Here is a 57671-nt window from a genome sequence, read left to right on the forward strand (position 1 = left end):
TTACATTCCGAACCCGGAAGCTAAGCCTTACAGCGCCGATGGTACTGCAGGGGGGACCCTGTGGGAGAGTAGGACACCGCCGAACTAAATGTAGAAAAAGCCCCCGTGCCATTCGGCACGGGGGCTTTTTGCGTTAAAGACGTCCCGCTGCTTTGAGAGCCAGATAAGCGTCCGCCAAAGCCGGAGGAAGATCGTTCGGTGTTGCGTCCACGACCGTGACGCCATGGCGGATGAGTTGCTCGGCGGTGCGATGGCGTTCTGTCTGAGCCTGGGCTGCGGCTGCGGCTTCGTACACGGCATCGGTGTTTCCCCTTGCCGTGGCCATGTGCTCTATGTGCGGGTCGGCTACTGAGGCAACCAGGACTGTGTGGCGCTGGGTGAGGCGGGAGAGTACGGGAAGCAGGCCCTCCTCAATGGGGGCCGCGTCGAGGCTGGTGAGGAGCACGATCAGGGAGCGGCGTGGGGCTGTGCGGAGGGCGGTGGCGGTGAGGCCGCGTGCGTCCGTCTCGACAAGTTCCGGTTCGAGGCGGGCCATGGCGTTCACCAGGGAGGGGAGGACATCGCCCGCGGCTCGGCCCTGCACTTGGGCGCGCACCCGGCGGTCGTACGCGAGAAGATCCACGCGGTCGCCGGCTCGGGATGCGAGGGCGGCCAGGAGCAGTGCCGCGTCCATGGAGGCGTCGAGGCGTGGGGCGTCGCCCACGCGGCCCGCCGAGGTACGGCCTGTGTCGAGGACCAGCAGGATGTGGCGGTCGCGTTCGGGGCGCCAGGTGCGTACAGCGACCGTCGTCTGCCGGGCGGTGGCGCGCCAGTCGATGGAGCGGGTGTCGTCCCCGGGAACGTATTCGCGGAGGCTGTCGAACTCGGTGCCCTCGCCGCGGGTCAGGGCACTGGTGCGGCCGTCGAGTTCTCGCAGGCGGGCCAGCTTTGACGGGAGGTGCTTGCGGCTGGTGAACGGGGGCAGGACGCGTACGGTCCAGGGGACGTGGTGGGTGCCCTGGCGGGCGAAGAGGCCGAGAGGTCCGAATGAGCGGATGGTGACGCGGTCTGCCTGGCGGTCGCCGCGGCGGGTGGGGCGCAGACGAGTCGTGATACGGCGGCGTTCGCCCGGGGGGATCGTCAGTCGGTGACGGGATGCGGTGACTTCCGTGCCGGGCTGCCAACTGCTGGGGGGCCAGGCGTCGCGGATACGGGCGCGTAGAGGGCGGGCGGTCGGGTTGGTGACTGTGAGGGTGACATCGGCGGCTTCGCCCAGGCGTACCGAGGTGTCTCCGGAGCGGGTCAGGCCGAGGCGGCGTACGGGTGCGGCCAGGGCGAAGTCGCAGGCGCAGGCGAGGGCCAGGGGGATGTTCACGGCGAGGATGCCCGTCCAGCCGGGTTCCCAGATGCCGACGGGGAGAGTGCCGAGGGCCGCGAGGAGGGCGGCGCGTCCGGTGAGTGCCATCAGCGGGGTACGGGGACGTGGGCGAGGATCGCGTTGATCACGGAGTCGGCGGTCACGCCTTCCATCTCGGCCTCGGGGCGGAGCTGGACCCGGTGGCGGAGGGTGGGGAGCGCGAGGGCTTTTACGTCGTCGGGGATGACGTAGTCGCGGCCGGTCAGCCAGGCCCAGGCGCGGGCCGTGGCCAGGAGCGCCGTTGCGCCGCGAGGGGAGACGCCGAGGGCGAGGGACGGGGACTCGCGGGTGGCGCGGCAGACGTCCACCACGTAGCCGGTGATTTCGGGGGAGACCGCTGTTTTGCCGACTGCCGCGCGGGCGGCTTCCAGGGCGGCGGGGCCGGCCACGGGCCGTACGCCTGCCGCGCGCAGGTCGCGCGGGTTGAATCCCTCGGCGTGGCGGGTGAGGACGTCGATCTCGTCCTGGCGGGAGGGCAGCGGGATTGTCAGCTTGAGGAGGAAACGGTCCAGCTGGGCTTCGGGGAGGGGGTATGTGCCCTCGTACTCGACCGGGTTCTGGGTCGCGGCGACCAGGAAGGGTTCGGGGAGGGGGCGCGCGGTGCCGTCGACCGTGACCTGGCGCTCCTCCATCGCTTCGAGGAGCGAGGACTGGGTCTTGGGCGGGGTGCGGTTGATCTCGTCGGCGAGCAGGAGGTTGGTGAAGACCGGGCCGGGCTGGAAGGAGAACTCGGCGGTGCGGGTGTCGTAGACGAGGGAGCCTGTGACGTCGCTGGGCATCAGGTCCGGGGTGAACTGGACACGCTTGGTGTCGAGTTCGAGGGCGGACGCGAGAGCGCGTACGAGCAGCGTTTTGGCGACGCCGGGAACTCCTTCGAGCAACACGTGTCCGCGGCAGAGGAGGGCGACGACGAGGCCGGTCACGGCGGGATCCTGGCCGACCACGGCTTTGGCGATCTCGGCGCGCAGGGCCTCCAGGGAGGCCCGGGCGGCGCCCGGATCCCCGGTGTGCGCGGCGTTGTCAGTGGTCGGGTCCATCATGGACGGCGTACCTCTCTTTCGAGGGCGTCGAGTTGGTCGGCGAGGTGGATGAGGGCTGCGTCGTCGCGGGGCGGCGGGCCGAAGAGAAGAGAGTGCGGGGACGACTGTCCGTCGCCGTGGAGGCGGGCGGACAGGGCGGGGAGCAGGGCTTCGGGCGCGTGTGCCTGGGCGGGGGACAGGCCGACGAGGGGGGCGAGGCGGGTGCGGGTGGTGGAGCGCAGAGCTGCGGCGGCGCGGTCGCGGGCGTTGGACTTGCGGTAGAGGCGGGCGCGGCCTTCGACGGTCTCGGAGGCGCGGATCGCGACGGGGAGCCGTTCGGGGACGAGCGGGCCGAGACGGCGGGCACGCCAGAGGGCGGCCAGGGCTGCGGCGATGAAGAGCTGCAGGCTGCCCCAGAGCCAGCCGGAGGGGATCAAGTCGAAGAAGCTGCGGTCGCCGGCGTCGGTGGCGGAGTCGTCGGAGAGCGAGGGGAGGTACCAGACCAGGTGGGGGCGGGAGCCGAGCAGTTGGAGAGCGAGCGAGGCGTTGCCCTGCTCGTCGAGGCGGTCGTTGTGGAGGATGTCGGGGGCACCGAGTACGACTGTGTCGCCGTCCCCTTCGAGCGCCGGGACGCGCAGCAGGGTGGGCAGACCGTCGCTGAGGTAACAGGAATCGGCATCGGGCGCGGTCGTCGTGTAGCGGATGCCACCGGTGTCGGCTGTGCCCGCTCGCTGGGCGGCGGGCAGGGCGCAGTCGGGCGGGAGCGTGGAGTCGTAGCTCGGCGTGGGGTCGGCGGTGACTCCGGGGGCGAGGCTGCCGACGGAAGGGATGCCGGGCGCGACGAGGAGGGTGCGGCCTCCGGAGTTGGTGAAGGCCGAGTGGAGCCGGGTCTGCTGGCGGTCCGTGAGCAGGTCCGGGGCGGCGACCAGGAGCGTGGTGTCGGGGCCGGTGGCGTTGCGGGCGTCCTCCAGGGTGGTGACCACGCGGGTGGACACGCCGCGGTCGGCGAGGAGTTCGGCGACGGCGCGGCTGCCGTTGGGGTCGACGGAGCGCGGGTCGAGGCTGCCGTGCTGGGCGTCGGAGCGGACCGCGGCGATGGCGATCGCGGCCACGAGGAGGATCACGAGCCCGAGCAGGACACCGCGCGCGCGGGTCCACACCTGGCGAGCGGTGGGGGAGGCCGAGGTGGTGGACGGAAGGGTGGCCTCGGTGGTCATTCGGCGGCCCCATGGCGCGTGCTGTGGGCCGTGCTGTGTGTGCTCGGGGTGCTGCTCACGAGGACCGGCTTTGTGCGTTCCACGTCGCGGTCGAGCTCGGTGAGGCGCTGGTATGCCTGGGGCGTGGCCGATCGTCCGCCGTACGTGACGTCGTCGAAGTCCCGGGCCGCGGCGCTCAGCCGGTCCGTGTGGGAGGGAAGCGTACGGCCTGCCTCGGCGGCTGCCTCGTCGGCGGTGCGGCCGGGGCGGGGCTCGAGCAGGACGCGCTCCTCCAGGGAGCGGACGACAGCGCGCATGCGCTCCTGGACGGCCTGGTTCCAGTGGCCCTGGGCGGCGTGGCTCTCGGCGGCGGCCCGGTGCTCGGCGGCGCTGCGCGGCCGGTCGTCGAAGAGCGGGGCGGCCGATGTGGGGCCGCGCCTGGGAGTGCCGAGCCGCCACCACAGGGCGCCGATCAGCGCCGCGGCCGCCAGCGCGATGACAACGAGGCCGAGTGCGCCGCCCGGGGTAGCGCCAGAGGCTGCGCTGAACAGCTTGTCGAGCCACTCCCAGAAGGCATCCAGGGCGCGCTGGAACCAGCCGGGGTCGTTCTCGTGGTACATCCGCTTGGACAGCTCGCGCCGCGCCGCCTCCCGCGCGGGGTCGCGCGGGATCGTCACCGGTGGTTCGTCGGCCGAGCGTGGCAGCACGAATACGGCCGCGGCGCCGGAGCCCGGCAGCGCGAGCACCGCTGTGAGAACACCCCCCGACGGGCTCACCGCATCAGCCCCCCGGGGTGGTGCCGGGGGCGTCGGAGCCGTAGCCCTGGACGCCGGCGGCGCGGGCCAGGTCGAGGTCGAGGGCCTCGCGGCGGATGCGCTGGTCGACGTACAGGAGCACGGCGACACCCGCGATGATCGGGAACGTGAGCATCGACCCGATCACCGAGCCGATCCCGCTGACGATGAGGAACGTCCAGCCGAGGTCCGCGGTGCCGCTGTTGAGGAGGCCGCTGACACCGCCGCCGCTCAGGGTGGCGGCGAGGAAAGCGAACGGGATCACGATGATCGAGGCGACCACGTTCGCGATGATCGTGGCGAGCAGTTGGATGCCGAAGACCCGCCACCAGGAGCCGCGGACCAGCTTGGCGGAGCGGCTCACGGACTTCAGGATGCTCTGCTTCTCCAGCATCAGGGCGGGCGAGGCCAGCGAGAAACGGACCATCAGCCAGATCGCGACGACACCCGCGGCCATGCCGCCGAGGACGGCGAGTGCGACACCGCCGTCGCCTCCGCCGGCGAGGGCGACCAGGACACCGGGCACCGTGCCGATGGCGACGACCGAGACGCCGATGAGCGGGAGCAGGAAAGTGAGGCCGAAGAGTTTCGCCAGCTGGGGGCGGGCGTCGCGCCAGGCCTCGGCGGTGGTCACCGACTTGCCGAGCACGGCGCGGCTGGTCACGGTCGTGAGCAGGGCGGTCGCGACGATGGTGCCGAGCAGCGTGATCAGCAGGATGACGCCGGAGCTCAGCAGGGTGTCGCTGAGGGCGCGGGTGAGTTCGCCGACGGTGGCGCTCGGGTCGTTGAGGGCGTCCGAGCTCGCGGTGTCGTCAAGGACGAAGCCCTGGAGCAGCACCACGACGATCTCTGTGAACACCGCGACGGTCAGCGAGATGCCGAGGACCGTGCGCCAGTGCGTACGCATGGTCGACACGGCGCCGTCGAGGATCTCGCCGACGCCGAGCGGACGGAGCGGGATCACGCCGGGCTTGGCAGCGGGCGGAGGACCTCCCCAGCCGCCTCCCCACCCGGGGTGGCCGCCGGGACCGCGGCCGTAGCCACCGCCGTATCCGCCGGGACCGCCGTATCCGGGGCCGCCGGGGGGCTGTCCGCCCCAGCCGGGGCCAGGCGGAGGTGGAGGCGGGGCCTTGGCCGGGCTCCCCTGGGAGCTGCCGGGGGCGGACCACTGGCCGGGCGGGGGCTGCTCCTTGGACCACTTCGCGCCTGGGCCCGACGGGTCGGGCGCGGGCTGTCCCGGCTGATCCGTGGGCTCTGGGGCAGCGGGCCGGTCCGCGGGCTCGGCCGGGCCGGAAGCGCTCGGCTCTCGACCGTCCTGCCCGTCGGAGGGGGCAGATCCGGGCGATGCCCAGCCCGGAGTGTCTTTCATCGTCGCTCCTTCACGGTGCCCGTCCGCGGTTGCGGCGGCAGGTTGGCAGCCATCGTGCCACGGTGCGGCCGGGAAGTGACTGGCCCCCGTATGGGCTGCACACCTTCAATTGTCCGCCCTGTACGGGGCAGACTGGGCGGATGGCTGATCAGTACGTGCATTCCCGCGAGGACAAGGCACCCACCGAGATTCCGGCGATCCGGTGGGACGAACCGCCGGAAGGCTCCGTACTGGTCCTTCTCGACCAGACGCGGCTGCCGGCCGAGGAGGTCGAGCTGGTGTGCACCGACCCTCCGGCGCTGGTGGAGGCGATCCGCACACTCGCTGTGCGCGGAGCGCCGCTGCTGGGTATCGCGGGGGCGTACGGGGTCGCGCTCGCCGCCGTGCGCGGGTTCGACGTGGACGACGCCGCCGACGCGCTCGCGAGCGCTCGGCCCACCGCGGTGAACCTCGTGCACGGCGTGCGCAGGGCCCAGTCGGCTCATCGTGCCGCCCTGGCCGGCGGCAGTGACCAGGAGCAGGCCGCCGAGGCCGCGCTCGCTGCCGCTCGCGCTCTGCACCAGGAGGACGCCGAGGCCAGCGGACGCATGGCCGAGCACGGTCTGGCGCTGCTCGACGAGCTGCTGCCCGGCGGCAATCACCGGATCCTGACGCACTGCAACACCGGGGCGCTGGTGTCCGGCGGGGAGGGCACGGCGTTCGCCGTCGCACTCGCCGCGCACCGGGCCGGACGGCTGCGCAGGCTGTGGGTGGACGAGACGCGGCCGTTGCTGCAGGGTGCTCGCCTGACGGCGTACGAGGCGGCGCGCAACGGGATGGCGTACACGCTGCTCACGGATAACGCCGCGGGGTCGCTGTTCTCGGCGGGGGAGGTGGACGCGGTGCTCGTCGGGGCGGACCGGATCGCGGCCGACGGTTCGGTGGCGAACAAGGTGGGGAGCTACCCGCTCGCAGTACTGGCCCGGTACCACCACGTACCGTTCGTCGTGGTGGCGCCTGTGACGACGGTGGACCCCGACACCCCGGACGGGGCGTCCATCGAGGTCGAGCAGCGCGCCGGTCATGAGGTGACCGAGCTCATCGCACCCCAGGTGCCGGTGGCGGGAGCGGAAGCGGGAGGCGGGATTCCGGTGGCACCCCTGGGGACCCAGGCGTACAACCCGGCGTTCGACGTGACGCCGCCCGAGCTGGTGACGGCGATCGTCACCGAGGAGGGCGCCGTTTCGCCCGTCACGGCGGAGGCGCTTGCTGAGCTGTGTGCCAGGTCACGCCAGGTAACGATTTAGTTAATGGGATGATGGCATTCATGAAGGGACGAGTCCTTGTCGTCGATGACGACACCGCACTGGCCGAGATGCTCGGCATTGTGCTGCGTGGTGAAGGTTTTGAACCGTCTTTCGTAGCCGACGGCGACAAGGCGCTGGCCGCTTTCCGTGAGACCAAGCCCGATCTGGTGCTGCTCGATCTGATGTTGCCGGGGCGGGACGGTATCGAGGTGTGCCGCCTGATCAGGGCGGAGTCCGGCGTACCGATCGTGATGCTCACGGCGAAGAGCGACACCGTCGATGTGGTGGTCGGGCTCGAATCGGGCGCTGATGACTACATCGTGAAGCCGTTCAAGCCGAAGGAGCTGGTGGCGCGGATCCGGGCGCGGCTGCGGAGGTCGGAGGAGCCGGCGCCCGAGCAGCTCGCCATCGGCGACCTGGTCATCGATGTGGCCGGTCACTCCGTGAAGCGGGACGGGCAGTCGATCGCGTTGACGCCGCTGGAGTTCGACCTGCTGGTGGCGCTGGCCCGGAAGCCGTGGCAGGTGTTCACGCGTGAGGTGCTCCTCGAGCAGGTGTGGGGCTACCGGCACGCGGCGGACACCCGCCTTGTCAATGTTCATGTACAGCGGCTTCGTTCCAAGGTCGAGAAGGATCCGGAGCGGCCGGAAATCGTGGTGACTGTCCGTGGCGTCGGTTACAAGGCCGGACCCAGCTGACGTGTCCCGGGACAGTGCCGCTCCGGCGCCCGGTCAGCCGGGCAGCCGCTCGCGGCCTGTCGGCCGGAGGGCGGCGAGTTCCTTGTGGGCTCGGTTCAGCGAGGGCTGGCTGTTGCAGGGCGGGGTCCAGGGCAGCCCCGTCCTGAGGCTGTTCATGCGCTGGGTGCGCCGTCCGCTGCTGCCCGTCATGCGACTATGGCGGCGCAACATCCAGCTCAAGGTCGTCGTCACGACGCTGTTGATGTCGCTGGGCGTCGTCCTGCTGCTCGGCTTCGTGGTCATCGGGCAGGTGCGCAACGGCCTGCTGGACGCCAAGGTGAGGGCCTCGGAGAGCCAGGCCACCGGGGGGTTCGGCGTGGCCAAGCAGCGGGCGGACGCGGCGGCGAGCGCCGGGGGCGACGACGGTTCGAGCACGGACGAGCGACCCGTCCAGAACATCGGGGCCTGGCTGGGCGACCTCGTGGAGTCCCTGTCCAGTGGTGGCCAGGGCGCCTTCGACGTGGTCACGCTCAGCTCCTCCAGCGCGGTCGCCGGCGCGGACAGCGGCGGGCGCGGCCCGCGGTCGTCAGGCGACGTCGATCCGGCCACGAGCGTGCCGGAGGCTCTGCGCCACCGGATCGACGAGAGCATGCTCCCGGCCCAGAGCTACACCCGCATCGTCTACAACAACGGCCAGGACTCCCAGCCAGGGCTGGTCATCGGCAAGCGGGTGAGCGACCCGAACGGCGATCCGTACCAGCTGTACTACCTCTTCCCGCTCACCCAGGAGGAGAAGTCGCTCAGCCTGGTCAGGGGGACGCTCGCGACGGCCGGCCTGTTCGTCGTGGTGCTGCTCGGGGCGATTGCCTGGCTCGTGGTGCGGCAGGTCGTCACACCCGTACGGATGGCCGCGGGCATCGCCGAGCGGCTGTCCGCCGGGCGCCTTCAGGAACGTATGAAGGTCACCGGCGAGGACGACATCGCACGGCTCGGTGAGGCTTTCAACAAGATGGCGCAGAACCTTCAGTTGAAGATCCAGCAGCTGGAGGACCTGTCGCGGATGCAGCGGCGGTTCGTGTCCGACGTGTCGCACGAGCTGCGTACGCCGCTGACGACCGTACGGATGGCCGCGGATGTCATCCATGACGCGCGCGTGGACTTCGATCCCGTGACCGCGCGGTCGGCCGAGCTGCTCGCGGACCAGCTGGACCGGTTCGAGACGTTGCTCGCGGATCTGCTGGAGATCAGCCGGTTCGACGCGGGCGCGGCGGCTCTGGAGGCAGAGCCGATCGACCTGCGCGAGGTCGTACGCCGGGTGGTGAGCGGGGCCGAGCCGCTCGCCGAGCGCAAGGACACGCAGATCAAGGTCGTCGGTGATCACCAGCCGGTGGTCGCCGAGGCCGACGCGCGGCGGGTGGAGCGGGTGCTGCGGAACCTCGTCGTCAACGCCGTGGAGCACGGCGAGGGCAAGGACGTGGTGGTCAGGCTCGCCGCGGCGGGCGGCGCGGTCGCGGTCGCGGTGCGTGACTACGGAGTGGGGCTCAAGCCCGGCGAGGCGACCCGCGTGTTCAGCCGCTTCTGGCGGGCCGACCCGGCACGCGCGCGAACGACCGGTGGTACGGGCCTTGGGCTGTCCATCGCCCTGGAGGACGCGCGGCTGCACGGCGGCTGGCTGCAGGCGTGGGGCGAGCCGGGCGGCGGCTCGCAGTTCCGCCTGACGCTGCCGCGGACCGCGGACGAACCGCTTCGGGGCTCGCCGATACCCCTGGAGCCCAAGGACTCCAGGCGCAACCGCGGGCTGAACGAAGCGGGGCTGCCCCTCAACGGCACGCAGAAACTCGCCACGGTGCCGGCGCAGGCGCACGGCGAGCGCAGAGTACCGCCGATGCCGCCGCGGGCGCCGGTGGCACCGCGGCTGGCGGGCGCGGTGGATCCGGCGGCGCTGCCCGGCAACGGCGCGCGCGTGGTGCCGCGGCCCGCGGCGGAGGTGCGTGCGGTGGCCACGGCGCCCGCGGAGTCCGGGGAGCGCGAAGAACCCGGTGAGGCGCCGTCCGAAGGTGGCGCGGGAACCGGCGAGGGGCCTGATCAGTTGAAGCAAGGGGAGGGATCTCGTGGGCGCTGACCGCGATCGCGGTGGCCGACGGCGTCCGATGCGGGTGGTGACGTACGTCGGCTGTGGAGCCGTACTGCTGGCCGGGTGCGCCTCGATGCCGGACAGCGGGGATCTGCGCGACGTCGAGGCTTCGCAGCGGCCGGACGCGCAGGTCAGGGTGTTCGCGATGCCGCCGCGGGAGAACGCCCAGCCCGAGGAGATCGTGCAGGGCTTCCTGGAGGCGCTGACCAGCGACGAGCCGGAGTTCGACACGGCGCGCAAATACCTCACCGAGGACGCCTCGAAGAGCTGGCAGCCCGAGCGCTCGACGACGGTACTCGCGGACGGGCCGACCGCACTGGCCCAGCACAGCGGCAGCAGGGAGGCCACCGGCGACTACGCGTACGCGCTGACCGGTGACAAGGTCGCCGAGGTGGACCAGCAGTTGGCGTACGAGCCCGCCGAGGGGGCGTACGAGGAGACGTTGCATCTCACGAAGCAGAAGGGGCCGGACGGCAGCAAGCAGTGGCGCATCGACGTGCTGCCGCAGGGCGTGGTGCTCGGCAACTCCGACTTCCAACGCCGCTACGTCTCCGTCAACAAGTACTACTTCGCGTCGAACTCGCCGAGCGCCGAGCGGCTCGGGACCGTGGCCGATCCGGTCTATGTGCGCCAGCAGGTCGACCCCGTGACCCAGATGGTCAAGGCACTGCTGAACGGGCCCACCAGCTGGCTCAAGCCGGTCGTCAGGTCCCGCTTCCCCACCGGCACGGCGCTGAAGAAGGGTGTCAAGACGCTGACGCCCGACGACCAGAACAGGCTGAGGGTGCCGCTGAACAACAAGGCCGAGGGTGTCGGGCAGACGCAGTGCGCCGAGATGGCGGCCCAGCTCATCTTCACCCTGAAGGACCTGACGCCCACGGGCATCGACGAGGTCGAACTGCAGCGCCCCGACGGCTCACAGCTGTGCGCGATCAAGGAGGGCGACGCCGAGATCATCGCCTCGCACGGCATGAGGCAGCGTGTCCAGTACGAGTACTTCATCGACGGCGAGAAGCGACTCGTACGGATACCCGCCGGCAGCGAACAGGAGGCCGAGCCGGTGCCGGGAGCACTTGGCGCGGGCGACACGGCGCTGCGTACGGCCGCGGTCTCGCGGAACGAGGAGAGTGCGGCGGGGGTCTCGCTGGACGGGCGCTCGCTGTACGTGGGGTCGCTCGCGTCCGGTGCTTCGCTCGGGGACCCCGTGCTGCAGAGCAGGGCCAAGTCGGAGGACGACGGGCTGACGACGCCCAGCTGGGACGAGGGCGGCGACCTGTGGGTGGCCGACCGGGACCCGAAGAACTCGCGGCTGCTCCTGCTGGAGGAGGGCAGGGGTGAGCCGCTGGAGGTCAGGACGCCCGGGATCGAAGGGCGGATCGAGGCGGTGCGGGTGGCCGCCGACGGCGTGCGGGTCGCGTTGATCGTGGAGGAGGACGGCAAGACCTCGCTGCTCATGGGGCGGATCGAGGGGCAGAACGGACCGGATGGACGGCCCGTCGTCACGATCCACGACCCGCGTTCGGTCGCACCGCAGCTGGAGGAGGTCACGGCCATGTCCTGGGCCGGGGACAGCCGCCTGGTCGTGGTCGGCCAGGAGGAGGGCGGCGTGCAGCAGATCCGGTACGTCCAGGTCGATGGCTCCACTCCGGTCGGCGCGCCGCCTTCCGCGCTCACCGGTGTGGAGGAGATCGCCGCCTCCGAGGACGAACGGCTGCCGCTGGTGGCGCACTCCGAGGACGGGATTGTGCGGCTTTCGTCCGGTGCGCAGTGGCAGAAGGTGGTCAAGACGGGGACGGCGCCGGTTTATCCGGGGTAGCCCCGCAGCTGTCCACAGGGAGTTATCCACAGGGGTGGCTCGACTGCTCAGGCGTTGGCACAGTGGTGGGCATGCGCGGGTGGTGGCAGGACCTCACCGACCTGGTGCTGCCGGCCGAATGCGGAGGCTGCGGGAGGGCACGTTCGGTGCTCTGTTCGGCGTGCCGTACGCGCCTGATGGGGGCCGCGCCGCGCCGGGTGCGACCGGTGCCCGAGCCGCCGGGGCTGCCGGTGGTGCATGCGGCGGCTCCGTACGAGGACGAGGTGCGGGCGGCGCTCCTCGCCCACAAGGAACGGGGTGCGCTGGTGCTCGCAGGGCCGCTGGGAGTGGCGCTCGCGGGTGCGGTGCGGGCGGGGCTCGCGTCCGGTGGCGGGCCCGGGGCACCGGTGTTGCTCGTTCCCGCCCCTTCCGCACGGCGGGCGGTGCGGGCGCGGGGGCACGACCCGGCGCGGCGGATCGCGCTCGCGGCGGCGGGCGAGCTGCGGCGCGCGGGGACGCCGGCCCGGATGCTCGCAGTGCTCCGGCAGCGCCGTGCCGTGGCAGACCAGTCGGGGCTCAACTCCCGGCAGCGGCTGGACAATCTGGCCGGCGCCCTGGAGGTGGCCGCCGGGGGCGCCCGGATGCTGGCCGAAGGTGGCCGGACCGTCCTCGTCGACGACCTGATGACGACGGGCGCGTCGTTGGCGGAGGCGGCGCGGGCGCTGCGCGCCGCTTTTGAGGACGTGGGAGACGTGCCACAAGCGGTCGCGGGAATGGGCGGTCCGAACGGCACCGGAGACATGCTCAGTGCGGCTGTGGTCGCAGCCTCTCCGTCATCTTTCGAAATAAACTGGAACTGACTGGGAAGTTGCGTCGTTGCAGGTAGCGAGAGGTTCAATTCGCTGGAATGGAGGTACCCCGCGGTAGAGGGTGACGACATCCGTCCGGGCGAGATATGTTCGGTTGTGAGGGAATGGCGGGTTGCTGTCCCCCTATATCGGATTGCCATGCTGGGGGTTTCTGCAATCACCCGCGGCGGTGGGGTGGAGATCTTGCCCATGGGGGAGGAGGAGGTGGAGTCACCAAGTCCGAGGCTCTGGGACTTGCCGGAGCCTGGTGCAAAAAAGGGAGTTGCTCCGCACCGATGCGGAGCGATCCGGGAACGGAGTTCTGCGTGGACATCGTCGTCAAGGGCCGCAAGACCGAGGTGCCAGAGCGGTTCCGCAAGCACGTGGCCGAGAAGCTGAAGCTGGAGAAGATCCAGAAGCTCGATGCCAAGGTGATCAGCCTCGACGTCGAGGTGTCCAAGGAGCCGAACCCGCGACAGGCCGACCGGTCCGACCGAGTGGAGATCACGCTTCACTCCCGCGGCCCGGTGATCCGGGCGGAGGCAGCGGCCAGTGATGCATATGCGGCGCTCGACCTGGCGGCGGACAAGCTGGAAGCCCGGCTGCGCAAGCAGCACGACAAGCGCTACACGCGCCGTGGTGCCCGTCGGCTCACGGCAGCTGAGGTCCCCGACCACGTTCCGGGTGTGGCGACACTGAACGGGAATGGCAAGACCGTCCACGAGGAAGAGCCCGAAGGAGTGCCGACCAAGAAGATCGGCTCCCTCGAGGTGAAGGGCGAAGGCCCCCTCGTCGTGCGCGAGAAGACTCACGTCGCCTCTCCGATGACCCTCGACCAGGCTCTCTACGAGATGGAGCTGGTCGGGCACGACTTCTATCTCTTCGTCGACTCCGAGACGAAGGAACCGAGTGTCGTCTACCGGCGGCACGCATACGACTACGGCGTCATCCACCTCAGCACGGACCCGATGGTCGCCCAGGCGCAGAAGCCCTCGACGGGCGGGACGCTGGGCGGCTGACCACGCCCGATGAGCTCCCCCAGCCTTCGCTGGGGGACCCCCAGTCGGTGCCCCTGGAGTGCGTGTGCGCCCCCAGGGGCACCGGTGCGCGACCCCTCGGGGCCCGCTGCGTCACCGGACTGTCGTCCGGGCATGAAATCATGGCCGCACCGGGCCCCAACCGGTGGGCCGTTGCCTTGGGTTGGCGATGGCACAGGATCACAGGCCACGGCCTTCAGGGGGAGGAACGATGGCGGACAGCTTCGGACCGATGCAGGACGAAGACGCCGACGACGGCGTCGTCGGCATGGGCCCGGACGCGGGCTCCGGCCCGAATGCCGGCTCCCCACGCAAGGAGCCGATCCGGGTCCTTGTCGTGGACGACCATGCCCTTTTCCGCCGAGGCCTGGAGATCGTGCTCGCCGCCGAGGAGGACATCCAGGTCGTCGGGGAGGCGGGTGACGGGGCCGAGGCGGTCGACAAGGCGGCCGACCTGCTGCCCGACATCGTGCTGATGGACGTACGGATGCCCAAGCGCGGCGGTATCGAGGCGTGCACATCCATCAAGGAGGTGGCCCCCAGCGCGAAGATCATCATGCTGACGATCAGCGATGAGGAGGCCGACCTCTACGACGCGATCAAGGCGGGCGCGACCGGCTATCTCCTCAAGGAGATCTCCACGGACGAGGTGGCCACGGCCATTCGCGCCGTCGCGGACGGGCAGTCACAGATCAGCCCGTCGATGGCGTCCAAGCTGCTCACCGAGTTCAAGTCGATGATCCAGCGCACCGACGAGCGGCGGCTGGTGCCGGCACCTCGGCTCACTGATCGTGAGCTGGAGGTTCTCAAGCTGGTCGCGACCGGGATGAACAACCGGGACATCGCCAAGGAGTTGTTCATCTCCGAGAACACCGTGAAGAACCATGTGCGGAACATCCTGGAGAAGCTGCAGCTGCACTCCAGGATGGAGGCCGTGGTGTACGCGATGCGGGAGAAGATTCTCGAGATCCGCTAGGTACTCCGCGGGGAGCAGGCGCTCCGCGGGTAGCGGGACAAGGGGCAGTGGGAAGCTGCGGGTCGTGTGCGGCTGGTCGCTCCCCCGCTCTCGGCTTCGCTCGAGCGGGGGACCCCCGTCGCGGCGGAGCCGCATGTGTCAAAGCCCCGCCCATTACAGGGCGCTGGTCAGCTCTCTCGTCAGCGGCTCGCGCAGTTCCGGTGCGTCCATCCTCTCCACGCGTACGTCCGTGCAGTCCACCCAGCTTGCTGCCTCGACGAGCGCTTGGGCCACCGCAGGAACCGCCTTCGGGCCGTCGAGGGTTATCTGCTTGGCCACCAGTGTCCGGCCCTCGCGGGCGGGGTCCACACGGCCGACGAGGTGGCCGCCGGCGAGGACCGGCATCGTGAAGTAGCCGTACACCCGCTTCGGTTTGGGGACGTAGGCCTCCAGGCGATGGGTGAAGCCGAAGATCCGCTCTGTGCGGGCCCGCTCCCAGATCAGCGAGTCGAACGGGGACAACAGCGTCGTACGGTGGCGGCCGCGCGGCGTGGTCTCCAGGGCCGCCGGATCTGCCCAGGCGGGCTTGCCCCAGGCCTCGACGGCCACCTGGACCAGTCCGGAGTCCGCAATCACCGCGTCGACCTGCTCGCCCTTGAGACGGTGGTAGTCGGCGATGTCCGCGCGCGTGCCGACGCCCAGCGCCTGGCCCGCGAGCCGGACCAGACGGCGCAGGCACTCGGTGTCGTCCAGCTCGTCATGGAGCAGCGTGTCGGGAACGGCGCGCTCGGCGAGGTCGTACACCCGCTTCCAGCCGCGTCGCTCGACGCACACCACCTCGCCGTACATCAGCGCGCGCTCGACGGCGACCTTCGTGCCCGACCAGTCCCACCACTCGCTGGTCTTCTTCGCGCCGCCCAACTCCGTGGCCGTAAGGGGGCCTTCGGTTTTCAGCTGCTTGATGACCTGGTCGTACGTGCCGTCCGGGAGCTCGTGGTTCCAGTGCGGGCGGGCGCGGTAGGCGCGGCGGCGGAAGGCGAAGTGGGGCCACTCCTCGATGGGGAGGATGCAGGCGGCGTGCGACCAGTACTCGAAGGCGTGGGGTCGTGCCGGAGGCGCGCCCGCGGATGCGGTGGTCCAGTAGGCCTTGTCCACCGTCTTGCGGCCGACGGCGCCGAGTCGGGCGTACGGGATGAGTTCGTGGGAGCGGGCGAGGACCGAGATCGTGTCGAGCTGGACCGCTCCCAGGTGCCGCAGCACACCGCGCACGCCGGCCTTGCGGTCGGGAGCGCCGAGGAATCCCTGGGCGCGCAGGGCGATACGGCGGGCCTCGTCGGCGGAGAGTTCGACGGTGGGGCGAGGGAGACTCGTCATGGCCCGCACGATAGGCGGTGCCACTGACAATCGGACCCGGCCTGCCACTGTCGCCCCGGAAGCGCCGGGTATCGGGCAACCGCGACTCAGGTGCGCTGTGGAGCCGGCAGGTACGGTGCCGTCGACGGCAGCCCCAGATCGGACGGGAGCAGGGAGCCGACCCAACAGTCGCGGCGCACGCCCTTGTTGTTGATGCCGGAGCGAAGGACGCCCTCGACGGCGAAGCCGGCGCGTTCGGCGACCGTACGGGAGCCCGTGTTGCCGACCTCGGCCCGCCACTCCACGCGGTCGACCGCCCGGTCCGTGAAAGCCCAGCGGGACGTGGCGACCACGGCCTCGGTGATGTAACCGTTGCCCCGGTACTGCTTCGTCGCCCAGAAGCCGATCTCGCCGACACCCAAGGAACGCATGGTGAGGCCGACCGTGCCGACGAGTTCGTCGGCGGCCGGCAGGAAGATGCCGAACGTGAACATCGACGAGTCCGCCCAGCCGTCGGGCACCATCTGCTCGGTGAAGCCCGTCGCGTGCTCCCTCAGATAGGGCGAGGGGATCGGGATCCAACGCTGGATGTCGGGGTCCTGACAGGCGTCGTACACGGCGTCGGTGTCGTGCGGTCCCACCGGGCGCAGCAGGAGACGCTCGGAGGTCAGTGTGACGGGGTCCATTGCCCGATTCTGCTCGGCGTTCCCCAAGGAAGCCATCTTTTTGCGCTGCGTGAAGGGGTGGTTACTTTTCGCTGCGTCGACGCGGCACCTTCCGCAACTCCCGTCCGTTGTCCTAGTGGCTGTCACGGGCAGACCTCCCGGCGCGGCGGGGTCCTCGCTTACGATGGCCGTTGCTCAATCTGTGATTTGAAACTGATGTTGAACCCGACCGTCCGGCCCGACCGGCAAGGAGACAAACCCCCGTGTCCGTCCTCTCGAAGATCATGCGTGCAGGCGAAGGCAAGATCCTGCGCAAACTGCACCGCATCGCGGACCAGGTCAACTCCATCGAAGAGGACTTCATCGACCTCTCCGACGCCGAGCTGCGGGCCCTCACCGACGAGTACAAGGAGCGGATCGCCGAGGCGCTTGCCGACGAGCCCGACGAGTCGAAGCACGACGCAGTCCTGACGAAGGCTCTCGACGACCTGCTCCCCGAGGCGTTCGCGACCGTCCGTGAGGCCGCCAAGCGCGTCCTCGGCCAGCGGCACTACGACGTCCAGATCATGGGCGGCGCCGCCCTGCACATGGGCTATGTCGCCGAGATGAAGACCGGTGAGGGCAAGACCCTGGTCGGCACCCTGCCCGCGTATCTGAACGCGTTGTCCGGCCGGGGCGTCCACCTCATCACGGTCAACGACTACCTGGCCGAGCGCGACTCCGAGATGATGGGCCGTGTCCACAAGTTCCTGGGCCTGAACGTCGGCTGCATCCTGGCCAACATGACGCCGGCCCAGCGCCGCGAGCAGTACAACTGCGACATCACGTACGGCACGAACAACGAGTTCGGTTTCGACTACCTGCGCGACAACATGGCGTGGTCGAAGGACGAACTGGTGCAGCGGGGCCACAACTTCGCGATCGTCGACGAGGTCGACTCCATCCTCGTCGACGAGGCCCGTACGCCGCTGATCATCTCCGGCCCGGCCGACCAGGCCACCAAGTGGTACGGCGACTTCGCCAAGCTGGTCACGCGTCTCAAGCGGGGCGAGGCGGGCAACACCCTCAAGGGCATCGAAGAGACCGGCGATTACGAGGTAGACGAGAAGAAGCGCACCGTCGCCATCCACGAGCCCGGCGTCACCAAGGTCGAGGACTGGTTGGGCATCGACAACCTCTACGAGTCGGTGAACACCCCGCTGGTGGGCTACCTGAACAACGCCATCAAGGCCAAGGAGCTCTTCAAGAAGGACAAGGACTACGTCGTCATCGACGGCGAAGTCATGATCGTCGACGAGCACACCGGCCGTATCCTCGCCGGCCGCCGCTACAACGAGGGCATGCACCAGGCGATCGAGGCGAAGGAAGGGGTGGACATCAAGGACGAGAACCAGACGCTCGCCACGATCACCCTGCAGAACTTCTTCCGCCTCTACGACAAGCTCTGCGGCATGACCGGTACGGCGATGACCGAGGCCGCCGAGTTCCACCAGATCTACAAGCTCGGTGTCGTGCCGATCCCGACCAACAAGCCGATGATCCGCAACGACCAGTCGGACCTGATCTACCGCACCGAGGTCGCCAAGTTCGACGCGGTCGTCGACGACATCGCCGAGAAGCACGAGAAGGGCCAGCCGATCCTCGTCGGCACCACCTCGGTCGAGAAGTCCGAGTACCTCTCGCAGCAGCTCAGCAAGCGCGGCATCCAGCACGAAGTACTGAATGCGAAGCAGCACGACCGTGAGGCGACGATCGTCGCCCAGGCCGGCCGCAAGGGCGCCGTCACCGTCGCCACGAACATGGCCGGACGAGGCACGGACATCAAGCTCGGCGGCAACCCCGACGACCTCGCCGAGGCTGAGCTGCGCCAGCGTGGCCTCGACCCCGAGGAGCACATCGAGGAGTGGGCCGCCGCGCTGCCCTCGGCCCTGGAGAGGGCCGAAAAGGCGGTGAAGGCCGAGTTCGAGGAGGTCACGGACCTCGGCGGCCTTTACGTCCTCGGCACCGAGCGGCACGAGTCGCGTCGTATCGACAACCAGCTGCGTGGTCGTTCCGGCCGTCAGGGCGACCCGGGCGAGTCCCGCTTCTACCTCTCCCTCGGTGACGACCTGATGCGGCTGTTCAAGGCCCAGATGGTCGAGCGAGTGATGTCGATGGCGAACGTCCCGGACGACGTGCCGATCGAGAACAAGATGGTCACGCGCGCGATCGCCTCCGCCCAGTCGCAGGTCGAGCAGCAGAACTTCGAGACCCGGAAGAACGTCCTCAAGTACGACGAGGTCCTCAACCGGCAGCGCGAGGTCATCTACGGAGAGCGGCGCCGCGTCCTGGAGGGCGAGGATCTGCAGGAGCAGATCCAGCACTTCATGAACGACACGATCGACGCGTACATCGACGCCGAGACCGCCGAGGGCTTCTCCGAGGAGTGGGACCTGGACCGGCTGTGGGGCGCCTTCAAGCAGCTCTACCCGGTGAAGGTCACCATCGAGGAACTCGAGGAGACGGTCGGCGACCGCGCGGGCCTCACCGCCGAGTTCATCTCCGAGTCCATCAAGGACGACATTCACGAGCAGTACGAGGCACGTGAGGCGCAGCTCGGCTCCGAGATCATGCGGGAGCTGGAGCGCCGGGTCGTGCTCTCGGTCCTGGACCGCAAGTGGCGCGAGCACCTCTACGAGATGGACTACCTCCAGGAGGGCATCGGCCTGCGTGCGATGGCCCAGAAGGACCCGCTGGTCGAGTACCAGCGCGAGGGCTTCGACATGTTCACCGCCATGATGGACGGCATCAAGGAGGAGTCCGTCGGCTACCTGTTCAACCTGGAGGTCCAGGTCGAGCAGCAGGTCGAGGAGGTCCCGGTCGAGGACGCCAAGCCGTCGCTCGACAAGAAGGAGGACGCCGTGCCCGCGGGTGCGCGTCCGGAGATCCACGCCAAGGGGCTCGAGGCGCCGCAGCGGCCGGACCGTCTGCACTTCTCCGCGCCGACCGTGGACGGCGAGGGCGGTGTCGTCGAGGGCGACTTCGCCAGTGACGAGGAGCCGGTGCGCTCCGAGTCGGACGGCCTCACGCGCGCGGAGCGCCGCAAGCAGCAGAAGGGCCGGCGCCGCAAGAAGTGACGGTTCGCTCCGCTGGGTCGAAACCTGGCCGGCGAAGGTTGGCTGTGAAGGGCCGGGCACCTCGGGGTGCCCGGCCCTTCGGGTTGTCGGGTTTGAAGCTGCGGGTGCGTGGTGGCTGGTCGCGCCCGCGCGGCGGAGCCGCACATTGACACAGCCCCGCGCCCTGAGAGGCCTGCGGCCTCCTTGGGGGGCGCGGTACCGCACCGGACTCCGGCAAGTCCGCTCAGCTGTCGTCCGTACGTGGCATGCGGGCGCCGCCCAGTTCCACCGCTGTGCAGCGCCAGCGGAGGTCGTGGCCCTTCTCCAGACGGAAGGCCATCGCGCGGAGCTGGTCGCCCGCGCCGATACGGGCGAAGGCCTCGATCGCGCCCGGGCGGGGGACCTCGTAGCCGACGTCGCGTACGACCGGGCGGGTGCCGTGGGTGCGGAGGGGGCCACGTTCGGCGAGCCAGGCCAGTTCGTCGTACGCGCGGCCCGCCGTGTGCCGGAGCATGCTGTGAACGGGACGCTGCCCGCTCAGCACCGCGAGCAGGAGGTCGGCGAAGAGGTCGGTGGGACGAGGCTGCGGCGGCGTCCTGAGCGGGCTTCGGGCGGGCGCCCTGTGGCGAGGGCCCGCCGTCCGGGGCGGGTTGCCGCCGGGCATGGTCCGGGAGGTGCTCGCAGTGCTCCCGCCGGGCCCCGTGACGGTGGCGCTGCCGCTGTTCTCGCCCCGCGGCGAGCTGCCCGGAGTCTCCCTGCCCGGTGTGCTGCGTGGAGTGGTTCCGGTGGGGCGGCGGGTGTCGTGGCGGCCGGGTGGGCGGGTGCCCGGGCTGCGCTTCGTCCTGGTCATCACCTTGGTCATGGCCTTCGTCCCCGCTCGCTGGGCCCGAGTCGATACCGGGCAGTAACTTGCTGTCGGGGATCTTGTACGGCGCCGGAGCGGGCAGCCGCAAGGACGTCGGCTGCGCGCCGTGGTGGCCGGAATTTTCACCTATCAGGGTGATGAGGGTGTACGAGGCTCATGGCGGGGCTGGGGTGTACCGGGTGAGACCCAGGCCGTGTGGTTGACGTCGTGCGAGGGGTCGCCCCGACTCGAAGGGGGACGCCTCGCACGTATCCTGAAGGTCCTTCCGGAGGCGCGGGACAGTCCTCCTGGGAGTCCTCCGACTACGAAAGCGGCCAGCCATGCGCGTCTACGTCCCCCTGACCCTCTCCGGTCTCGCCGAGGCGTACAAGACGGGCGAGCTCGGGGCCGGGCCCTTCGTCGCGTACGCCGTCACGCCCGCGTTGCGCGAGTGGTATCTGTCCGACGACATCGAGGAGTTGGAGTACGCGGCGCTGAACCGGGCCGCGCTCGCCTCGCTGCGGCTGCTCGCGCTCGACCCCGGCTCCGTGCGGCGACGCGTCGTCGTCGCCCTCGACGTCCCGGAGGGGGCCGCGGTCGCCGATCCCGACCGCGGGCTCGACCCCGGCTCGCTCGGAGAGGTGCGGGTCGAGGGGCCCCTGCCGCTGACCAAGGCCGCGGCCGTGCACGTCGACTCGGGCGGGGCCGAGGCGGACGTCACGGCGGCGGCGGACGCGCTGGGCGCGGCGGACACGGGTGACGACGACGCGCAGTTCGTGGTGGACGGGGCCGAGGACCACGAGCTGCTGTGGTTCGCCACGCAGGAGATCCCGAACCTGGTGGGACTCGGGGACTGAGCACTGACTGAGGCCGGCGGTGAAGAAAATGCCGGCCGCGTTGTCAGCGCGGGCGGGTACGTTCATTGGCATGGGGAAGCACAAAGCAGCGCACATTGTGTGGGACTGGAATGGGACCCTGTTCCACGACAACACGGCCATCATCGGGGCGACGAACGCGGCGTTCGCCGAGCTGGGGCTGGAGCCGATCACGCTGGAGCAGTACCGGGAGCTGTACTGCGTTCCGGTGCCGCGGTTCTACGAGCGGCTGATGGGCCGGCTGCCCACGGACGCGGAGTGGGCGATCATGGACGAGACGTTCCACCGGTACTACACGGAGCACCGGGTCGGCTGCGGGCTCACCGACGGGGTGCCGGGGCTGCTCGCAGAGTGGGCTTCGGCCGGGGGCAGCCAGTCACTGCTGAGTATGTACGGACATGAAGAACTCGTCCCGCTGGTACGGGACTTCGGGATCGAGCCGCACTTCATACGGGTCGACGGGCGGACCGGGCCGTCCGGCGGCAGCAAGGCCGAGCACATGGTGCGGCATGTGGGGGCGCTCACCGGCGTGGAGCCCGCTCGTACGGTCGTGATCGGCGACGCGGCGGACGACGCGATCGCGGCCCGGCACGTGGGGGCGCGGGCCGTGCTCTACACCGGGGGCTCGCACAGCCGGGCCAGCCTCGAAGCGGTAGGGGTTCCTGTCGTGGACAGCCTGGAGGAAGCGGTCGTGGAGGCGGAGCGGTTGGCGGCGTGAAGGGGCGTACGGGCGTACGGGGGTACGCCCGTACGGGGGTGATGACGCGCGTCGCGTAGCCCCCCCCGAGGTCAGGTCACCGGAGCCTTCGCTCGTAGCACCGTGAGGAACTCCCGCATCCAGCGGGAGTTGTCCGGCCAGACACGCGACGAGACGAGGGTGCCGTCCACCACGGCCTCGGCGTCCTGGAAGCTGGCGCCCGCGGCCTGCATGTCCAGCTCCAGCGCCGGGTACGCCGTGACGCGGCGCCCCCGCAGGCCGTCGATCGCCGCGGTCAGCAGGGGGCCGTGACAGATCTGGGCGACGGGTTTGTCCGTGTCGAAGAAGGACTTCAGGATCTTGCGGAGTTCGGGGTCGTTGCGGAGGTACTCCGGTGCTCGGCCGCCGGGGATCACCAAGGCCACGTACTGGCCGGGGTCGACCTCCGAGAAGGCCAGGTCGGCGGGCCAGGTGTAGCCGGGCTTCTCCGTGTACGTGTCGAAGCCGGGTTCGAAGTCGTGGACGACGAAGCGGAGTTGCTTGCGGGCAGGGGCGGCGATGTGGACGTCGTAACCCTCTTCACGCAGGCGCTGGTAGGGGTACAGGACCTCCAGTGACTCCGCGGCGTCTCCGGTGACGATCAGGATCTTCGCACTCATGGTCGCTGCGCTCCCTTCGCCGGGATCCGTCCCGCCCAACGTGCCTCTGCGTCGGGCCTTTGCCAAGGGGGCTACGCGCTGGGGTTTGCGTGAGCTGGGGGACCGGGGTGCTCGGTGCGGATGTGTGGACGGGTGGTTTCTTACTCCCAACCCTCAAGCCGCATGCTTTCCCGCGCCACCCGTAAGCCCCAAGCGCCCGCTCGTAAGCCCTCGCGCACTGTGCAGACTGTCAAAATCCCACCCCCTCTTTTGTACACATGCGGCTCATGACGGAGCCCCCGTGCGGAGCGATAGCCTTGTCACGTGATCAGCGCGATATGTCGCGGGAGCGTCTGTCTTCCCGCTTTGCGCCCGGACCGCACGGACGACATCCGTGGCCGGGCGGTCGCTGGTCTTCGCGGGCGGTACGGGTCACCGAGAGCAGTCTCACAGTCTCCGGCGGTGCCGAACATGGCCGATAACGCCCCGCCCCTCTCACATCGCGGCATAGCGTCGAAGCAGACCGGACACCCCGCGTCACGGCGCTACGTCACTTCACGTTTTTCGGCGTCACGCAACGGCGCGCGACAGGAGCCAGAGGACAATGCAGACCAAGCTGGACGAAGCCAAGGCCGAGCTGCTCGAACGGGCCGCCCGGGTAGCTGAGAACAGCCCGGCCGGGGTGCATCTACCGACCGGGACGAAGGACGAGGGCACCTCCGCCACCCCGGACCACGCCACCGTGCTCGCGTTCCTCCAGCGCTACTACCTGCACACCGCCCCGGAGGACCTCACCGACCGTGACCCGGTCGATGTCTTCGGAGCCGCCTTCTCCCACTACCGACTGGCCGAAAACCGACCCCAGGGCACGGCCAATGTGCGGGTCCACACCCCGACCGTCGAGGAGAACGGCTGGACTTGCAGCCACTCCGTCGTCGAGGTGGTCACCGACGACATGCCCTTCCTCGTCGACTCCGTGACCAACGAGCTGTCTCGGCAGGGGCGCGGCATCCACGTCGTGATCCACCCCCAGTTCGTCGTACGGCGCGATGTCACCGGCAAGCTCATCGAGGTCCAGCCCACCCGGCCCGCCGCCGAAGACCTGCCGCACGACGCCCACATCGAGTCCTGGATCCACGTCGAGATCGACCGCGAGACCGACCGCGCCGACCTGAAGCAGATCACCGTCGATCTGCTGCGCGTGCTCTCCGACGCCCGCGAGGCCGTCGAGGACTGGGAGAAGATGCGGGACGCCGCGCTGCGCATCGCCGACGACCTGCCGGCCGAGCCCACCGCCGACGATCTGCGCGACCAGGAGGTCGAGGAGGCCCGCGAGCTGCTGCGCTGGCTGGCCGCCGACCACTTCACCTTCCTCGGCTACCGCGAGTACGAGCTGACGGAGGACGACTCTCTCGCCGCCGTCCCCGGCACCGGTCTCGGCATACTGCGATCGGACCCGCACCACAGCGGCGACGACGCCCACGGCCACTCGCACTCCTTCAGCCGGCTCCCCGCCGACGCCCGTGCCAAGGCCCGCGAGCACAAGCTGCTCATCCTCACCAAGGCGAACAGCCGCGCCACGGTGCACCGGCCGTCCTATCTCGACTACATCGGCGTGAAGAGGTTCGACGAGAACGGGAACGTCATCGGGGAGAGGCGCTTCCTCGGGCTCTTCTCCTCCGCCGCGTACACCGAGTCCGTACGCCGTGTGCCGGTCATCCGTCGCAAGGTCCAGGAGGTCCTCAAGGGCGCGGGCTTCTCGCCCAACAGCCACGACGGGCGCGATCTGCTGCAGATCCTGGAGACATACCCCCGTGACGAGCTGTTCCAGACCCCGGTCGACGAGCTGCGGTCCATCGTCACCTCCGTCCTCTACCTGCAGGAGCGCCGGCGGCTCCGCCTCTACCTGCGCCAGGACGAGTACGGCCGCTACTACTCGGCCCTCGTCTACCTGCCGCGCGACCGCTACACCACGGCCGTACGCCTGAGGATCATCGACATCCTGAAGGAGGAACTCGGCGGCACCAGCGTCGACTTCACCGCCTGGAACACCGAGTCGATCCTGTCCCGGCTGCACTTCGTGGTCCGCGTCCCGCAGGGCACCGAGCTGCCGGAGCTGTCCGACGCCGACAAGGAGCGCATCGAGGCGCGGCTCGTCGAGGCCGCCCGTTCCTGGGCCGACGGTTTCGCCGAGGCGCTGAACGCCGAGTGCGGCGAGGAGCGCGCGGCCGAACTGCAGCGCCGGTACGGGAACGCCGTCCCCGAGGGCTACAAGGCCGACCACAACCCGCGCGCGGCGGTCGCCGACCTGGTCCACCTGGAGCAGCTCGGCGACGGCAAGGACTTCGCGCTCAGCCTGTACGAACCGGTGGGTGCCGCGCCCGGCGAGCGCCGCTTCAAGATCTACCGCACCGGCGCGCCGGTCTCCCTCTCCGCCGTCCTTCCGGTGCTCAGCCGGCTCGGCGTCGAGGTCACCGACGAGCGCCCCTACGAGCTGCGCTGCTCGGACCGTACCTCCGCCTGGATCTATGACTTCGGCCTGCGCGTGCCCCCGTCCAAGGGCGGCGGCGACTATCTCGCCGACGATGCCCGTGAGCGCTTCCAGGACGCCTTCTCGGCGACCTGGACGGGGCAGGCCGAGAACGACGGCTTCAACTCGCTCGTGCTGAGCGCCGGGCTGAGCTGGCGGCAGGCGATGGTGCTGCGGGCGTACGCGAAGTACCTGCGCCAGGCCGGTTCGACCTTCAGCCAGGACTACATGGAGGACACCCTCCGCAACAACGTCCACACCACCCGGCTGCTCGTCTCCCTCTTCGAGGCGCGGATGTCCCCGGACCGCCAGCGCGCGGGTATGGAACTGACCGACGCCCTCCTGGAGGAGCTGGACGCCGCCCTCGACAAGGTCGCCTCCCTCGACGAGGACCGGATCCTGCGGTCGTTCCTGACCGTCATCAAGGCGACCCTGCGCACCAACTTCTTCCAGGAGGCGACGGGCGGACAGCCGCACGAGTACGTCTCCATGAAGTTCGACCCGACGGCCATCCCCGACCTTCCCGCGCCGCGTCCGGCGTACGAGATCTGGGTGTACTCCCCGCGTGTCGAGGGCGTCCACCTGCGGTTCGGCAAGGTCGCGCGCGGCGGTCTGCGCTGGTCCGACCGCCGTGAGGACTTCCGGACGGAGATCCTCGGCCTGGTCAAGGCGCAGATGGTCAAGAACACCGTCATCGTGCCGGTCGGCGCGAAGGGCGGCTTCGTCGCCAAGCAGCTGCCGGACCCGTCCGTGGACCGCGACGCCTGGCTGGCCGAGGGCATCCGCAGCTACAAGACCTTCATCTCGGCGCTGCTCGACATCACCGACAACATGGTGGCCGGTGAGGTCGTACCGCCCGCCGACGTCGTACGGCACGACGAGGACGACACCTACCTCGTCGTCGCCGCCGACAAGGGCACCGCGACCTTCTCGGACATCGCCAACGAGGTCGCGCAGAACTACAACTTCTGGCTCGGCGACGCGTTCGCCTCGGGCGGCAGCGCCGGCTACGACCACAAGAAGATGGGCATCACCGCCCGCGGCGCCTGGGAGTCCGTGGAGCGGCACTTCCGAGAGCTGGGCGTGAACACGCAGACCGATGACTTCACCGTCGTCGGCGTCGGCGACATGTCCGGTGACGTGTTCGGCAACGGCATGCTGCTGTCCGAGCACATCCGGCTGGTCGCCGCCTTCGACCACCGGCACATCGTCATCGACCCGAACCCGGACGCGGCCACCTCGTACGCCGAGCGCCGCCGCCTGTTCGAGCTGCCCCGCAGCTCCTGGGCCGACTACAACAGGGAGCTGCTGTCACAGGGCGGCGGTATCTTCCCGCGCAGCGCCAAGTCCATCCCGCTCAACAGCCACATCCGCCAGGCCCTCGGCATCGAGGACCGCGTCGCCAAGATGACCCCGGCCGACCTGATGCGGGCCATCCTCAAGGCACCGGTCGACCTGCTGTGGAACGGCGGCATCGGTACGTACGTGAAGGCGTCGACCGAGACGCACGCGGACGTCGGCGACAAGGCCAACGACGCGATCCGCGTGGACGGCGCCGACCTCAGGGTCAAGGTCGTCGGCGAGGGCGGCAACCTCGGCCTGACCCAGCTCGGCCGGATCGAGTTCGCTCAGCACGGCGGCAAGGTCAACACCGACGCCATCGACAACAGCGCGGGCGTGGACACCTCCGACCACGAGGTGAACATCAAGATCCTGCTCAACGCGGTCGTCTCGGACGGCGACATGACCGTCAAGCAGCGCAACAGGCTGCTCGCCGAGATGACCGACGAGGTCGGCCAACTGGTCCTGCGCAACAACTACGCACAGAACGTGGCGCTCGCCAACGCGCTCGCCCAGTCCCCGGACATGCTGCACGCCCAGCATCGCTATCTGCGCCACCTGGTGCGCGCCGGGCACCTCGACCGGGCCCTGGAGTTCATGCCCACCGAGCGCCAGATCCGTGAGCGCCTCAACACCGGGCACGGTCTGACCCAGCCGGAGACGGCCGTCCTCCTCGCGTACACGAAGATCACGGTCGCCGACGAGCTTCTGCGCACCTCGCTGCCCGACGACCTGTACCTGCGCAGCCTGCTGCACGCGTACTTCCCGACCGCGCTGCGCGAACAGTTCCTGTCGCAGATCGACAGCCACCCGCTGCGCCGCGAGATCACCACGACGGTACTGGTCAACGACACGGTCAACACGGGCGGTACGAGCTTCCTGCACCGACTGCGCGAGGAGACCGGAGCCTCACTTGAGGAGATCGTCCGGGCGCAGACCGCGGCCCGCGCGATCTTCGGGCTGAGCGAGGTGTGGGACGAGGTCGAGGCGCTCGACAACAGGGTCGAAGCGGCCGTCCAGACCCGTATCCGCCTGCACTCCCGCCGTCTCGTCGAGCGCGGCACCCGCTGGCTGCTCAACAACCGGCCGCAGCCGCTCGAGCTCGCCGAGACGATCGACTTCTTCAGCGAGGGAGTCGCACGGGTCTGGGCCGAGCTGCCCAAGCTGGTGCGCGGCGCGGACCTGGAGTGGTACCAGCGGATCTACGACGAGCTGTCGGCCGCCGGTGTCCCGGACGGTCTCGCCCAGCGCGTCGCCGGTTTCTCCGCGGCCTTCCCGGCGCTCGACGTCGTCGCGGTGGCCGACCGCACCGGCAAGGACCCGATGGAAGTCGCCGAGGTGTACTACGACCTCGCCGACCGCCTCCGCGTCAGCCAGCTCATGGACCGCATCATCGAGCTCCCGCGCGCCGACCGCTGGCAGTCCATGGCCCGCGCCTCCATCCGCGAGGACCTGTACGCGGCCCACGCGGCGCTCACCTCCGACGTCCTCGCCTTCGGAAACGGCACGGCCACACCGGAGCAGCGCTTCAAGGCCTGGGAGCAGAAGAACGCGGCGATCCTGGGCCGGGCCCGTACGACCCTGGAGGAGATCCAGAGCTCGGAGTCCTTCGACCTGGCGAACCTGTCGGTGGCGATGCGGACGATGCGGACGCTCTTGCGTACGCATTCGTAGGCGGTACGTACGGCGGTATGTACGAGGACGGGGGCGACCGGGACATTTAGGATCAATGGGGTGAACCTTGATCTGTCCCGGCCGCCCGACGTCACCGTCGTCGTCATCGTCTACAACGACGCGTCCCGCCTGCCGACGGCCGTCCGCTCCGTGCTGGCGCAGACGCTGCGCGGCGTCGAGGTCGTGATCGTGGACGACCGCAGCACCGACGGCTCGTACGAGGCGGCCCGGCGGCTGGCCGCCGAGCATCCCGATCGCGTACGCGCCTACCGGCTCCCGGAGAACAGTGGTGGCTGCGGCGCGCCGCGCAACCACGGCCTCGCGCAGGCGCGCGGTACGTACGTCGTCTTCCTCGACAGCGACGACGTACTGGAACGCAACGCCTGCCGGAACCTCCTGGAAGCGGCCGAGACCACCGGCGCCGACCTCGTCTCCGGGCTGTGCGTCCGCGTGCATGTGGACGCGCGCAGCCGCAAGGAGATCAAGTGGTACCCCTGGCTGTACACGCGCACCCGCACCCTGGAGTCGATCGCCGAGCTGCCCGACCTGCTGGTCTTCGACACGCTGTCGACGAACAAGTGCTACCGCAGACAGTTCCTGCTGGACCTGGGCCTTCGCTTCCCCGTCGGCATCCACTACGAGGACCTGCTCTTCTCGGCGCAGGCGTATGTGGCCGCCCGCCGCATCACCCTGATCCCCAACCGCGTGTACGACTGGAACGTCGTCGAGAAGGCCGCCGCGAAGTCGATCAGCAACCGGCGCGACGAGATCGCCAACTTCGCACAGCGGATGGAGATCCATCGCCGGGTCGACCAACTGCTGGCGGAACAGGGCCTGCGGAAGCTGAAGTTCCACAAGGACGTCAAGTTCCTCAAGCACGATCTGGTGCTGCACCTGCGTGAACTGCCGTTCCGGGACGCCGCCTTCCGGCAGGAGTTCGCCGCGATCGCCCGCAACTACCTCGAATCGATCGACCGCGCCGCGTTCGACGAGGTGGAGCCCATCCACGCCATCTGCGCCCATCTGCTGCGCAAGAGCGACTGGGACCAGCTCCTCCCGGCCGTGGACACGCTCACCAACCGCGACAAGATCTCCTCGCCGCTCCTCGAACGCGACGGGCGGATCTACTGGTGCGACCCCGGTCATCTCGACGGCGACGGTTTCGGGCGGCAGGTGCTGGACGTCACCAGACTCGGCTATCACACCAAGCCGCTCCAGAAAATGTTCCTGCGCAATGCCCTGACCGGCTACGCGGAAGCGGCCGGCACGGTCCGTCTCGCCGGGCGCATCACCAACCCGCTCGGCATCATCCCGCCCGGCGCGCGGCTCACCGGCGAGCTGGAGTTCTATGCCCGCCGCGAGGGCCTGCGCTTCCAGACCTTCCGGTTCCCCGTGGCCACCCTGCGGCACGAGGGCGAGACCATCGCCTGGGAGGCTTCGGCGGACCTTGCGCGCGGGCTGCGTCCGCTGGGCATCGTGGACGCCGTATGGGATGTACGGCTCCACCTCGACGTCGACGGCGCCCGCACCACGACCCGTCTCACCGCCTCCGAACCAGGCCTGGTCGCCGGGCAGTTGCCCGTCCGGCCCCGGCTCACCAGGCTGGCCGCCCACCACATCGAGCCCGGGATCTCCTCGCGCGGCCATCTCTGCTTCCGGCTGGTGTCCCGCGAGCAGGTGGAAAGGCTCGTCGCGCGCGGCGTGCAGGGGTCGCCGGGCCGGCTCGCCAAGTCCGGCTACCGGAAGGCGAAGACGGTACGCAGGAAGCTGACCTCCGGCGACACCAAGATCCGGATGTACCACGAGGTGTTCAGCCGGCTGCCCGTGAAGAAACGCCTGGTCGTCTTCGAGAGTCACCTGGGCCGGCAGTACAGCGACAGTCCGCGGGCCATCTACGAGGAAATGCGGCGCCAGGGCCTGGAGTTCGAGGCGGTGTGGTCGTACACGGGCAGTCCTGAAGGCTTCCCGTCGGATGCCACGCTCGTACGTCGCTGGTCGCTGCCCTATCTCCAGGCGCTGGCCCGGGCCGAGTTCTGGATCGACAACCAGAGCTATCCGCTGAAGCTCACCAAGCGGCCGCAGACCACGTACATCCAGACCTGGCACGGCTCGGCCCTCAAGCGGATGGGCTTCGACGAGCCGGAGTGGAAACTCAGGTTCCGTCGCGCTCAGGAGGAGCAGCAGCGCACGCTGGACCGTTTCGACCGCTTCCTGATCCGCTCCGAGCATGACGTCCGTACGCTCGCCCGCGCCTTCCGGCTCAAGGAGAAGACGCTGCTGCGGGTGGGCTATCCGCGCAACGACGCGCTCGTACGAGCCCGCCGTGCCACCGAACGACCGCCACTTGCCGCCGAGTTGGGCATTCCCGAGGACAGAAGGGTCCTGCTGTACGCGCCCACCTTCCGCGGACGCGGGAAGGGCCGCTTCACGCTGCCCTTCGACGTGGAGCGTTTCGCGGACACCTTCGGCGACCGCTATGTCCTCCTCGTCCGCCCGCACTACCTGGACCACGTGGTGCTCCCGCCGTCCGTGCGGGGCCGCGTCATCGACGTGTCGACGCACCACGACGTGACCCCGCTACTGGCGCTCGCCGACGGCCTGATCACCGACTACTCGTCCGTGATGTTCGACTACGCCCTCCTCGACCGGCCGATGTTCTTCTTCGCGTACGACTACGAGAAGTACGTGTACGAGGGCCGCGGGACCTACTTCGACCTGCTGGAACGGGCACCCGGACCCGTCGTGCGCACCGAGGAGGAACTGCATGCCGTCCTCGGCTCCTTGGAGAAACAGGTCGTCAAGTACGCGGCGGCGCGGGAGCGGTTCGTCGCGGACTTCGGCGAGTACGACAAGGGGAACGCCGCGCAGAGCGTCGTCGAGCAGTTCTTCTCCCAGTGGAGGCCCTAGTGGAGGCGTGCGTGACCGGGTGTCCCGAGCGGGACGTCTTCTTCGTCTCCAACAGCGTCAACGAGCTGGGCGGAGTGACGAGTTGGTCGCACCAGATGGCCCGGTTGTTCACCGGGCGCGGGCATCGCGTGCACATGGTCGGCGTCACTCCGGCCGAGGTCGAACAGGAGCTGGGCGACGAACTCCCGTACCCCACAACGACCTTGTACGACGCCCAGCCGCCCCGTCCCGGCCGCGCCCGCCGGGCGAGCATGCTCGAGCAGGCCGCCAGGCTGACGGCGCTGTTCCGGGCGGCGCGGCCCGGCGCGGTCGTGATCGTCACGCAGGTGTGGGCCATGGAGTGGGTGGAACTGGCCGACACACGGGGCGTGACCGTCATCGGCATGACCCACGAGTCGTTCGCGTACTCCAAGGCGGCCGGGCGCTTCCGGCGCGTGCTCAGGCACTACCGCGACGTCGACCGCCTGCTCGCCCTGACCCGCGAGGACGCCGACCTGTGGATCGGCCAGGGCCTCAACAACGTCTCGTACATGCCGAATCCGCTGCCCTTCATACCTGACATCCCTTCGCCGCGCACCGTGAACGTGGTCGTCAGCATGGGCCGACTGCACGACCAGAAGGGCATCGACATGCTCCTCGACACCTGGTCCGAGGTCGCACCGCACCACCCCGACTGGACGCTGCGGATCTACGGCTCCGGGGAGGACGAGGAATTCCTGAAGAAGCAGTGCACGGCACTGGGGCTCGACAACCGTGTCGAGTGGATGGGGAGTACGGGCGATGTGCCGGGCGCGTTGCGCGGCGGCTCGGTCTTCGTCCAGTCATCGCGGGGTGAGGGCTTCCCGCTCGCCCTGATGGAGGCGATGGCGACGGGCCTGCCGTGCGCCGCGTTCGACTGCGCGCCCGGAGTACGCGAGATCGTCCGGGACGGGGAGGACGGTCTGCTCGCGGGCCTCGGCAACACGGGTGAACTGGCCCGCAGGCTGGGCATGTTGATGTCCGACAAGGAGCTGCGGGACCGGATGGGGGACGCGGCGAGGGCGAACATCCAGCGATACAGGACGGATGAGGTCGTACGGCGCTGGGAGGGCTTGTTCGCGTTCTTGGAGCGCTGATATTTGGGGCGCTGATTTCGAAAGGTGCTGGGGGCGCCCTTTAGGGGCGCGGGGAACTGCGCGACCAGCCACACACAGCCCGCACCCGCACAACCACTGCAGTACTACGGCGATCCCGCGCAGCGCTACCGCTGACTTGCGGTGAACCTTTCATACTCCTTGAGCACATCCTCCGTCGCCCCGTCCATGCGGAGCATCCCCCGCTCCAGCCACAGCACCCGGTCACACGTATCGCGGATCGACTTGTTGTTGTGACTGACCAGGAACACCGTGCCCGCGTGCTTCCGCAGCTCCCGGATCCGGGCCTCGGACCGCTTCTGGAACGAGCGATCCCCGGTGGCCAGCGCCTCGTCGATCATCAGCACGTCGTGATCCTTCGCGGCGGCGATCGAGAACCGGAGCCGTGCCGCCATCCCGGAGGAATACGTGCGCATGGGCAACGTGATGAAGTCGCCCTTCTCATTGATCCCGGAGAAGTCGACGATCTCGTCGTACCGCTCACGGATCTGCTCGCGGGACATCCCCATGGCGAGCCCTCCCAGGCGGACATTGCGCTCACCGGTGAGGTCGTTCATCAGAGCGGCGTTCACGCCGAGCAGGGACGGCTGGCCATGCGTGAAGATACGGCCGCTCTCCACGGGCAGCAGCCCCGCGACCGCCTTGAGCAGGGTCGACTTGCCGGACCCGTTCGTTCCGATCAGCCCGATGGCCTCCCCCTTGTACGCGGTGAAGGACACGGTCTTGACCGCGTGCACCTTGCGTACGCCCGCCGCCTGCTCCGTCTTCTTGCCGCGGAGGATGCGGTTGAGCGCGGCGGTCGCGGAGCCGCGGCCGGCGCCGGTGCCGTTGACCCGGTAGACGATGTCGACGCGGTCGGCGATGACGGTGGGGATCTTCTCGCCGTACTCAGTGTGCTCAGTGTGTTCAGCCACGGCCGTACGTCTCCTCGGCCTTCCAGAAGTAGATGAAGCCGCCGACGCCCGCGAGGAGCGCCCAGCCGATCGCGAGCGCCCACACGTGGTGCGGCAACTGGCCCGCCTGGAAGCTGTCGATCAGCGCGAACCGCATGAGGTCGATGTAGATCGCGGCTGGATTGCACTCCAGCGCGAGCAGCAGGACCTGCGGCAGGTCCTGGTGACCGCTGAGCACCCTGTCGATGCTCCACATGACACCTGAGACGTACATCCAGGTGCGCAGCACGAACGGCATCAGCTGCGCGATGTCCGGCGTCTTCGCCCCCATGCGGGCCATGATCATCGCCACGCCCGCGTTGAACACGAACTGAAGTGCCAGAGCCGGGACCGCCAGCAGCCAGGACGCCGCGACCGGCACCCCGAAGCAGAGCAGGATCACGACCAGCGCGGCCATCGAGAACAGCAACTGCTGGAGTTGTTGCAGCGCGTACGACACCGGCAGCGCGGCCCGCGGGAAGTGCAGCGCCCTGACCAAGCCGAGGCTGCCGGAGATCGCCCGCGTGCCCGCCATGATCGAACTCTGCGTGAACGTCCACACGAACACGCCCGTGACCAGGAACGGGACGTAGTCGGGCACTCCCCGGCTGGTGCCCATCAGCTTGCCGAAGACGAGGTAGTAGACCGCCGCGTTCAGCAGCGGCGTCGCCACCTGCCAGACCTGCCCGAGCTTCGCCTGGCTGTACTGCGCGGTGAGCCTGGCCGTCGCGAACGCCGTGATGAAGTGCCGCCGCGCCCACAGCTGGCGGACGTACGCGGGCAGGGAGGGGCGGGCGCCGCTGACTGTGAGGCCGTAACGGGCGGCGAGCGCGGCGGGGTCGTCGGGCGGGGCGTCGGGGTGGGCCGGCGCCGGAAGCGCTGTGTCGAGGACCTGACTCACATCGGCATCCTTTGGCGTTTACGTCGGGACGGGACCGTATCGTCGCAACGTGAGCGTAAGTCGATTCGACGTCGGAACGCAACCGTTTCGTCGTGACGCCCCTATGCTGTGGTCATGACGACGAACCCCGACGGGAAAGCTGCCGGAAATGCCGACGGAGCCGCCCAGAGCCCCCAGCAGCCGCGCCGAAGGGTTCCCGCCGGGGCGGCCGTACTCCGCGAGGATGTGACGGAAGCCATCCGGTCGGCCGTCTTCGAGGAACTCGCAGCCGTCGGCTACGCCCGGATGTCGATCGAGGGCATCGCGCGCCGCGCGGGCGTCGGCAAGACGGCGGTCTACCGCCGGTGGCGTTCCAAGCTGCACCTGGTGCTCGACCTTGTGTCGGCGATCGCGGTACAGGGCTTGCCGGCGCCGGACACCGGCACCCTGGAGGGCGATCTGAGGCTGCTGTACGAGGTCACGGCCCGCGCTCTGCGCCACCCCGTCGCCTCGCAGATCATCCCCGACCTCCAGGCGGAGGCGGCCCGCAACCCGGACATCGCGGAGGCCATGCAGAAGGCCCTGCGGGAAGGGCAGGAGGGCGTCGCGAGCGGCATCGTCGCGGCGGCCGAGCGGCGCGGCGAGGTCCGTATGGGCATCGACGACGAGATGGCCCTCGACCTCATCTCCGGCCCGCTGTACTGGCGCTCGGTGGTGATCCGTAGTCCGGAGCTGCCGAAGGGCTACCTGGAGAACCTGGCGCGGGCCACGGCTGTGGCGCTCAAGGCGTTGTAGGTGGTGTGGGGGCTCTGGTGGGGCGCGCGGTAGCCCGCGTTGCAGACCGGGCGCCGGATCGTTGTCATCCGTGACTCACACCTCGGGCCCGCGCTGGCGCATACTGGTTTCACGATGACGAAGCCTTCCGCGCCCCGGCGCCATCTGCCCACCAGTCCCTTCAAAGCTCCGGTTGCCCCCGTCGCCAAGCACTTCGCTCTGGGCGACCGAGTGTCGCACGACCAGTTCGGCCTGGGCACGATCGTCGGCGTCGAGGACGGCGTCGCGATGCTCGTCGACTTCGGCGCCCGCCAGGCCCGAATCGTCAGCCCCTACACCCGCATGGACAAACTCTGACGGAGCCCGTCGGCAACGCTCGCCGCGGAGTGGGACAGCCGTCCCGCCCGCGGCGAACGCGTTTCCGCCCTCGCGGCCACCGAACCAGTCGCTCCGTCAGCCCCACGGCACGGGCGGCTCGTCCGCACGAGGCGGAGCGACTGAACAGTGAGGCGTTGTCGTAAACCAGACCGCGCCTGACGTGCGTCTATGGCTCCGCCCCTGATCCGCTGAGTCCAGGACTCCCGCCCATCACGCGATACATCCCGATCGAGTCGTGCTCGGCGGTGTCAGCGAACCCGAACTTCTCGTACAGAAAGCGTGCGGGGCCGTCCGCGATCAGCGAGACATAGGCGGTGGCGGGCGCCCGGCGCTCCAGTTCCCCGGTGAGGGCGGCCATGATGCGCTTGCCGAGGCCGCGGCCCTGGTGTGCGGGGTGGACGCAGATGTCGACGATCTGGAACGCGGTGCCGCCGTCACCGATGACGCGCCCCATACCGATGGGCTCCCCCTCATGGTGAAGGACCACCCCATGCCACGTATTGGGCAGGGCGAGCGCCGCCGCTTCGGGGTCCTTGTCCGAGAGACCGGCATCGGTGCGCAGGCGGCGGAAGACCTCGACGGAGGGCACACACACGCTCAGTTCGTAAGGGTCGTTCAAGCTGTCCACTTCCGTCCGCGTGATGTTCGCAGTGATTGGTCTGCCTCCCGTACGACTCGTTCTGCGCGGAACTGATGCGCGGGCCAACGCGAAACGCGTGACGCCCGGCGCCCATCGAGTGGCTGCGCTGCGCCGGGTACGGGACCTTCGCCAGCTTGGAGCGGATGCGCGATATGCGGGAGTCCATCGGAGGATCTCTTCTCTCGTCCGCCGTCACTCTACTGGCCTGCCCGAACAAGACATCTCCGCATGTCTGGAGAACCGTCGAACTTCGGCTGAAGAACCAGGCCGCCGGGCAGGGATCCCGGCGCAGGCAACTGGTCGCGGGCCTGCGCCGGCATCGGTTCCACCGGCGGTCGCAGCACCATACGTCTGGTCTACGGTGCGGGCGCTGGTAGCTGTTGTCGTACCGGTCTGCTGCCGGTGCCGAGCCGGATGCGCGGCCGGGGCGGGCAGCCGGAGGCGGAGTTCCACACATCGATCCCGACGTAAGCCTCCATCGCGGGCTTCCTGACCCGGACTCGGCTCCCCTCGGCAACGGTGCTCCGAACGCAATTCCGAGGGGAAGCCCAAGCCCTCATAGAGCCAGGTCAGCGCCCAGAATCGGAGCGGCGCTCACGAAGAAACAACGGCGGCTCGATGCCGCTTCATCATCATCACCAGGCCACCCGAAATCCCCAGCCCCACGAGCAAGAGCAGGCTTCCCTTGAACACGGCCCCGTGCCAGCTGTAGTCGGCGGTGTAGGCGGTCGGGCGGGTGGCTTCGTCGTCCAGGCGCACGTCGTCGATGGTGGCCGGCATCGGGTCGCCTCGCCGAACCTTTGCGGCGTCCTTCAGCTCCACGTCCTCTTCGGTGACCGTGCCGTCGGCGCTGGCGAACGTTCCCACCCAGGCGCAGGACTCATCGCCGCACTTTTTGTCGGTGGGGGTGAGCGTGCCCACCGGGCCGTGCGCCAGAGCGCTGCGGGCGCCAAGGCCCTCGGTAATGATCATGCCTAGGCCGAGAACGCAGGTCAGCAGCAGGATGAGCACGACCACCACCCAGAAGAACACCCTGCCGCCGGTGCTTATTGGCTTCTGACGGGTACGTTGTGGCTTCTGAGAGGTCATAGTGCGGTAAACACTACTGATCGAAAAGGGTGAACGTCCCTGGTCCGGTGGTTCGGCACGAACCCGGATCGATGCCGCACGAGGGCCAAACGACTGCGACCAGTCCCACATGACGGCCGAGTTCCGCCACTTCATGGGTGTCCCGCCAGCCGCGTTCACCGCTGGACGGCGTCCCGCCGCAACCCCGTGCACTGCCTGAGGTTCCAAGACTGGCAAAGGCGGAGTTGCAGTCAGGCACTGTCCGGGGCCGCCGGCCGCGCCAGGAGGTTCAGCATGGTGGCGCTGGACGGCAGCGGTGAAACGCCGTTGTTCACCGCCTGGGAGTCGAGCGCGCCCGCCGGACCCTGAACAGGACCGCCGGCGCCACGAGAGCCAGGAATCCGGCCACCGTCAGTATCCAGGCCGGGACACCGCCGACCCTCGTCACACCGCCCTCGTAGTACGTCACGCGCTGGTACGGCGTGTCGGCCTCCGCCCTGCGCAGCTCATGGTCGCCGTTGATGCGATCCGGCTCGGGGAACTCCTGCCGGTACGCCGTGAGGAAGAGATCCCCGGAACCCGCGAAGTCCCGTACCGCGTCCTTGGGAACGACCTTCCCGGCATACAGCAGCTCCGGCTCGCGCCCCCCGATCGCCGAACGCGGCTCCATACGGTGGTCGGCCAGCACATACAGCCCCAGCGACTGAGGGGTCTTCGCCAGCCGGGACAGCCGCATCGGGTACACCAGCTCGTCGCTGGCGAAGCTGAGCAGCAGCGGATCGAGGTTGCCCGTCAGCACCTCGCCGTTCTCCTCGGGGGCCAGCCGGACCGCCACGTACTCCCACTCCGCGTCCACATACGGCTCCAGCTCGCTCGCGAGGGCTTCCGGGAGCTCGAAACCGTTGTCGGCCAGCCAGTCGCGCAGGGCATCCGGGTCGGTGGCGGTCAGCCGGGCCAGGTCGAAGGGGCCGAGGCGCCCGCGGCCGACCACGCCGACGGAGCCGGGGTCCTGCGGGGCGGCGCCGGCGTCGTCCGCGTGGCCGGTGAGCCAGTCGAGAGGCCAGTCGTCGCTGTCGGGCCAGAAGTGGTGGCGGGCGCGCTGCTCGGGCCTGATCTCGCCCCCGAGGGCGTCGAACAGTGAGGAGTCGCCCAGCTCGACCGTCGCCCGATCGGGTACGGGCATGATCCATGCGGCCTCCGCGGCGTTCCCGTCGACTGTCAGCTGCATCGCGATCTGCTCGGTGCGCCCGTCCCAGCGCACTGCCGAGACTTCCTGGTCCACGCTGACCCGCATCGCGTCGTCGACCACCATCGCGCCGCAGCCGCACGCGTAGGCCGGGCTGATCAGTGAGCCGATCTGGAGTCCGACCAGCATCAGCACGACCACCAGCAACTTCTGTCTCACGTACTTGCCCCCTTGACGTTCGCCGCACGTACGGACGACGCGCGGACCCGGCCGGTTCCTACCCGGGACTGAAACGGGACGGGGACAGCCGGGACGCGGCTGAACTCCGTTGAACCGTGGGCCAGTTCGCACCCGGTGGAGGTGAAAATCTCTCGCAGGCATCGTGGTGGTCGCGCAGTCCGCCCTCCGCCGACGTCCCTCTACCGCGGTCGCATCAGGCCGAGATCCTCGCCCCATGCATCCAGCACCGCACCGTGTCCGGCCCGCCGGGCCGCCGGCTCGACACGGGCGAAGACGTGTCGTTGCAGGGGCACGTCGCCTGTTCCTGAGATGTGGGCCAGAGCGCCGAGCAGCATGTCGGTGTCCCAGCCGGGCAGCGGGTATCGGGCGAGTTCCCACTCCAGGTACCTGTTGTAGGGGCGAGGACGACGGTCGAGAGCGAAGAGCAGCTCCAGCAGGAATCGAATGCTGTCGGCGGCGTCCAGGCGGGCGGCGAGTGAATGGCCGTCGCGGTCGTTCTTGACGGAGCGGTAGAGGGAGTTGGCATAGGCGTCGAGCCAGCCACGGGAGTCCCGGAAGGCTTCATCTGCGTCGAGACGTGCCTTGTCGACCAGGAGCTGGGCGATGCCTCCGTCGAGCCGGTCGAGCACGATCCGGGCGCGGGCGAGGGCGTAGCGCTCGAAGCCGGGCATTCCGGCCGTGCGGAACTCGCTGAGCGGGACGACGACGAGGTCGAGCTCGGGGGTGCGGTGGCCTGTGAACCGGGTGAGATCCGTTGCCGCGTCATCGGCGAGGATGACGTACAGGTCGTGGTCGGAGTACTTGGTGGTCAGGCCTTCGTGGGCCCGCGAACCTTTGAGAACCAGGCCGACGACGGCGGAATCAGCGAGGGCGAGTTCGACGAACGCGTCGTAAGTGAGGGGCTGCTGAGCAGTCACTGTGTGATCTCCGGTGGGATGGTGACGGGTATGCCTGCCGGGGCGGCCCCGCTGTCGGGGCGCCCCGCACCGTCCGCGGCGACACTTGGCCGCCGCCCGGAAGATCAACGCACGTGTGGACCCTATCGCCAGGCCGACCGAGGCATCGAATCAACGCGGATTCAGGGACACCGGTTCGCAGTTCGGCGTCAAGTCCCTGACCGACCTGGTCCCGTCAGGACTCCCTCAGACGCGCTGTGCCCCCGGATACAGCCGTACCCATCCCTCCCAGGCCGACGTGATCATGTCGGCCACGTTGTACCTGGCCTTCCAGCCCAGTTCGTCGGCGATGCGGGCGGCCGACGCCACGACGCGGGGCGGGTCTCCGGGGCGGCGGGGCGTGACGACCGGGGGCAGGTCGTAGCCCGTGAGGTCGTTGATCAGGTCGATCATCTCGCGGACCGATACACCCTCGCCGCGGCCGATGTTGAGGGTCAGGTCCGTGCCGGGGGACGCGGACAGACGGCGGGCCGCCGCCACGTGTGCCTCGGCCAGGTCGACCACGTGGATGTAGTCGCGTACGCACGTGCCGTCCGGCGTCGGATAGTCGTCGCCGAAGATCCGTGGCGGCGCGCCCTCCGTGAGCTGTTCGAAGACCATCGGCACGATGTTGAAGACCCCGACGTCGGCCAGCTCCGGCGTTGCCGCGCCCGCCACGTTGAAGTAGCGCAGGGAGGCGGTCGACAGGCCGTGTGCGCGGCCTGCGGCGCGGGTCAGCCACTCGCCCGCCAGCTTGGTCTCGCCGTACGGGCTCATCGGCACGCAGGGCGTCTCCTCGGTCACCAGGTCGACATCCGGCATGCCGTACACCGCCGCTGAGGACGAGAACACGAAGGAGGGCACTCCCACCTCGGTCACGGCGGACAACAGCACCCGCAGACCCTCGACGTTCTCGTGGTAGTAGTGCAGCGGCAGCTCGACCGACTCGCCGACCTGCTTCTTCGCCGCCAGGTGGACGACACCGGTGACGGCATGGTCCGTGAGTACGCGGGCCACCCGGTCCGCGTCCAGGGTCGAGCCGACGACCATCGGGACCCCGTCGGGGACGCGCTCGGCGATCCCGGTGGACAAGTCGTCGTACACCACGGCCTGTTCGCCCGCCTCAGTCATCGCGCGGACGACGTGCGCCCCGATGTAGCCGGCGCCGCCGGTTATCAGCCAGGTCATGTACGGCCGTCCCCTCGTCTGTCGGTCGGTAAGACCATCGTCGGTCACTGGGCCCCGTCGTGCATCAGTGAAACAGCCGCCTCAGCCGACGGCGCAGTACGGCGGTCATACCCCGCCGACCGGGCGCGAGCCGCAACGCCAACGAGCCCGAATGGGTCGCGTACGGCTGGACGAGCAACACGCCGTGCCGGCCGCTCGGCACGACCGTACGACGCAGCAGTCCGGGCCCCGCGGCCGCGTGCGCGGTGGTGTCGCGGGCCGAGCCGTCGTGGAACCGCAGTCGCAGCCGCAGGTCCCAGGTGCCGGAGTCGAGCGCAGAGAGGTCGACCGGCACCTCGGCCCACCAGGAGCCGACCGAGGCCTCGACCGAGGAGTCGAACCCTGAGTCCACCCCTGAGTCCACCCCGGAGCCGGCCTCGCAGTCGTCCGGCAGAAGCGGCGCCGTGAGACCGAGCCCCACGCTCCCGTCCTCCCGGTGCACGAACTCGACGTCAACGCCTGCCGGTCCCGCCTCCGTCATCCGCCCGTACAGCTCATGCAGACGCAGCCGAAGCCGGGTGCCACGCGCGCGTGGCCGCAGTTCCGCGTCGACGGCGACAGGGAGGAGTCGTACAGGCCGGAACAGCAGGTGTTCCAGGGGCACTTGGGGCAGGTCGGCGGACCAGAGCGGGGTGCCGTCCGACGCCCGTGGATATGGCGGCGTCAGCCGGGCCGGACGCGACGCGAGTTCTCTGATGCGGTCCAGGTCGCGCGGCTCCTCGGAGGCCATGACGACCTGCGCGACGACCCGCCCGGGCGCGGGGGCGGACGCGAAGTCACCCGCGTCGAACGTCGCGAGGTACGCGCGCGTGATCGCCCACCACTCGCGCCGGTACCCGGCACCGCGCAGGCCGAGCTCGCGCGCGTACATCCGCAGGCTGTGGTCCAGGAACGCGGCGCGCGCCGCCCGGGCGAGCCGCTTCTCACCGGCGGCGAGGAGGACGTCGTACGCCATGCCGTGGGCCGTCAGCCTGGACCGCCAGTTGTCCATGCCCGCCCGGTCGAGCGAGATCGACAGCCGCCCGGCGGACCGGCGCACGTGCCAGACGTACACCAGGTCGGGGACCAGTGCGAGGCGCGGCCCGGCGGCGAGTACGCGCGCGGTGAACACGAAGTCCTCGTAGGGGAAGCGCCCTTCGGGGAAGCGAATGCCGTGCTCGCGCAGGAAGCCGGTGCGGTACAGCTTGTTGACGCAGAGCGTGTCGTGGACCAGGCGGGTGCGGAGCGAGGGGTGGGGGACGAGGACGGGTCTGGCGTAGAGCTCGGGCCGCCAGGGGACCTCGCGACCGGACGGCAGCTCGCGGCGTATGCACAGGCCGGCCGCGACCTCCGTGCCGTGCCCGACGGCGGCGGAGAGCAGCGTGTCCACCGCGCCGGGCGGCAGTACGTCGTCGCTGTCCAGGAACATCACGTACGGGGCCGTCGTGGCGTCGATCCCGTCGTTGCGGGGGCTCCCGCAGCCGCCGCTGTTGACCTTGCGGCGTACGACCTTCAGGCGCGGTTCGCCGCGCGCGAGCTGGTCCAGGAGGTCCGGGCTGCCGTCCGCCGAGCAGTCGTCGACGGCTATCACCTCGCGGACGGCCGGGCCCTGCGCGAGGGCGGAGCGCACCGCGTCCGTCACATGGGCGGCGTCGTCGTGACCGATGACGATGACGCCAACCTGCGACGGGTGAGGGTGTGTGGCTTGCATGGTGTGCCTGGCTTCCACGGGAAGAAACAGAGGCTTTGTGACTGATTCTCCGTTACGAGGTGCTTGTTGTCCCGTGGGGAAAGATGGCGGTAATGAGCGCAAGCTCCCTCAGAAGCAGCGTCTCAGCGGTCAGCCGTTCTGCAGTTCCGCCGCGTCCAGTGCCGCCGTGAGCTTGTCGAGCCGGGCCCGCAGCTCCCGGATCTCGTGCAGGTCGAAGCTCGTCGCGGCGGCGATCCGGCGCGGTACGGCGAGTGCCCGCTCGCGCAGCACGCCGCCCTCGTCCGTGAGCCCGACGACCACCGACCGCTCGTCGCGGGCGCTGCGCTCACGCCGTACGAGACCGGTCGCCTCCAGGCGCTTGAGCAGCGGCGACAGGGTCCCTGAGTCGAGCCGCAGGTGCTCGCCCAGCTTCTTCACGGGCAGCTCGCCGTGCTCCCACAGCACGAGCATGACCAGGTACTGGGGGTAGGTGAGCCCGAGGTCCTTCAGGACGACCCGGTACACGCCGCCGAAGGCGCGCGACGCGGCGTTCAGGGAGAAGCAGATCTGCTGGTCGAGACCCAGGAAGTCCCCGGCATCGGGCAGGGCGTCGGCTGCGGCGTCCGTGACGGTGGGATCCGGAGTCGGAGTCGGTGTCGGAGCGGTCATGCCTCCAGGGTAACTCAAGTGCGCCATTTGATTGTGCACAATTGAATTGTGTGCTCTACTTGCAGTCGTGCGGCAGGCACTCCAAAGGCCCGCCGATACGAACTTGATCTTGACCCTGATGATGAGAGGGACGTTTCCCATGGACGCGCTCTACACCGCTGTCGCCACCGCCACCCACGGCCGTGAGGGCCGCGCCTTCACCAACGACGGCCGCCTCGACCTCGAGCTGGGCATCCCGAAGGAGATGGGCGGCAACGGTCAGGGCACGAACCCGGAGCAGCTGTTCGCCGCGGGCTACTCCGCCTGCTTCGCCAGCGCCCTCGGTCTGGTCGGCCGGCAGGCGAAGGTCGACGTCAGCGAGGCGGCGGTGACCGCCGAGGTCGGCATCGGCAAGCAGGGCGAGGGGTTCGGCCTCGCGGTCACTCTGCGTGTGGAGCTGCCCGACTCCGTGGACGCCGAGACCGGCCGCAAGCTGATCGAGCAGGCCCACCAGGTCTGCCCGTACTCCAACGCCACCCGCGGCAACATCCCGGTCGAGCTCGTCGTCGAGTAATCGAGCAACCGCAGGCCCCTGGTCAAACCCTGTTCGTTGCCCGGTCCGCACTCAACGCGGGCCGGGCATCCGGCGTTTCAAGCGCCGCCATCGTCGCCGCGGCCCGCTCCAGCAGCAGCGGCAGCCCGATCACCGCCAGTACCCACACCACCACGATCAGCCGGTCGCCGATGTTGATGTCCGGATGCCCCGCCTGGTTGACGACCCCGCTGAAGGCCGCCGCGATCAGGAACGCCGCGTAGGCCGGACGTTGCCGCAGCACACCCCACGCCCCGGCGGCCAGCGCCGCGATGAACAGCGGCTGCCAGAACTGCCGACGCAGCCACTCCACCCAGAAGTTGAGCTCCAGTCGCCAGAACTCCGGCCACGGGTCCGCGCGGTCGGGCAGCGTGAAGTGATGGGCGAGCAGGTCCTGGAGACTCTCGTTCGTGGAGGGGTGGTTCAGCAGCCCGGCGGCCGACACGGTCCCCAGGGCCGCGCAACCCGCCACCACGGCGATCACCCGCGGAGCGGGGCCAAGTCGCCCTCTCCGTACGGCGATCACCGCGCACGCCCCCACCAGGCACAGCCCGAGGAACAGTGCCTGCGAGTGCTTCACCGTGAAGAGCAGCAGCAGCGAGCCGCCGATCAGCGCGGCGCCCGTGCGCGTCCGGCCGTCGAGTGCCAGAGCGCAGCCCCACAAGGCCGCCAGGGTCAGAGCCACTTGGAGACCCTCGGTCATGGGGCGCATGGCGGTCGTGCCGACCGGCAGGGCGTAGTACAGGGCCTGCCCGGTGAGGGCCACGGCGGTCGGGGCGCGCAGGGCGCGCAGGACCAGGAAGACGAGGACGCCCCCGGCCGCGGCCACGAACACGCTCGACAGCCAGATGCCCCAGGTCACACCGAACACCGTGACGAACGGCGCCAGCAGCGCGGGATACCCGGGCCGCGCCTCGAAGATCCGCATGAACCGTTCGGAGTTGAACGGCACCGTGTGCGCGGTCGTCTGACCGGCCCGCAGCCTCCGGTCCACCTCCGGCCACAGCTCGCGCCGGCACTCCTCGGGGATCCGCCCGACCGGGCCCGGAGACCGGAACCGCACCACGTCGACGCTCCGCTCACGGCGCGCCTCGGCGTGCCGGCCCGCGCAGACGTAGTCGATGGTGGCGGCAGCCGCCTCCCGCTTGCTGTCACCGCGCAGACTCAGGGCGTACGACAGGTAGTTCCTGCTGTCGGGAGTGTCCCGCCCGGTGATGTTGGCGAGCTGGAGCAGCGCGAAGACGGAGGCGAGAACGATCACGCAGGTACGCGCCTTGAAGCGGGGCATACGGCTCTTTCATAGTCGTGTAAAGCGCTCCGCTGGGAGTGCGGTTCGCAGCTGCGGGTCCGTCGTGGCTGGTCGCGCCCCGCGGCGGAGCCGCATATGTCACAGCCCCGCGCCCCCAAGAGGCCTGCGGCCTCCTTAGGGGGCGCGGTACCGCACCGGACATCCGCAAGTCCGCTTGGAGGCCTCAGCCCTTGCGGGCCTTGACCAGCGCCCTCGTGATGATCGGCGGCAGCAGGTCCTTGGCGATCCGCCTGGTGCGGCTCGGCCGCCGCTTGGCGGCGGTGACGGTGGCGGGCCGCGTGGCGGCGCGCGGAGCGGGCGCGGGCTTCGGGGCGGGCTTGGGCGCCTCGATGACCGGCTCCGGCTCTTCGCCCGCGTACTTGGACACCGGGTGCTTCGGCTCGGTCGCCTTGTGGCCGGTTATCCGGATCAGCCCGTACCCGGCGACCTGCTGCACCTCGTGCCACATGTCGTCGCGGCCCGCAAGCCACTCGAGCAGCGCGTCGCGCAGCGGCTCGGGGTCGCCCCAGGTGCCGTAGAACTTGGTGCCCGTCACGCAGATGGGGCGCAGCGCGAACGTGGGAATGGCTCCCCAGGTGGCTGCGGCGACGCCCGGGCAGTGCTCGGCGCGGTAGTCGTCGAGCACGACCACGCCGTCGGGCAGCAGGATGTCGCGCACCGCCTCGATGTCCGCGTTCACGTGCTCGTACAGGTGCGAGGCGTCGATGTGCGCGAAGCGGCAGCTCTTGTCCGGGACGCGGTCGGCGACCACCTGGCTCGGCGCCTGGATGACCTCGGGCAACTCCTCGTGGAACGCGAGGTAGTTGGCCTCGAAGGCCCGCCGGGTCAGCGTCGAGTACGACTTGTTCATCTCCTTGCTGTTGGCCGCGTCCTCCGCGGGGGAGTCGAACAGGTCGCACACCGTGAACGTGTCTTCGTCACGCAGGTAAGAGCCCATGAAGATGGCGCTTTTTCCCATGTAAGCGCCGAGCTCCAGCAGATTGCCGGGCTGCTGGCTTTCGAGCTGCCGGGACAGGAACCAGTCGAACAGCTGCTGATCGACGGCACGGAACCAGCCCTTGACGTCCGACAGCGTTTTGGGACGGGGCAGCTCGGTGGTGCTGGAGGTCATGTGTACTCCGTACAGCGGGGTCTATGGAATTTCTGTGTCCAGGGATGGGATCCGAGGGCTTCAGGGACTGTCAACGACGGGAACGGAAACTCCGGGTGTCGAAACAGTTGCCGGTGGTGAGGCGGTCGGATAGTCACCGGTTCGGGGGGAATCGAGCACCCCTGGAATGCCGTCTTCCACCGATGGCACCGGATGGCGCTCGTCGAGCGGCACCACGGCCGGCAGCCCGGCGGTCTCACCGAGCACCACCCGGCGTACGACACGCTCGGCGGCCCGTCCGTCGTCGTACGGGCAGAAGCGCTCCCGGAACGCGGCCCTCAGCTGCGCGGAGCGCGAACCGCGCCAGTGGCCGGTCGCGAAGATGTCGATGAGTTCGTCGTCGCTGCGCGCGACGACTCCCGGCGGGAACGTGCGCAGATCGAAGTACGTGCCACGTGCCGCCTCGTACGCCGCCCAGTCGTCCGCGTGGATCACGATCGGCCGGTCGAGATTCGCATAGTCGAACATCAGGGAGGAGTAGTCGGTGATCAGCGCGTCCGAGGCCAGGCACAGGGACTCGATGCTCGGATGCCCCGACACATCGATCAGACGGCCGCCGCTGCGGGCCGGCGGCTGCTCGGGCGAAGGGTGCGCGCGGGTCAACAGCACGAAGCGCGGGCCGAGTTGGCGCAGGACGCGCTCCAGGTCGAGCATGTGACGCTGGGAGCGGCGGTAGTCGCGGTGCGTCGGCGCGTACAGGATCGCGACCGAGCCTTCCGGGATGCCGAGTGTTTCGCGCAGCCGGGCCACGTCCGCCGAAGTCGCCCGCTGGAACACGTCGTTGCGGTGCTGGCCGTACTCGAGCGTCGTATAGCCGGAGGGGAAGACGCGCTCCCAGACGAGCGTGGAGTGGCGGTTGCCGGACAGGCAGTAGTCCCACTGGTCGACTCCGCGCAGCAGCTCGGCGAAGTCCGTGCCGCGGGCCGCCGCCGGGCGGTCCTGGAGATCCAGGCCCATGCGCTTGAGCGGCGTGCCGGACTGCGTCTGGACCAGGATCTGACCCGGTCGCTTGACCAGCTTGCGGTCGAAGTCGACGTTGCTGACGAGGTACTTGGAGCGGGCGAGCGCCGTCCAGTACGCGGCCGTGTCCGGGCTCAGCTTGCGGGTCGCGGTCGGGACGGTGTGGTGGTGCTCGGGCGCCGCGATCCACGCGGTGCGGATGTCCGGCGCGTATGTCCGGAACGCGTCCTCCAGGGCTGCCGGGTTGCAGCCGTAACCGCGTCCGTCCCCGTTGGAGAACACGGCGCGGTCGCCCCGTACGGGAAGCCGGAGCTGGACGCGGTAGTGCAGCCACAGCGCCATGGCCCGTGCGCCGCGGAACGCCGCCGAGACGACCTCCGTCACCCGTCTCTTCAGCTGTGCCGCCGCCCACAGGGTGCGATACGTGCGGTGGCTGCCCAGGCGGATGAGCACGTGCCGCAGCCAGTTGCGGGCCGGGAGGCGGGCGCCCGGAACCCGGTAACGGGCGTAGTGCGCGCGGGCCCTGCGCAGGAACTCGGGACGGGAGCCGCGCGGCAGCCGGTCGCGTCCGAGGAACACGGCCGAGAGATGGTCGACCATGCGGCGGAACAGGACGGGGCGCCAGTGCGCCAGTTCCGGGTGCGCGTCGAGATGGGTGAAGACACGGTCGTACTGGTCGAAGATGTCGAAGTGACCCCGGCCGGTGGTCGTGCCGGGCGTGCTGGGCATGCTCCCCTGACGCCGCCCGCGGTAGTGGACACAGACGCGGTCGAGCGTCGCGATGGTCTCGGAGGCCATCAGGACCGAGTACGTCCAGGGGGTGTCCTCGTAGTGGCCGGGAGAGAACGTGAAGCCCTCCCGCTCGATGAACTCCCGGCGGTACGCCTTGTTCCCCACCACCATGAGGACCTTGAGCAGCCCCGGCCGGTCGTCGAGGCAAAACGGCGCCGGGCCGCGCTCGGTGAGCTGCGCCGCCTGGACGTTGCGTACCGTTTCGCCCGTCCAGAAGGTGCGCGCGAAGTCGTAGACCAGGACGTCCGGTTCCTCGGTCTCGTTCAGCCGGTCGGCGAGCGCGCGCAGGGCGTGCGGGGTGAGGGTGTCGGCGCCGTCCAGGAAGACCAGGTAGTCGCCCTTCGCGCGCTCCAGACCGGCGTTGCGGGCTTCGCCGCGGCCCCTGTTCTCCCCGAGGTGCACGGGCCGTACGCGCGGGTCGCGGGCGGCGAACTCGTCGATGATCGAGCCGCAGGCGTCCGGCGAGCAGTCGTCGACGGCGATCAACTCGAGGTCCGGGTAGGACTGTTCGAGGACGGATGCGAGACATTCGTGCAGGTAGGCCTGCACCTTGTACGCGGGGACGATGACACTGAACCGGGGCACGTCACATCCATGGGTCGGCGCGGCAGACTGCCCGGAAACGGCCGAAGGGGTGACGTGGTTACGCCAGATGTGGCATATGGGGGACGTCGGGAGTGAGTTGAGGGGTGGCCGGTACCGGCCACCCCTCAACAGATCACTCTGAAGCGCTACTTCACCGCGCCCGCCATCACACCGGACACGAACTGCCGCTGGAACGCGAAGAACACAGCCAGCGGGATGACCATCGAGATGAAGGCGCCGGGCGCGAGCGTCTCGATGTTGCCGGAGAACTGCCGGGTCTGCTCGGTCAGTGCGACCGTCAGCGGTCGCGAGCCGGAGTCCGAGAAGACCAGCGCCACGAGCATGTCGTTCCACACCCACAGGAACTGGAAGATGCCGAGCGACGCGATGGCGGGTGCGCCGAGCGGCAGGATCACGGTGGTGAACAGCCGGGTCTCACCCGCGCCGTCGAGCCGTGCGGCCTCCAGGAGCTCACGGGGGATCTCCGCGAAGAAGTTCCGCAGCAGGAAGATCGCGAACGGCAGGCCGAAACCCACGTGGAAGAGGACGACGCCGATGACGCTGCCGTAGATCCCGAGGTCGCCGAAGAGAGCGGACAGCGGGATCAGCGCGACCTGCACCGGCACCACGAGCAGCGCCACGACGGCCAGGAACCACCAGTCGCGGCCCTTGAAGTCCATCCAGGCGAAGGCGTATCCGGCCATGGCCCCGATGACGATCACCAGGGCGGTGGCCGGAACGGTGATCCAGATCGTGTTGAGCAGGGAGTCGGTGATCTCCTCCTTGCCGAGCAGGGTCGAGTAGCTCTCGGTGGTGAGCTGGGACGGTTTGCTGAAGACGTCCCACCAGCCGGAGGCGGCGATGTCGGTCGGGTCACGGAACGACGAGGCGAGCAGCCCGACCGTCGGTGTCACCCAGAGCAGCGCGATCAGGATCAGCACGACCCGCATCACGCCGCCGGCCGCGCCGCTCGCGAGCCGGGAGACCAGCGAGCGCGACGGCGGACCGGACGCCTCTGTGGTCACCAGGGGTTCTTTCAGTGGTACGGAGGGTGCGGTCACCGTCGGCGCTCCCTTCGCAGTCGGCGGATGTTGACGATCATCACCGGTAGGACGAGGAGCAGGAGGACGATGCCGATCGCGCTGCCGAGGCCGAGGTCGCCGCTACCGCTGAACGCCGCGTTGTAGAGCTGGAGGGCCAGCACGTTGGCCTCGTCCTGGGTGGGCTGCGGGGCAATGATGAAGATGAGGTCGAAGATCTTCATCACGTTGATCATCAACGTGATCAGCACGACGACGAGGACCGGGGCGAGCAGGGGAACCGTGACCCTGCGGAACACCTGCCACTCGTTGGCCCCGTCGACCCTGGCCGCCTCCAGGAGGTTGCGGTCCACTCCGGCGAGGCCCGCCGCGATGAGCACCATCGCGAAACCGGCCCACATCCAGGCGTACGCGCCGATGACGGCCGGTGTGACCAGGCTCGGGCCGAGCCAGTCGATACCGTTGTAGGGCGCCGCGAAGTTCGAGGCGGGGAGCCGGAGTTGGGCGCCGTCCGCCTCCGCGGGCAGCGTGAACGTACCGTCGTCGGCCGCCTTCGCGGACGCCACGACGTCGCCGTCCTTGACCGCCTCGACCTTGATGCCCGCGAGGCCCTTCTCGCGTGCGTCGACGGCGCCCTTCTCGCCGCCGCCACCCAGCCGGAAGTCCAGCCAGACCGTGCCGGACACCCCGTCGCCCGAGGCCTCGGCGAGCTTGGCGTCCTGCGGGTCGCCGGGCAGCTTGTTCGGGGCGATGCCGACCAGAGGGAGCAGTGCCGGGGAGCCCGCGCTCACCGTGCCCTCGGAGGTGAAGGCGCCGCCTCCCGACGCCTTGAGATCACTCTCGGTCGAGGGGCGCGCCTTCGGGTAGACGGACGACTCGGCGAAGGCGTCGTGCACCCCCACCACGACGGCGTTTGCGACGCCCTGGTCGGGGTCCGCCTCGTAGACGAGCCGGAAGATGATGCCGGCGGCGAGCATGGAGATCGCCATCGGCATGAAGATGACGAGCTTGAACGCCGTTGCCCAGCGCACCCGTTCGGTCAGCACGGCGAAGATCAGACCCAGGCCGGTGACCAGGGCGGGGGCCACCGCGACCCAGATCGCGGTGTTCTTGACCGCGGTGAACGTGGCGTCGTCCGTGAAGATGTCGGCGTAGTTCTGCAGGCCGACGAAGCCCGAACCGTCCGCGTCGTACAGACTGCGCCAGACCGAGTACCCGATCGGGTAGACCACGAGCGCGCCGAGCAGCACCAGCGCGGGCAGCAGGAACAGACCTGCCACCCACGGCCGGGTACCCATCACGCTCTTACGTTTTCCGGCGGGGGGCACCGGACCTGCCGGGCCCCCCGCCACCGCCGCCTGGGACGACATGGACTGCCGTCAGCCCTTGTACGCCTTGGCGGCGGAGGCCTCGAGCGCCTGCTGCGCGCCCTCGACGTCCGAGGGGTTCTTCAGGAAGTCCTGCAGGCCCTTCCACTCGCCCTGACCCTGGGTGCCACCGAAGGCGGCGGGAGCCTGGTCGGACATGTCGAAGCGGAAGTCGTCGCCCGCGGCGAGCAGCGCCTTGGCGATGTCCCGGGCCACGTCGTCCTTGTAAGTCTCCAGGTCCATCTCCTTGTTGGGAGAGATGAAGCCGCCCTGGGCCGCCCAGATCTCGGCCGCGTCCGTCGACGCGAGGAAGGTCAGCAGGGCTTGGGATGCCTTGTCGTCCTTCAGGGCCACGGCCATGTCACCACCGCTGACGACCGGCGACTCGTCGCCGACCGCCGGGAACGGGAAGACCTTGGCGTCCGTGCCGATCTTCGCCTTCGTGTCCGCGTTGATGTTCGCGGCGACGAAGTCGGCCTCGAAGACCATGCCGGCCGGGGTGTCACCGGAGAAGGTGTTGATCACGGACTTGGGGAACTCCGTGCGCAGCGCGGTGGCCTTCCCGCCCGCGATCAGCTCGTCCTTGCCCCACAGCTCGGCGAGTGTGGTCAGGGCCTCCTTCACGGAAGGATCCGTCCACTTGATCTTGTGCTGGGCGAGCTGGTCGTACTTCTCCGGTCCGGCCTGCGAGAGATAGACGTTCTCGAACCAGTCGGTGAGGGTCCAGCCGTCCTGCCCGGCTATGGAGACCGCGGGTGAACCCGCGTCCGACAGGGTCTGCGCCGTCTGGACGAACTCGTCCCAGGTCTTCGGCTCCTCGGTGATCCCGGCGGCCTCGTACGCGGCGGTGTTGTACCAGACCAGTGACTTGTTGGCGGCCTTCGCATAGACGCCGTACTGCTTGCCCTCGTACGCGCCCAGGTCCCTCCAGCCCGCCGAGAAGTTCTTGTCGAGCTGCGCCTGCCCCTCGGGGCCGAGGGGCTTGACCCAGCCCTTCTCGGCGAACTGGTGGAGCACGCCGACTTGCGGCAGGAACGCCACGTTCGGCGGCTTGCCGCCCTGGATCTTCGTGCCCAGGAAGGTGGAGGTGTTGTTGCCGGTCGGTACGTAGCTGACCTCGGCGCCGGTGCGCTTCTCGAACTCGTCCAGCACCTTGGTGAAGTTGTCCTGCTCGGGGCCGGTCCAGACGGCCGCGACCTCGAGTTTCTGACCGTCGAGCTTGGGGAGCTTCACGGTGGCCGCGTTGTCCGTGTCGCCGCCGGCGCTTCCCTCGCTGCCTTTGTCGTCGTCGCCGCCGCACGCGGTGAGCGTGAGTGCCATCGCCCCCGCGACGACGGCGGCTGCGGCCTTCGCGGCCCCGCCTTTCCTGTTCGGCCTGCGTGTACGAAGAGTGCTGCGCATGACTTGCCCCGTTCTCCGTCGAACGTCCGAGCGCTGCCTGTTCCCGTGCGCTCCCGGTGTACGCCTGCCCGCTTGGCGGCGGCAAGAGCGCCTGCGGTGTCAAGTGCGTGATCGTAACCGCGTCGTGACGTGCGCTCATGTGGATGGAGTCGAATGGAGTCTTGTGTGGAGTCGTGTGCGGGCGTAAGGAGTCGCCGGGTGGTTGAGGGCTGTACAGAATGCTGTGCGGAATGGCGGCTTCGGGGCGGCTTCAACGCGCCTTCACAGCAGTGAGGGAACCTCCGTGGCGGACACGGAGCGGGCGGCTCTCTCCAACGCGCTGGCGAGGAGGGCCAGGTCGGTCGGGCCATTGCCCAACTCGCGTATGGGGCGACGGGCGGGCGGGTCGCCCATTCGGTCCCACTCGAGGGGGACGACGGTGGGGCGCAGGGTTGACGTGCGGGGGATGCGGCCCGTGACGCGGCCCCCCTGGAAGGGGGTTGACCGGCCGCGGGGACCGGTGAGGCGTCCGCGGCCGGGGGCGGGGTCCTCCGGGCCGGCCGAGGGGGCTTCGAGGGCGATGCGCAGGGCGGCCTGCCGGGCCAGCTCCGTCTCGGCGGTACGGGGACCGCCCGCGGTGGCCGCCACCAGATGCACGCCGAGCCGGTGACCGCTTCGTGCGACGGCTTCCAGGGCCCGTACGACGGATCCCGCCGCCGGGCGCCCCGGCGAGCCCAGTGCGGGGGACAGGAGCGCGTCGAAATCGTCGACGATCACGGCCAGCCGGGGGAGCGGGGGACCTGCGTCCGCCGCCGCCCGCTGCCGCTCGGCGGCGGGGCGCAGGCGGAGGGTGGAGCTGGGGGGTGCGTCCAGGTCCGCGGCTCCGGGGGTGGCTCCGGGGGGTGCGGTGGTGGACCCGTTCGCCGAGCGCTGGCCCACGATGCGGCCCTGGAGCTGCCGCCGTCCGTGCCACTCGGTGAAGTCGAGGCGGCCGAGGAGCTCGGCCCGTCGCTTCAGCTCGGCGGTCAGGGATTGCGCGAACTCCCGCATACGGACCGGGTCGTGGGCCGCGAGATAGGTGGTGACATGGGGCAGATCGGTGCAGACCCGCAGACCGCCACCGTGCGCAGCGGTGCCGCCGCCGGTGCTGTCCCACCCGTCAATGAGCACGATGCCCAGCCGGTCGGGCCGCTCCGCGGCGGCGAGCGACGCGGCGACGGAGCGCAGCAGCTCCGTACGCCCGCTGCCCGAGGGCCCCTCGATCAGCAGATGCGGGCCCTCCTGGGCGAGGTCCACGCTCGCCGGCCCGCGTGGCCCGGCGCCGAGCACGGCGACCGCGCGCCCGCCGAGCGCTTCCGTGTCGTCGGCCGCGTCAGCCCAGCGGGCCATCAGGGACGCCGGGGTGGCCCGGGCCAGCCCCAACTCGTCGAGCAGCCGCGCCGCTTGGGGCAACGGCGCGGACACGCGCGCGTGCCGCTCACCAGGGACAGCGTCCGTACGCAACGGGGCCAGCGCCCGTGCGAACCGTTCGGCCCAGGCCATGGACACCGCGTCGACGGAGGCCACGGTGCCATGGCCGACGGGTCCGCGGGGGAGCTCCGCGGCCTGGGTACGCGTGGCGTCGGCGAGGGCGCCCGGTGCGACCCGCATCAGCCGCAGCGCCGTGGCCACGTCCCCGCTGAGCAGGGCGACGGCTCCACAGTCCCGGAACACCGAAGAAGCCGCACATGCCGCCTCGTACGTCTCCGTCACCGGCGAGGCGGGCGACGCGGCCGCCGTCTCGGCAAGGCACACGACATGAATCCCGACCCGCGGTCCCTCAACCGCCAGCCGCGATACGGCTTCCCGCACGGCAGCGGGCCCGGGGTCACCGTCCACGACGACCACGGTGTACGGGCCGGGCCAGGCGCCGTCGCCGGCGTCGTCGGTCTGGGCCCAGGAGGGGCGGCGGTCGCGGCCACGGCCTCGGGGAGTGCCGTCGACTTGGCCGCCGCCGAGCGGGATTCCCAGATGGGTGGCGTCGCGGTCGCGCGTGGGGGGCCTGGAGCCGGGGGCGGAGTCCTCGTCGGCGGGCGCGGCGCTGGAGCCGGGGCCGCCGGGGGCCGTCGGGTCGGTTGGTGGGTGTCCCCGGTGGGCGCTGACGGTGGTCGGCGTGGAGTGGTGGCCTGCGGCATCGACGGGGTGGGGCCCGTCACCGTCGCGTCGGGTCGGGGCGGTGGTCCGGTCGGAGGACGTCCCTGGGGCAGCGCTGCCGTGGTTGCCCGAACGGTGTCCCGGCTGGGCGCCTTCGGCGGACGGTCCGGGGCGGTGGCTCAGGGTGTCGTCGTAGTCGTGGCTGCGCTCGCCGCCGGCGCGCTGGGCCGGGTTGGAGGTGCGATCGGTGACTCCGCCGCCGTAGCCGGGGGCGGAGCCGTGGTCGTCCGACCGGTCTCCCGGGCGGGCGCCTTCGGCGGATGGACGGGGGCGGTGGCCCGCGTCGTCGCGCCCAGCACCGCTTCGGGCGTCCGGCCGGTGATCCGGGTGGGCCACGTCGGCGGTCGCCCTGGGGCCGGGTCCCGTGCCGTTGCCCGAGCCGCGCTCGCCACTGGCGCGGTTGCCCGATGGGTGAACCGGGCGGGCGCCGCCGGTGGACGGGTCGGTGGGGTCGCTCGCGTCGGCGCCGCGACTGGCGCCGGCCGGCTCGTTCGACTGGTGATCTGCGTGGGTGCTTGCGGCCGCTGCTCCGGGGCGGCCGGTGGTGGCGTCGTCGTAGCCGCGCTCGCCACCGGCGTGGTTGCCCGTCGGGTGGTCCGGGCGGGTGCCGTCCGCGGTCGACCCCGGGCGGACGGTGTGGACGCCGTCGGCGGATGTTCTGGAGCTGCCGTACCCGCCCCGCGCGTCGCCGTCGCCCGCCCGGCGAGTCCCCGGGATCGCACCGGTCGTGTCCGGGGCGGCGGCGATGTGGGCCTGGGCCCCGTGGGCAGCCGCGGTGGCCGCGTACGACGGACGGAGCCCCGTCCTGCGGGCCGTGTCCGCCGTGTGGTCCTCCAGGCGGCGGAGCAGTTCCTCCGTACGGGATGTGGTCTGTTCACGGTCGTAGGCCAGGAGCAGACGGCAGTCCTGGCCGTGGGCGGGGCGGACGTGGGGGAGCCAGCCGAGCCAGGACCACTCGGCGATGCGCTCCTCCAGAGGGCGCGAGCGGTCCGCGCTGAGCAGGACGATCTCCAGCGAGTCGGGGGAGTGCAGCGCGACGAGCTGCGCCACCACCGCGCGCGCGAGCCCGGAGAGGCGGGGCCGCGGCCCCGCGACGCCCAGCGCCCCGACCTCACGCAATCCGGTGGTCACCGGCACCGCGGGCAGTAGCCCGGAACCGTCCGGCGCGCTCCGGTCCGCCGTACCGAGCCGCACCGCGAGCGTCTCGGGGTGCTCGGGGCCGCGCTCCCAAAGCCGGGGCCCCGGCCCGAGCGCGGCCAGGAGCAACGCTGCAAGGTCGGGCCACCGCTCCGGCTCCCGGGCCCCCTCTGTCACGGGCTCGGGGGACGGTGCTGCGTCCGCTGCGTCCGCTGCGTCCTCTTCGGACCTGTCGTACGCCGACGTCGGAGACGGTTCGCCCCGGCCGCCCGCCAGTCGCCGGGCCCACGCCGAGAGCCCGCCGCGTTTACGCGCCTCGCGCGGCACCGTCGTACCCCTCGTCGGCGTGTCCTTCCGGGTGCTCTCTGCCCTCCCGGTGCTCTCGACCTCGCGTGCCCCGCCCTGTCCGGGCACGACCGGCGGTTCCACGGAGCCGTGCTCCTGCGCCTCGGAGGAAGTGCCCTCCGCGGCTCCCCACCCCGCCGTACCGAAGCCATGGTGGGTGTCGCTCGCCTCCAAGACGGCGGAATGGGCGGCGGAATCGTCCCCCACGCGTGCGTGCGGCACGGTTCCGGCGGGCGCGGGCAGCGGCGGCGGCTCCTCGGGCGCCCCCAGCACCCGTACATGCCCCTCCCCGTCCGGCACCGTCTCCCGTACCGCCTCCGCATCCCCCGCCCGGACCAGCCGCAACGCCGACTCGCCCACCCGCAGCAGCGCCCCCGGCGCCAAGCGCGCCGGGCGCTCGCCCACGCGCGCGCCGTCCAGCGTCGTGCCGTTGGTGGAGCCGAGATCCGCGACCGACACCCGCCCGTCCGCCGCGACCGTGACGGCGCAGTGCAGGCGGGAGACGTCCGGGTCGTCCAGGGGCACGTCCGCGTCGGCGGAGCGGCCGATGTCGATACGGCCGCCGTGCAGCAGATGGACGCCGCCCGCGTCCGGACCGGCCACGACATGGAGCCGGGCTTCGGCCGCGTCGACCTCGGGGCCGGGCTCCGCCGGGGCGCCCAGGCACAGCACGGCGCCATCGATCAGCGGCGGCTCACCGAGCGTGCAGCGCTGCGCGTCCAGCCGCTCCGCTCCCGCGTACAGCACACCGGGACCCTCGCCCCCGACCGCCGAGGCAAGGCCGGAGGCCACCACGGCGAGCGCGGTCCCGGCGGGCGCCGTCACCAGCACGTCGCAGGACGCGGCACGCCCCTCGGGACGCGTCCCCAGCGGGTCTACGACGGTCAGCCGGATCTGCATCGCCGTCAGCGGTCCCTTCTGCGCGGGCGCCCGCGACGAGGCTGCGCTGCGATCCCCACCGCAGCTCCCCCCACCACACTCGGGCACGTCGGCCAGTACGGGAAGCATCCTCGCACCTGCCACTGACAACGCGCCCGCATCCCACGTACAAGTGATCTTGATTGGTCGGCTCTGTGCGCAAAAGTGCCTGACCAATGCGCCATTGAGATCGATCACGCCAAGATCCGGCAACCAACCACCCAGGAGTGAGCGTCTTTGCCTGAAACGGAAGGGATCGCCCCACGTAAATCCACAGGACGGCATCCACAGGATGACGACAACCCGGTGCCAGTTCGGCGGCACTACAGTGGGTCGGAACACCCGCAGCAAGGGTGACGGACCAGCCAAGCAAGCAGCAGGGAGCGCATGACGTGCGGCCGGTAGGGAGCAAGTACCTCCTTGAGGAGCCGCTTGGACGCGGCGCCACAGGCACCGTCTGGCGAGCCCGCCAGAGGGAGACCGCGGGAGCCGAGGCGGCCGTTCCTGGCCAGCCCGGCGAGACCGTGGCGATCAAGGTCCTCAAGGAGGAACTCGCCAACGACGCGGATGTCGTGATGCGGTTCCTGCGGGAGCGCTCTGTTCTGCTCCGCCTCACCCACCCGAACATCGTCCGGGTGCGCGATCTCGTCGTCGAAGGCGACCTCCTCGCCCTCGTCATGGATCTGGTCGAAGGTCCCGACCTGCACCGCTACCTGCGTGAGAACGGCCCCTTCAGCCCCATGGCCGCCGCCCTCCTCACCGCCCAGGTCGCCGACGCGCTCGCCTCCAGCCACGCCGACGGCGTAGTCCACCGCGACCTGAAGCCGGCGAACGTCCTGCTCAAGCAGGACGGCGGCCAGATGCACCCGCTGCTGACCGACTTCGGCATCGCCCGGCTCGCCGACTCGCCCGGCCTGACCCGCACCCACGAGTTCGTCGGCACACCCGCGTACGTCGCCCCCGAGTCCGCCGAGGGCCGCCCGCAGACCTCCGCGGTCGACGTCTACGGCGCCGGAATCATGCTGTACGAGCTGGTCACCGGCCGTCCGCCGTTCTCCGGCGGTTCGT

Annotated in this window: 42 protein-coding genes and 1 rRNA gene (1 of these 43 running past the window's edge); 18 read left to right on the plus strand and 25 right to left on the minus strand. The window is 70.0% G+C overall.

Translation table 11 applies throughout. From position 1 onward, the window contains the following. A 5S ribosomal RNA gene (gene rrf / locus ACFYO0_RS37285) occupies nt 1–85 on the plus strand; the annotation flags it as partial. 48 nt (nt 86–133) lie between these two features. Here rrf and ACFYO0_RS37290 read toward each other — a convergent pair. The 5 genes from ACFYO0_RS37290 to ACFYO0_RS37310 are packed head-to-tail and all read right to left on the minus strand — an operon-like array spanning nt 134 to nt 5774. Next, on the minus strand, nt 134–1444 hold the full coding sequence (locus ACFYO0_RS37290; protein WP_388685275.1) for a DUF58 domain-containing protein: 1311 nt from the start codon (nt 1442–1444) through the stop codon (nt 134–136). Next, a complete protein-coding gene (locus ACFYO0_RS37295; protein WP_388685615.1) occupies nt 1444–2433 on the minus strand; it encodes an AAA family ATPase in 990 nt (329 codons plus the stop codon). The genes ACFYO0_RS37290 and ACFYO0_RS37295 overlap by 1 nt, the downstream gene beginning before the upstream one ends. Beyond that, on the minus strand, nt 2433–3632 hold the full coding sequence (locus ACFYO0_RS37300; RefSeq protein ID WP_388685278.1) for a DUF4350 domain-containing protein: 1200 nt from the start codon (nt 3630–3632) through the stop codon (nt 2433–2435). Before ACFYO0_RS37300 ends, ACFYO0_RS37295 begins: the two co-directional genes overlap by 1 nt. Then, complete coding sequence (locus tag ACFYO0_RS37305) at nt 3629–4387, minus strand: DUF4129 domain-containing protein (RefSeq protein ID WP_388685279.1); 759 nt, start codon at nt 4385–4387, stop codon at nt 3629–3631. Before ACFYO0_RS37305 ends, ACFYO0_RS37300 begins: the two co-directional genes overlap by 4 nt. A 4-nt stretch (nt 4388–4391) precedes the next feature. Further along, nucleotides 4392–5774 carry a hypothetical protein gene (locus ACFYO0_RS37310; RefSeq protein WP_388685282.1) on the minus strand — a complete coding sequence of 461 codons (1383 nt, stop codon included), beginning with the start codon at nt 5772–5774 and terminating at the stop codon, nt 4392–4394. 140 nt (nt 5775–5914) lie between these two features. On the opposite strand from ACFYO0_RS37310, the gene mtnA reads away from it, so the two are divergent. From mtnA to ACFYO0_RS37345, 7 genes are all read left to right on the plus strand, one after another. Beyond that, nucleotides 5915–7060: an S-methyl-5-thioribose-1-phosphate isomerase gene (mtnA, locus tag ACFYO0_RS37315; protein ID WP_388685284.1), complete on the plus strand. Its 1146-nt coding sequence runs from the start codon at nt 5915–5917 to the stop codon at nt 7058–7060. Between the two features lie 8 nt (nt 7061–7068). After that, a complete protein-coding gene (gene mtrA, locus ACFYO0_RS37320) occupies nt 7069–7758 on the plus strand; it encodes a two-component system response regulator MtrA (RefSeq protein ID WP_187822996.1) in 690 nt (229 codons plus the stop codon). A gap of 1 nt (nt 7759) precedes the next feature. Then, complete coding sequence (mtrB, locus tag ACFYO0_RS37325) at nt 7760–9859, plus strand: MtrAB system histidine kinase MtrB (RefSeq protein WP_388685287.1); 2100 nt, start codon at nt 7760–7762, stop codon at nt 9857–9859. Further along, entirely contained in the window at nt 9849–11687 is a 1839-nt protein-coding gene (locus ACFYO0_RS37330; RefSeq protein ID WP_388685289.1) for an LpqB family beta-propeller domain-containing protein, read from the plus strand. The genes mtrB and ACFYO0_RS37330 overlap by 11 nt, the downstream gene beginning before the upstream one ends. Before the next feature lie 71 nt (nt 11688–11758). Beyond that, on the plus strand, nt 11759–12526 hold the full coding sequence (locus ACFYO0_RS37335) for a ComF family protein (protein ID WP_388685292.1): 768 nt from the start codon (nt 11759–11761) through the stop codon (nt 12524–12526). A gap of 314 nt (nt 12527–12840) precedes the next feature. Next, entirely contained in the window at nt 12841–13533 is a 693-nt protein-coding gene (gene hpf / locus ACFYO0_RS37340) for a ribosome hibernation-promoting factor, HPF/YfiA family (RefSeq protein ID WP_388685618.1), read from the plus strand. Between the two features lie 229 nt (nt 13534–13762). After that, entirely contained in the window at nt 13763–14527 is a 765-nt protein-coding gene (locus ACFYO0_RS37345; protein WP_165342512.1) for a response regulator transcription factor, read from the plus strand. A gap of 153 nt (nt 14528–14680) precedes the next feature. On the opposite strand, the gene ACFYO0_RS37350 is transcribed toward ACFYO0_RS37345, so the two are convergent. Together ACFYO0_RS37350 and ACFYO0_RS37355 are read right to left on the minus strand one after the other, a co-directional pair. After that, complete coding sequence (locus tag ACFYO0_RS37350; protein ID WP_388685294.1) at nt 14681–15880, minus strand: winged helix-turn-helix domain-containing protein; 1200 nt, start codon at nt 15878–15880, stop codon at nt 14681–14683. 86 nt (nt 15881–15966) lie between these two features. Further along, the gene (locus ACFYO0_RS37355) at nt 15967–16545 is read right to left on the minus strand and encodes a GNAT family N-acetyltransferase (protein WP_388685297.1); all 579 of its coding nucleotides are present in this window, start codon (nt 16543–16545) and stop codon (nt 15967–15969) included. A gap of 242 nt (nt 16546–16787) precedes the next feature. Here ACFYO0_RS37355 and secA point away from each other — a divergent pair, with 242 nt between their 5' ends. Continuing rightward, nucleotides 16788–19640: a preprotein translocase subunit SecA gene (secA, locus tag ACFYO0_RS37360; RefSeq protein ID WP_388685298.1), complete on the plus strand. Its 2853-nt coding sequence runs from the start codon at nt 16788–16790 to the stop codon at nt 19638–19640. Between the two features lie 223 nt (nt 19641–19863). Here the strand turns inward: secA and ACFYO0_RS37365 are convergent, their stop codons facing one another. Beyond that, nucleotides 19864–20481, minus strand: a complete 618-nt coding sequence (locus ACFYO0_RS37365) for an Rv3235 family protein (protein ID WP_388685300.1) — start codon at nt 20479–20481, stop codon at nt 19864–19866. Between the two features lie 323 nt (nt 20482–20804). Here ACFYO0_RS37365 and ACFYO0_RS37370 point away from each other — a divergent pair, with 323 nt between their 5' ends. Further along, the gene (locus ACFYO0_RS37370) at nt 20805–21320 is read left to right on the plus strand and encodes a DUF6912 family protein (RefSeq protein ID WP_388685302.1); all 516 of its coding nucleotides are present in this window, start codon (nt 20805–20807) and stop codon (nt 21318–21320) included. Nucleotides 21321–21390: 70 nt separating this feature from the next. Continuing rightward, on the plus strand, nt 21391–22056 hold the full coding sequence (locus tag ACFYO0_RS37375) for an HAD family hydrolase (protein WP_388685304.1): 666 nt from the start codon (nt 21391–21393) through the stop codon (nt 22054–22056). A 71-nt stretch (nt 22057–22127) separates the two neighbouring features. Here the strand turns inward: ACFYO0_RS37375 and ACFYO0_RS37380 are convergent, their stop codons facing one another. Beyond that, nucleotides 22128–22694: a DJ-1/PfpI family protein gene (locus ACFYO0_RS37380; protein WP_388685306.1), complete on the minus strand. Its 567-nt coding sequence runs from the start codon at nt 22692–22694 to the stop codon at nt 22128–22130. A 583-nt stretch (nt 22695–23277) separates the two neighbouring features. On the opposite strand from ACFYO0_RS37380, the gene ACFYO0_RS37385 reads away from it, so the two are divergent. Genes ACFYO0_RS37385 through ACFYO0_RS37395 form a run of 3 tightly spaced genes read left to right on the plus strand, consistent with a single transcriptional unit; the run spans nt 23278 to nt 32240 of the window. Beyond that, the gene (locus ACFYO0_RS37385) at nt 23278–28218 is read left to right on the plus strand and encodes an NAD-glutamate dehydrogenase (protein WP_388685308.1); all 4941 of its coding nucleotides are present in this window, start codon (nt 23278–23280) and stop codon (nt 28216–28218) included. 60 nt (nt 28219–28278) lie between these two features. Beyond that, nucleotides 28279–31125: a CDP-glycerol glycerophosphotransferase family protein gene (locus tag ACFYO0_RS37390; RefSeq protein WP_388685310.1), complete on the plus strand. Its 2847-nt coding sequence runs from the start codon at nt 28279–28281 to the stop codon at nt 31123–31125. Nucleotides 31126–31136: 11 nt separating this feature from the next. After that, a complete protein-coding gene (locus ACFYO0_RS37395) occupies nt 31137–32240 on the plus strand; it encodes a glycosyltransferase (RefSeq protein WP_388685312.1) in 1104 nt (367 codons plus the stop codon). A 125-nt stretch (nt 32241–32365) separates the two neighbouring features. On the opposite strand, the gene ACFYO0_RS37400 is transcribed toward ACFYO0_RS37395, so the two are convergent. Together ACFYO0_RS37400 and ACFYO0_RS37405 are read right to left on the minus strand one after the other, a co-directional pair. After that, a complete protein-coding gene (locus ACFYO0_RS37400) occupies nt 32366–33172 on the minus strand; it encodes an ABC transporter ATP-binding protein (RefSeq protein WP_388685314.1) in 807 nt (268 codons plus the stop codon). Continuing rightward, entirely contained in the window at nt 33165–34091 is a 927-nt protein-coding gene (locus ACFYO0_RS37405) for an ABC transporter permease (RefSeq protein ID WP_388685316.1), read from the minus strand. The genes ACFYO0_RS37400 and ACFYO0_RS37405 overlap by 8 nt, the downstream gene beginning before the upstream one ends. A gap of 114 nt (nt 34092–34205) precedes the next feature. Here ACFYO0_RS37405 and ACFYO0_RS37410 point away from each other — a divergent pair, with 114 nt between their 5' ends. Continuing rightward, nucleotides 34206–34865: a TetR/AcrR family transcriptional regulator gene (locus ACFYO0_RS37410; protein WP_388685319.1), complete on the plus strand. Its 660-nt coding sequence runs from the start codon at nt 34206–34208 to the stop codon at nt 34863–34865. 114 nt (nt 34866–34979) lie between these two features. Then, the gene (locus tag ACFYO0_RS37415) at nt 34980–35201 is read left to right on the plus strand and encodes a hypothetical protein (RefSeq protein ID WP_165345107.1); all 222 of its coding nucleotides are present in this window, start codon (nt 34980–34982) and stop codon (nt 35199–35201) included. A 187-nt stretch (nt 35202–35388) separates the two neighbouring features. Here the strand turns inward: ACFYO0_RS37415 and ACFYO0_RS37420 are convergent, their stop codons facing one another. The 7 genes from ACFYO0_RS37420 to ACFYO0_RS37450 form a co-directional block, all read right to left on the minus strand. Continuing rightward, nucleotides 35389–35850: a GNAT family N-acetyltransferase gene (locus ACFYO0_RS37420; protein WP_388685321.1), complete on the minus strand. Its 462-nt coding sequence runs from the start codon at nt 35848–35850 to the stop codon at nt 35389–35391. Nucleotides 35851–36456: 606 nt separating this feature from the next. Continuing rightward, a complete protein-coding gene (locus tag ACFYO0_RS37425) occupies nt 36457–36951 on the minus strand; it encodes a hypothetical protein (RefSeq protein ID WP_388685322.1) in 495 nt (164 codons plus the stop codon). Between the two features lie 310 nt (nt 36952–37261). Then, on the minus strand, nt 37262–38305 hold the full coding sequence (locus ACFYO0_RS37430) for a DUF2330 domain-containing protein (RefSeq protein ID WP_388685620.1): 1044 nt from the start codon (nt 38303–38305) through the stop codon (nt 37262–37264). 230 nt (nt 38306–38535) lie between these two features. Next, nucleotides 38536–39273, minus strand: a complete 738-nt coding sequence (locus tag ACFYO0_RS37435; protein WP_388685323.1) for a hypothetical protein — start codon at nt 39271–39273, stop codon at nt 38536–38538. Nucleotides 39274–39498: 225 nt separating this feature from the next. Further along, nucleotides 39499–40479, minus strand: coding sequence for a UDP-glucose 4-epimerase GalE (gene galE / locus ACFYO0_RS37440; RefSeq protein WP_388685325.1), 981 nt, complete (start codon nt 40477–40479; stop codon nt 39499–39501). A gap of 64 nt (nt 40480–40543) precedes the next feature. Continuing rightward, on the minus strand, nt 40544–42208 hold the full coding sequence (locus ACFYO0_RS37445; protein ID WP_388685326.1) for a glycosyltransferase family 2 protein: 1665 nt from the start codon (nt 42206–42208) through the stop codon (nt 40544–40546). A 129-nt stretch (nt 42209–42337) separates the two neighbouring features. Continuing rightward, on the minus strand, nt 42338–42883 hold the full coding sequence (locus ACFYO0_RS37450) for a MarR family winged helix-turn-helix transcriptional regulator (RefSeq protein ID WP_388685623.1): 546 nt from the start codon (nt 42881–42883) through the stop codon (nt 42338–42340). 112 nt (nt 42884–42995) lie between these two features. Between ACFYO0_RS37450 and ACFYO0_RS37455 the strand changes: the two genes are divergently transcribed. After that, the gene (locus ACFYO0_RS37455; protein WP_388685328.1) at nt 42996–43409 is read left to right on the plus strand and encodes an organic hydroperoxide resistance protein; all 414 of its coding nucleotides are present in this window, start codon (nt 42996–42998) and stop codon (nt 43407–43409) included. Nucleotides 43410–43431: 22 nt separating this feature from the next. Here ACFYO0_RS37455 and ACFYO0_RS37460 read toward each other — a convergent pair whose 3' ends face one another. The 7 genes from ACFYO0_RS37460 to ACFYO0_RS37490 form a co-directional block, all read right to left on the minus strand. Further along, a complete protein-coding gene (locus tag ACFYO0_RS37460; protein WP_388685331.1) occupies nt 43432–44715 on the minus strand; it encodes an ArnT family glycosyltransferase in 1284 nt (427 codons plus the stop codon). A 184-nt stretch (nt 44716–44899) separates the two neighbouring features. Next, nucleotides 44900–45847, minus strand: coding sequence for a class I SAM-dependent methyltransferase (locus ACFYO0_RS37465; protein WP_388685332.1), 948 nt, complete (start codon nt 45845–45847; stop codon nt 44900–44902). 60 nt (nt 45848–45907) lie between these two features. After that, nucleotides 45908–48223 (minus strand): CDP-glycerol glycerophosphotransferase family protein, encoded by a 2316-nt coding sequence (locus ACFYO0_RS37470; RefSeq protein ID WP_388685335.1) that lies wholly within the window; start codon nt 48221–48223, stop codon nt 45908–45910. Nucleotides 48224–48369: 146 nt separating this feature from the next. Next, entirely contained in the window at nt 48370–49173 is an 804-nt protein-coding gene (locus ACFYO0_RS37475; protein ID WP_388685626.1) for a carbohydrate ABC transporter permease, read from the minus strand. A 107-nt stretch (nt 49174–49280) separates the two neighbouring features. Continuing rightward, complete coding sequence (locus ACFYO0_RS37480) at nt 49281–50633, minus strand: carbohydrate ABC transporter permease (protein WP_388685336.1); 1353 nt, start codon at nt 50631–50633, stop codon at nt 49281–49283. A 9-nt stretch (nt 50634–50642) separates the two neighbouring features. Continuing rightward, nucleotides 50643–52031 carry an ABC transporter substrate-binding protein gene (locus tag ACFYO0_RS37485; protein ID WP_388685338.1) on the minus strand — a complete coding sequence of 463 codons (1389 nt, stop codon included), beginning with the start codon at nt 52029–52031 and terminating at the stop codon, nt 50643–50645. A 261-nt stretch (nt 52032–52292) separates the two neighbouring features. After that, nucleotides 52293–56585, minus strand: a complete 4293-nt coding sequence (locus tag ACFYO0_RS37490) for an FHA domain-containing protein (RefSeq protein WP_388685340.1) — start codon at nt 56583–56585, stop codon at nt 52293–52295. A gap of 410 nt (nt 56586–56995) precedes the next feature. On the opposite strand from ACFYO0_RS37490, the gene ACFYO0_RS37495 reads away from it, so the two are divergent. Further along, nucleotides 56996–57671, plus strand: the start of a protein-coding gene (locus ACFYO0_RS37495) for a serine/threonine-protein kinase (RefSeq protein ID WP_388685343.1). 1004 nt of this gene lie beyond the right edge of the window; the window shows 676 of its 1680 coding nt (coding positions 1–676); the start codon lies at nt 56996–56998; the stop codon falls past the right edge of the window.

The sequence above is a fragment of the Streptomyces sp. NPDC006365 genome (assembly GCF_042870755.1).
Classification (GTDB): domain Bacteria; phylum Actinomycetota; class Actinomycetes; order Streptomycetales; family Streptomycetaceae; genus Streptomyces; species Streptomyces xiangluensis.

Coding starts and splice junctions, on each gene's coding strand:
- ACFYO0_RS37290 (WP_388685275.1), bottom strand. CDS start 1,444: ATGGCACTCACCGGACGCGCCGCCCTCCTCGCGGCCCTCGGCACTCTC.
- ACFYO0_RS37295 (WP_388685615.1), bottom strand. CDS start 2,433: ATGGACCCGACCACTGACAACGCCGCGCACACCGGGGATCCGGGCGCC.
- ACFYO0_RS37300 (WP_388685278.1), bottom strand. CDS start 3,632: ATGACCACCGAGGCCACCCTTCCGTCCACCACCTCGGCCTCCCCCACC.
- ACFYO0_RS37310 (WP_388685282.1), bottom strand. CDS start 5,774: ATGAAAGACACTCCGGGCTGGGCATCGCCCGGATCTGCCCCCTCCGAC.
- mtnA (WP_388685284.1), top strand. CDS start 5,915: ATGGCTGATCAGTACGTGCATTCCCGCGAGGACAAGGCACCCACCGAG.
- mtrA (WP_187822996.1), top strand. CDS start 7,069: ATGATGGCATTCATGAAGGGACGAGTCCTTGTCGTCGATGACGACACC.
- ACFYO0_RS37335 (WP_388685292.1), top strand. CDS start 11,759: ATGCGCGGGTGGTGGCAGGACCTCACCGACCTGGTGCTGCCGGCCGAA.
- ACFYO0_RS37345 (WP_165342512.1), top strand. CDS start 13,763: ATGGCGGACAGCTTCGGACCGATGCAGGACGAAGACGCCGACGACGGC.
- ACFYO0_RS37350 (WP_388685294.1), bottom strand. CDS start 15,880: ATGACGAGTCTCCCTCGCCCCACCGTCGAACTCTCCGCCGACGAGGCC.
- ACFYO0_RS37355 (WP_388685297.1), bottom strand. CDS start 16,545: ATGGACCCCGTCACACTGACCTCCGAGCGTCTCCTGCTGCGCCCGGTG.
- ACFYO0_RS37365 (WP_388685300.1), bottom strand. CDS start 20,481: ATGACCAAGGTGATGACCAGGACGAAGCGCAGCCCGGGCACCCGCCCA.
- ACFYO0_RS37370 (WP_388685302.1), top strand. CDS start 20,805: ATGCGCGTCTACGTCCCCCTGACCCTCTCCGGTCTCGCCGAGGCGTAC.
- ACFYO0_RS37375 (WP_388685304.1), top strand. CDS start 21,391: ATGGGGAAGCACAAAGCAGCGCACATTGTGTGGGACTGGAATGGGACC.
- ACFYO0_RS37380 (WP_388685306.1), bottom strand. CDS start 22,694: ATGAGTGCGAAGATCCTGATCGTCACCGGAGACGCCGCGGAGTCACTG.
- ACFYO0_RS37385 (WP_388685308.1), top strand. CDS start 23,278: ATGCAGACCAAGCTGGACGAAGCCAAGGCCGAGCTGCTCGAACGGGCC.
- ACFYO0_RS37410 (WP_388685319.1), top strand. CDS start 34,206: ATGACGACGAACCCCGACGGGAAAGCTGCCGGAAATGCCGACGGAGCC.
- ACFYO0_RS37415 (WP_165345107.1), top strand. CDS start 34,980: ATGACGAAGCCTTCCGCGCCCCGGCGCCATCTGCCCACCAGTCCCTTC.
- ACFYO0_RS37425 (WP_388685322.1), bottom strand. CDS start 36,951: ATGACCTCTCAGAAGCCACAACGTACCCGTCAGAAGCCAATAAGCACC.
- ACFYO0_RS37430 (WP_388685620.1), bottom strand. CDS start 38,305: ATGCTGGTCGGACTCCAGATCGGCTCACTGATCAGCCCGGCCTACGCG.
- galE (WP_388685325.1), bottom strand. CDS start 40,479: ATGACCTGGCTGATAACCGGCGGCGCCGGCTACATCGGGGCGCACGTC.
- ACFYO0_RS37445 (WP_388685326.1), bottom strand. CDS start 42,208: ATGCAAGCCACACACCCTCACCCGTCGCAGGTTGGCGTCATCGTCATC.
- ACFYO0_RS37450 (WP_388685623.1), bottom strand. CDS start 42,883: ATGGCGCACTTGAGTTACCCTGGAGGCATGACCGCTCCGACACCGACT.
- ACFYO0_RS37455 (WP_388685328.1), top strand. CDS start 42,996: ATGGACGCGCTCTACACCGCTGTCGCCACCGCCACCCACGGCCGTGAG.
- ACFYO0_RS37460 (WP_388685331.1), bottom strand. CDS start 44,715: ATGCCCCGCTTCAAGGCGCGTACCTGCGTGATCGTTCTCGCCTCCGTC.
- ACFYO0_RS37465 (WP_388685332.1), bottom strand. CDS start 45,847: ATGACCTCCAGCACCACCGAGCTGCCCCGTCCCAAAACGCTGTCGGAC.
- ACFYO0_RS37475 (WP_388685626.1), bottom strand. CDS start 49,173: ATGCGGGTCGTGCTGATCCTGATCGCGCTGCTCTGGGTGACACCGACG.
- ACFYO0_RS37480 (WP_388685336.1), bottom strand. CDS start 50,633: ATGTCGTCCCAGGCGGCGGTGGCGGGGGGCCCGGCAGGTCCGGTGCCC.
- ACFYO0_RS37485 (WP_388685338.1), bottom strand. CDS start 52,031: ATGCGCAGCACTCTTCGTACACGCAGGCCGAACAGGAAAGGCGGGGCC.
- ACFYO0_RS37490 (WP_388685340.1), bottom strand. CDS start 56,585: ATGCAGATCCGGCTGACCGTCGTAGACCCGCTGGGGACGCGTCCCGAG.